The sequence below is a fragment of the Brevundimonas sp. Bb-A genome (genome assembly GCF_009394735.1).
In the GTDB taxonomy this organism is placed as follows: domain Bacteria; phylum Pseudomonadota; class Alphaproteobacteria; order Caulobacterales; family Caulobacteraceae; genus Brevundimonas; species Brevundimonas aurantiaca.
Genome location: NZ_CP045456.1, coordinates 54,959 through 111,491, shown reverse-complemented (window position 1 = coordinate 111,491; position 56,533 = coordinate 54,959). Strand labels below are relative to the sequence as shown.

The following is a 56,533-nucleotide window of genomic DNA, read 5'->3' as shown; positions in this document are numbered from 1 at the left end:
TGGGTTTGGTGCTCCACGGCGCCATGACCTTCTTTCCGACGCCGATCTGGGTGGTGGTCGACGATCAGCGGTCGGTCTGGGCCAGCGGCCTTTTCTTCGCCATTCACCTGTTTCGGATGGCGACCTTCTTTCTGATTGCGGGTCTGTTCGCCCATATGATGCTGGCGCGGCGGGGGCTGGTGCGGTTCGGGATCAACCGGCTGGCGCGGATTGCGGGACCGCTGGCGGTCTTCTGGGGGCCGTCGCTGGCGGCCATTGTCGCGGTCCTGATCTGGAATGCGGGCCTACATGGCCTGACGGCGGCCGATGCGCCGCCGCCTCCGACCTATGACTGGACCAATCTGCCGTTGACCCATCTGTGGTTCCTGTGGGTCCTGCTGATCTTCTATGTCGGCCTAGTCGTCGTGCGGGCGCCGTTCGCGGCCCTGGACCGGCAGGGCGGCTGGGGGCGGGCGGTGGTGGATCGCGCGACGGCGTTGCTGGTTCAGCCGGGCGGCGCCGTCGTCCTGGGCGCGCCCCTGGCCCTGGCCCTGTGGCTGCATCCGAACTGGGTCGCCTTCTTCGGCGTGCCGACGCCCGACGCGGGCCTGATCCCCAACACCCCGGCCCTGGTCGGGTTCGGACTGGCCTTCGGCCTGGGCGCCCTGCTGGACCGGCGCCGCGACCTGCTCGAGCGGATCGCGGCGCGGTGGCCGCTTCATCTCGGCCTCGCCCTGGCGGCAGGCGCGACGGCCCTGGCTTTGGCGGGCGGTCCCAATCCCAGGTTGGAGCCTATCACCGATCCGGCGATCAAGGCGGCGACGGCGGTCGCCTTCGGGGTCGCCGTCTACGCCTCCAGCCTGGCGGCGGTCGCCTTGGCTGTTCGGTTCTGCTCGGGCCACAGCGCGGTGCGGCGCTATCTCGCCGATGCGGCCTATTGGATCTACATCGTCCATCTGCCGCTGGTGATGGTCGGTCAGGTGCTGGTGCAGGACTGGAGCCTAGCCTGGCCGGTCAAACTGGCCTTGATCGTCGGCGGAGCGCTGGCGGCGTCGATCGCCGGCTATGAGCTGCTGATCCGCCACAGCTTCATGGGGCGCTGGCTGAACGGCCGCCGGGTTCCGTGGCGGCGTCGCCCGGCCGCCTCAGCCCCGTCGCCCGCCGAATAGCTTGCCAACCCCCGTCGCCGCGTCCATCCGAAGGACGCGCAAGCCGCAGAGGAATCATCGATGAACGACACGTCCCGCAGCTCGCCCGAAGCCGACCTGGCCTTCCTTCGATCGATCGTCCAGGGCGGGGGCGATCCGAGAGCCACACTGACCATGGGCGTCCTCTATCTGGCCGGCGGCCTGCTGTACGGGCTGCAGTGCCTGGTTCACCTCGGACAGGCGGCGGGGGTGATCCGCTGGTCCGGGCCGATCAGCCTGGCCTTCGTCACAGGCGTGACCGTCGCCTTCCTGCTGGTGATGGCCTGGGCCATCCGGGAGGACCGCAAGCGGCCCAAGGCCAGCCCCGTCGTCACCCGCACCCTGAACGCCGCCTTCAGCGGGGCGGGCATGGCCAATCTGGCCATCGTCATCGTCTTCGGCTTCGGCTCGGCGCGAGACCAGGACTTCGCCGTCTGGCTCTATTATCCGGCGATGATCTTCGCGCTCCAGTCGGCCGCCTGGTATGTGGCCTGGGCGCTGAAGAAGAAGGGCTGGATGCTGGCGGCGTCGATCGGGGGATGGGCGACGGCGGTGGCCCTGGGGCTGTTGGTCCGCGAGCCCCTGGCCTATCTGCTCGTCGCGACGGCGGCTCTGTTCCTGCTGTTCGCCGGGCCAGGCTGGATCATCACCCGCGAAGCCTTGAAGGCCCGCCCGGCTGCGGACGCCGCCTGACCCATGGGGCTGAACGACCTGGGGCGAATCGACGAGGTCATCCACGGCCGGATGCGGCTGGGGATCATGGTCTATCTGGCCGACGTCGAGGCCGCCGACTTCACCGAGCTGAAGACGGTGCTGGAGGCGACCCAGGGCAATCTGTCGGTGCATCTGAAGAAGCTGGAGGAGGCGGGCTATGTCGCCATCTCCAAGAGCTTCGTGAACAACAAGCCCCTGACGCGGGCGGCGATCACGCTTGAAGGGCGCAAGGCCTTCGACGCCTATCTGGAGGCTCTGGGCGGACTGATCGGGAGGAAGGCGTGACGGTCAAGGTCATGGGCATCGTCAACGTCACGCCCGACAGCTTCTCGGACGGGGGGCGATGGGCGTCGACCGAGGCGGCGGCGGACCAGGCGATGCGGCTGGTCGAGCAGGGGGCCGAGGTGCTGGACATAGGGGGCGAGAGCACCCGGCCGGGCGCCGAGCCGGTCAGCGAGGCCGAGGAGATCGACCGGGTCGTTCCGGTGATCGAGGCCGTTTGCGCCCGCTGGGGCGGCCCGATCAGCGTGGATACGATGAAGCCGGCCGTGGCTCGGGCCGCCGTCGCCGCCGGGGCGACGATGTGGAACGACGTGACCGCCCTGAGCCATGCGCCGGACAGCGCCGCCGTCGCGGCCGAGCTGGGGTGCGAGGTGGTGCTGATGCACATGAGGGGCGAACCCCGGACCATGCAGGCCGATCCCCGGTATGAGGACGTGGTCGCCGAGGTCCGGGCCTATCTGCTGGGCCGGGCCGAGGCGGCGACGGCGGCGGGGGTGGCGCGCGAGCGGATCTGGCTGGATCCGGGGATCGGCTTCGGCAAGACCCCGGCGCACAATATGGCCCTGACGGCGCGGCTGGGCGAACTGGTCGGGCTGGGCTTTCCAGTGCTTTACGCCGCCAGCCGCAAGCGGACGATCCAGGCGGTGGATGCGACGGCGGTGGAGGCGACCGACCGGCTGGGCGGCTCGCTGGCCCTGGCGCTGGAGGGGGCGCGGCGCGGGGCGCGGATGGTGCGGGTCCATGACGTGCGCGAGACGGTTCAGGCGCTGAGGCTGCAGGCGGCGGTGGCGGCGGCGGAGTGACACGCTTGCCTGGTCCACGCTTGCTCGGGCGCGCCGACTGGGCCATCTGATCCCCATGTCCTGGGTGATGTCGATCAATCCGTGGGCGACGCTGGTCGTCGCCGGTCTGCTGGAAGTGCTGTGGGCGTCCGGCCTGAAGTCCGTCAGCCTGCAAAGGCCGCTGACCTCGCTGGGGGTGCTGATCGCCCTGGCGGCCAGCATGATCCTGCTGTGGGTGGCGACCCAGAGGCTGCCGATCGGCACGGCCTATGCGGTTTGGACCGGGATCGGGGCGGTGGGCGCGGCCCTGGTCGGGATCGTCGTATACGGCGAGCCGGCGACGGCGGTGCGGGCGGTGTGCATCCTGCTGATCGTGGCCGGGATCGTGGGCTTAAAGCTGTTCTCGGGGGCGCACTGATGAGCCTCGCTCAAGCAGACGCCCGCCGCGCGGTCGGCGGTAGCGAAAGAAAAATGGGACGGGTCCTGATCCTGGCGGGGTCGGACAGCGGCGGGGGCGCGGGGGTCCAGGCCGACATCAAGGCGGTGACGATGATGGGCGGGTTCGCCGCCACGGCGATCACGGCCATCACGGTGCAGAACACCCTGGGGGTTCACGGCGTCCATCCCCTGCCGCTGGAGCTGATCGCGGCCCAGGCGCGGGCGGTGCTGGAGGACATCGGGACCGATGCGGTCAAGACCGGCATGCTGGGCTCGGTCGAGGTGGTCGAGACGGTGGCGGCCCTGCTGGACGAGGCCAAGGCGCCGGCCGTGGTCGATCCGGTCATGGTGGCCAAGGGCGGCCATCCCCTGTTGCCCGATGCGGCGGTGGAGGCGGTCCGGCGCCTGATGATCCCGCGCGCAGCCCTTCTGACCCCCAATGCGCCCGAGGCGGAGGCCCTGACCGGGCTTGAGGTGCGCGACATCGACGGCCAGAGGCGGGCGGGCGAGGCCCTGCTGAAACTGGGCGCCAAGGCCGTGCTGATGAAGGGCGGCCATGTGGACGGGCCGACGGTGATCGACCTCTTGATGACGGCCGATGGGGAGACGGTGCTGGAGGCCGAGCGGATCGACACCCGCCACACCCACGGCACCGGCTGCACCCTGGCCAGCGCGTGCGCGGCGGGTCTGGCCCTGGGGCGGCCGCTGGAGGTCGCGGTCGCCGAAGCCTGGGCCTATGTCGGCGAGGCGATCCGGCGGGCGCCGGGTCTCGGCGGCGGACACGGGCCGCTGGATCACGGCTGGCCCGTGCGGGGCTGAGGCGGCGGTCCATCGGACACCGAAAAAAGGTGTCCGATGTGTCCGATCTGTCCGACGGCCTTTGTTTTTGAAGCGGAATTACTCCGACGCCGATCGGACTGTCCGAGAATCGAGTCTCACGACGGCCTGCGAGCGGGGCGTCGGATCGGCGAGCGGCCGAGAAGGCCGAGATCGGACAGGAAAAAGGTGTCCGATGTGTCCGATCTGTCCGATGGCCTTTGTTTTCACAAAGAAAATGGTCGGACTCTGATCGGACTGTCCGGCGGGCCACGTTCTGCGCGCGTTGCGATGTCAAAGACCGGAACGCCAGTATAGGGCCGCGCGGAAGGGCGCCGGCTGTTTTGACGGGTGAAGCCCTAAGCCTTTGAACCTTTTCGGGCTCGCCTCGACAATCGCGCGCGTAACGGGCGGCGGGCATGGTCCGCCGTTGCGAGGCGGGCCTCCGTTGCGTTCGTCATCCTCGCCCTTGTGGCGAGAATCCAGACGCCCGGTGTTTCCGCAAGGTGCGCCGTCTTTGGCGCCCGGAGTCTGGATCCTGGGGACAAGCCCCAGGATGACGGGACGTGCGGGGGCGCGCATCTGGGGATGAAGGCGGACGGCCTCTCCCGCAGGACGGATGGGAAGGGTAAGGGAGGCGGATGAACGCCCCCCTGAGCCAGAAGCTGATCGACATCGTCCGCGCCGATCCCGGCCTGATGCACGTTTTGCGGACGGTGCGGGGGCTGGGCCTGCCCGACTGGCGGCTGGTGTCGGGCGCCGTCTATCAGGCGGTATGGAACGCCAGGACGGGACGGCCGTCGGGATACGGGATCAAGGACTATGACCTGGCCTATTTCGACGGATCGGACCTGTCCTATGAGGCCGAGGACGAGGTGATTAAACGGGTCTCCGCCGCCTTTGACGAACCCTTCCGCAGCCAGGTCGAGGTGCGCAACCAGGCGCGGGTGCACGCCTGTCGGTAAGTATGAACCTTGCTCAGAGGGGGCGGGAAGTCCCGTTTTGAGCCAGTTTCATCATGTCCATCAAAGCCTTCGCCTATGTGAGGTATAGCGATCCGTCGCAGTCCACGGGGAATTCAGTGGCGCGGCAGACAGAAATGGCGGTGGCATACGCGGCCAAGAATGGCGTTGAACTCGATTGGTCCTATCGGGACGATGGGGTCAGCGCGTTTCATGGTCACAACCGCACAGTGGGTGACCTCGGCCGGTTCATGGCTGACGTTCAGTCTGGCAAGGTCGAGGCAGGGTCGCACCTTCTGATCGAGGGCTTCGACCGATTCTCTCGCGAAGACCCATTCGAAAGCCTCTACACCTTCCTCACCATCCTCCGGGCGGGCATCGTCTTGGTGACCCTTAGCGACGGTCAGGACTGGTCTACTGCCACTCTCATGGGCGCCAGCTATCGGCTTTTCGGGGTTCTGCCTCACATGGAGCGCGCCCATAGCGAGAGCAAAGCAAAGAGCGAACGCACCCTTCACAACTGGAAAAAGCGTAGGGAGAGTGGGGTGGTCGTTGATCGCCTGACCAAGCCTGCATGGCTCGATGTCGTGGACGGTGAATACAAGGTCATCGAGCAGCGCGGCCACATCCTCATCCGCATCTTCGAAGAGATCGCATCCGGCATCGGGGCCGATAGTGTCGCCCGGCGTCTGAACGCGGATGGGATTGCGGCTTGGGGGCGTGCCTACAAGGAGAGTGGCGTTCGCGCGGGTCGAACCAAAATCTGGCACGGCTCCTACATTCAGACGCTGCTAAACGGCCGGCAGGTGATCGGCGAACATCAGCATCATCAATATCGGGGCCGGAAGCGTGTTCCCATTGGTGACCCGATCTCAGGCTACTACCCGGTCGCGGTCCCCCTGGACCTCTACTATCGTGCGGTCTCAGCGTTCAGGTCGCGGAGCATGGATGGCGGGCGCAAGTCCACGAAGCTGGTCAACCTGTTCGGTGATCTCGCTCGCTGCCGCCACTGCGGTGGCAGGATGCGCTGGAACGGCACTCAAAGCCGGGCGCGCGACGGCAAGTCTTTCGTCTATCTGATCTGTTCGTCCAACCGCCAGAGAACGGGTTGCGACCATGCAGCACGCCACCGGCTGGAATACATCGAGGACGCGGTCTTCGATCTCGTCACCGAAATCCGATTGGATGGGACAGCGGACGATACTGAGGCTGCGACCTCCCTTGCGGAGGCCAAGCACCAGCAGACGGTAGCGCAGGATCGGGTTGGAAGAATTGCCGATCTTCTGATCGAACTCGACACTCCGACTATGCGGATCAAGTTCGCTGATGCCGAGAAGTCGCTCGTGGAAACCAAGAGAGCCGTTGCGGCGGCGGAGGAGGGATTGGCCCTGGTTCGACGGCGGGCGACACCCTCACGCCATCAAGAAGCTGTCGCGGCCCTGCGGGCGCAGATGGCACAAAGCGATGATGTGTCGTTGCGTATCAAGATGGCAGGCGTCGTCCGTTCCGTGGTTGATTCCATCTCCTTCGACAGAGATGGCGGGGTGATGGTCACACTCATGGGGGGGAGGCGCGTCTACCGATTCCGCCTCGCGAAAATCGTCACTGAGTTCAGTCTCGTCGTCGCGGACCATGGCTCGACGATCACAATCGACGGCGGGCGCATCGCCACTAACGAGGAAGCATCGGATTTCAAGGCAAGGCTGTTGGCATAGCTCAAGTTGACGCTCGACGAGCACGGAGATTGATGCTCGATTGATGAGCTTTGGAAAACGCTCCGTGATCGCACGAGGCTGTTCGCCATGCTCCGGGCGACCTGCACGCTGGCGGCTTCCAGTTCTTCGATTTGAGCATGCAGCCCACCTACGTCTTTCGACGATGATCAAGTCGTGCTTGGGTAGTGTTCGGCGGGGAGGCTAACTTGGCGTGCAACGCATGGAACCACTCAGCCACCTGCAACTGCGGTTGGGGTGGCGTATCCTATGGATTCTGACGTGCCCCTGAGAATTTCCTCCACGCGGAGCTAGAGTCCGGCCCTTGAAAGGACGGACGGAATGAAACGAGCGAGATTCACGGAAGAGCAGATCATCGGGATCCTGCGGGAGAACGAGGCCGGTGCCAAAGCGGGCGAGTTGGCGCGCAAGCACGGCGTGTCGGAGGGCACGATCTACGCCTGGAAAGCCAAGTTCGGCGGGATGAGCGTGTCGGACGCCCAGCGCCTGCGCGCCCTGGAAGATGAGAACGGAAAGCTGAAGCGCCTGCTGGCCGACGCCATGCTCGACAAGGCGGCGCTGAACGATCTGCTCTCAAAAAAGTGGTAGGGCCCGCGGCGATGCGCCAAGCCGTCGCCCATGTGAAGGCGACGTTCGGCGTCAGCGAGCGGCGGGCCTGCTCCATCATCAAGGCCGACCGCAAATCGGTGCGCTATCGCTCTTGCCGCCCGCCAGACACGGCGCTGCGGGAGCGGCTGCGCGCCCTGGCTGTCGAGCGGCGACGGTTCGGCTATCGCCGGCTGTTCGTGCTGCTGCGACGTGAAGGCGAGCCTTCGGGCAAGAACCGGATCTACCGGCTCTACCGCGAGGAAGGTCTGACGGTGCGCAAGCGCCGCTCCCGTCGTCGAGCCATCGGCACGCGGGCGCCGATCCTGATCGAGGCAAGGCCGAACGCCCGCTGGTCGCTGGACTTTGTGCACGACCAGTTCGCCACGGGCCGCCGCTTCCGCATTCTCAACGTGGTCGACGACGTCACCCGCGAGTGCCTGGCGGCGATCCCCGACACCTCGATCTCGGGACGCCGCGTCGCGCGCGAGCTGACAGCGCTGATCGCTCGACGGGGCCGTCCCGCCATGATCGTCAGCGACAACGGCACGGAATTCACGTCCACGGCCATCCTGGCCTGGGCGCAGGATCATGGCGTCGACTGGCACTACATCGCGCCCGGCAAGCCGACCCAGAACGGGTTTGTGGAATCCTTCAACGGCCGGATGCGCGACGAACTGCTCAACGAGAGCCTGTTCTTTAGTCTGGATCACGCCCGCCAGAAGGTCGCTGCCTGGGCGCTGGACTACAATACCCGCCGGCCGCACTCGTCGATCGGCTACCTCACCCCGGAGGCCTTTGCCGCCAGTCTGACCGCAACAGGCCGACCCGCTGCGCAGGATGAAAGCTGCGCGGCTCGGCCTGTTGCTCACCCCACGCTACGAGGCGTAACTAACCCAAGGACTCTGGTCGCCGCTGGATGAAAACTCAGGGGCACGTCAATTCGTCACCGAGACGACTCCGCTGCCTTACATCCGCGAGGTCAGCTTTCTGAATCCTAACGCCCGTTGTCCGGTGTGCGGCGATCAGGTCTTCTTCTACCGATCACCGAATGGGGGAGCGGTCTACTTCGACGGCCTTGGGTGGCCGTGGCCGAAGCATCCCTGCACGGATGTCGGGGTAGCGTCCTCCGCTCGAACCATCTCGACCCCAGCCGGCTCTCGGATTCTGAGCGCACAGTCTGAAAAGTCAGATGATCATGGTGCAAATCCGTGGACGCCATTCGAGATTGTCAGTGTCGTTCAAGAAGACGCTTACACACTCCTGGTAGGCCGCGTGGACTACGCGACGTCGATGATCAAGATCGGCATTCAAAGCCTCGTCAACACCGCACCGGCCATCCCAGCCTTTATCCGCGCCAAGCCAGAGCGTTGCGGAATCATTGATCTGAGCACGCTCTCCGATCTCGATCCAATCGAGGTCGATGCCTATTTGGACTGTATCGAGGTAGACGACTTGAGGGTTTGGAGCGCGGCTTTGTCGGGATCACTGGCTGACCTGAATATGGTCGGCTGGCGCCTGTGTTTCGGTCGAGATCGGACACAGCAGTCGGCTCGAAATGAATTCACACGGCCCAACTGGCTGGGTGGGTTTTACTGGTTCTGTCAGTCGGCATTGGCGGGGTATCCGTCTGCGCTCAATAATCTTGCCTCGGCCAAATTGTTGAGGGGATGTGGTGTGGCCGAAACTGAATGGGCCGCGCTTCAGCAGCAGCTATACGCCAGCGCAACCCTTCTCGAAAACTCGAAGGAACACGCCCCCGATGACCTGGCCAGAACCTTGGAGAAGGTTAGGGAGGTAGTCGATGCGATGCGCCATAAAGTTGCGAAGTCGGGCTGATGGCAGACGATCCAACTCAATTCCAAGAGTTCGCGGCAGATGACAATGATGACGTGCCGTGGGCCGACCCTGCAATCCGGGTTGGATATGAGGCTGCGCTTGGCCGCCTCATCCTCGGATTTAACGAACTGGACTACTACCTCACGCAATTGATCGATCACTGCTTGGACCTGCGGGAACGACCGCTTGAACTGGAACACATGACTAAGGGGTCGTTCACGGCCCGGCTTAATCATCTTCGGACATTGAATAATCGCTTTCCCGAGTTGAAACTTCGCGACCTCCAGTTCGAAGAACTGGTCGCGCTCAACGAACTGCGAAACGTCGTTGCCCATGGTCACTTCGACCAAAACCCGTTCCAGGGGGACTACGCCCTCATAGGGAAGACGCGCCGTGATGACTTCCCAGCCAAGCGACTGGATGAAATCACCGCCCGCCTCGAAGAGGCGGCGAACGTGATCAAAGTGCAGATTTGGTTCTCAGACCTGGAAGACCTGAGTTAGCCATTGGGTGACTTCGCGGCGAAGGTTAAGCTAACGCCCTGTAGACGCTCGCACGACTGATCCCGACGCTCTCTGCGATCTGGGCGACGGTCTGGCCTTCAGCCTTCAGACGCAAGACCTCCGGCGTCTTGGCGCGGGCGGTCGGAGCGCGTCCTCGATAGCGTCCTTCAGCCTTGGCCTTGGCGATCCCGGCGCGTTGCCGCTCAAGCATGATCTCGCGTTCCCATGATCCCACGCCAGCCAGGATCGTCAGGATGAGGTTGGAGGTCGGGTTGCCGGTGTCGAGGTGCATGGCGAGGATGCGAACCGTCACGTCCTTGGCCCGGAGCCGCTCAACGATCCCGAGCAGGTCGATGACATTCCTGGCCAGCCTCTCTGGCTTGGTGACGACGAACACGTCACCGGCTCTCACCCAGTCGAGCGCGGCCTGAAGCTCGGGACGGGCAGTGTCGGCGCCGCTAACCTGTTCGGAGAAGATGCGCGTGCAGCCGGCGGCTTGGAGTTCTGCGATCTGGGCATCGAGACCAGCCTGTTGGTCAGACGTTGAAGTCCTCGCGTATCCTACCACGGCACCCGACATCGGTCCTCCTCACACAGTTCTTAGACAGTGTGACACAGGTCTCTCAGAAGGCGATCATAATGCTTGTGAGACAGTCTGGAGGCCGGATGCCGGCGTCTCACGAGACCGTGGCCGTGTGAGATGAGGGGAAGTCAGTTGGAGAGCCGTCAGGCGTTCCGAATGGCTCGCTCTATCGGGTCATGGCCAAGATTGCCGTCGATGAAGTTCCAGCCGGTGAATACCTGCCAGATGAAACTGCACAGGAGCTTACTCTCATCGTATCCGGCCCCATTCCGTTCGATACGTCTCAGCGTAGCATCGAGTCTAACCAGAGAGTTGTAAGCCTCTGGGTTGTCGATCAAGTTTGCATCAATCAGCCGGTCAACCGCCCGGCCGATGATCTGCAAATTGAGGACGATCTCATCGTATTCCTGCGTGGGGTCGCTCATCTGGTTCTGAAATGCATAGAAGCCCTCGTCGGCCTCCCGCCCTCCCTCGAACAAGGCTCTGAACCCGTCTACTGTCAGTGCGCGCTCAATGGTGCTGTGGTCCGCGACCAAATCAGTGCGACCACCTTTCCTACTCGCCTGGATCACCGCCAAAGCTATGTCATGCTTTGCATTACGGTAGCTTCGCAACGCAACCTGTTTGACGAGATCGCGTCGCCTAACTTCAATCCGCTCACTGACGACGTAGTAGAATATGAAGGCAACGATGCCGCTTGTGCCGATGGCCAGAGCGACGTTGAGGGCGGGCGCGTATCTTGAGACTTGATCATTTGGGAAAACGGACAGCGCGACGAGTGATCCGCCCGTTAGTAAGGCAAAGCAGAGCAGTGAGGTCCACTCCAGCCAGCGACGTTTCACTGTTCCGACTGAAGCTGCCAAAGCCGCCTGCACTTTGGTTGGTGCTTTGCTCCTCACGACCGCCACCCTGAATGAAGTCGATAAGCCTCAGCTTTGCGAAACCAGTCGGCCAACTTGCGGGTCGTATCTGAAGCCAACGATACTCCCGTCACGGATGCGTTCCACGGCCTCATCAATCGCACTGATGGGCACGAGGAACCACTCGCGCGGCTTGACGTCATTGCCGAACCGATCAGGGATCGTGAGATCGAACAGCGCGGGCGCAAACACCTTATGGATGAGGGCTTCGAGCTTCCGACACTGGACGCCGTAGACCTTGTAGGTAGCGACGACCTCGACGTCGGCGAGCAGGTAGGTCGCGCTCTTGTTTGCTCCGGCGATCCGCGCGGCCACGTCGCCGCCGGTCACGCCGATCTTGTGAAAGACCTGGCGGTGTTCCGCGACGAACGGCTGGTCCGAGAGGCTACGCAGAACGTAGATCGTTCCATCCTCGATCTCGTCGTCGTCGGCTTCGCTGCCGAAGACCGGGCTGGGGGCGGCATCCTCAGCCACACCTCCGAAGAGCGGACCCGCGTCAGGTTCAGTGATGCGACGCCCCGCATCATCCTTATAGAGCGCGCGCTGCAATGAACGGAGCAGGAGGTCGCTCTCGGTGCCGTTCGCATAGATGACGCGCAAACGCGCGTCCGTCTCGCCGTTCGGCGCCTTGATAGGTTCTCCTACCGACGCAACGTAGGCGATCTGACCGCCGACGATGAAGAAGTCACCCGTGCGGATGTCGGCCTTCTGGAAGCCGGCGTCACGAACAAAGCGGCGGGTGACACGAACACCCGCGTCGAGGTCTCGCTGAACCTCGGCGAACAGAGGCTCGAAGACCTCGAAATCCTCGCAACGCTTGCGCCCGGCGATCTCCTCGGCGGCCTGACGCTCTTCCCGCGACGAGACGTGCCGCAGCTTGGTGATGTCTTGATCGTCGGCGCCGGCGAGTTCAGCGCGCAGGGCGTCGAGGTCCATCTCCTCGGGTTCGACAGGCACCGCCTCGGCTTTCAACAGACCGTTCTTGTCGAACGCAGTAAGCAGGGTCCGGCATTCGTCAAGACCGCGCATCCGATCCAGGCGCACTGCATAGAGCCGTTCGAAGATGTCCCGATCCTCGCCGTGCAGAGGCGCGCGACCATGCTCCTCATAGAAGCGCACGATGTCTTCGAAGCCCGCGATGATCCGCTCCTCGCGCGGTGTGTAGCTCGCCGTCTTGGTCTCGGCCGGAGCGAAGTCGGCGAGTTCGGCGCGCAGGTCGTCAAGGCTCAGGTCAGCCATACTTGCCTTCCCGGTCATAGCGCATGAAGGCGGCGGCGCCCTCGGCCAGCTTCCGCTCCCACTCATCGGCGGCGTCCATCGCTGGCGAACGACCACGCTCGCGACGGAAACGAACGGCGCGCGCGGCGTAGTCCTTGGCCTCCTCGGGTGAGAGCGTTGTGCGTTTCGCCGAGATCACCGACTGGACCTGCTTGAGGGTGGCCTCGTTCATGGACTTGGCCAGGACGGCATAGGCGGTCTCGAACGGGTTGATGCGGTCGATCAGGTCGATGTCGAGTTCCTTGACCTCAATGGCGAGCCGGCGGACCCCATCCAACAAAGCAGTGTTCGCCTTCGGCTCACCGGGCGCGTCAGGCGCGGCAGCGAGTTCCTTGGCCTTCTGCGTCAGGTTCAGTGCTGCAATCGCGTGCTGGCGGATCGCCTCCTGATCCTCGGCACTCATGTCGGGATACTTGTCGCGGACGATCTTGCCCATGCGGACCTGTGTCAGTTCCTCGGGCACCGTCTCCTCGTCGAACAGTCCGCGTTCGAGCGCGGTCTTATCCTGCACGAAGGCTGTGATGACCTCGTTCAAATCCTCTTGGCACACCCGCGCTGCCTCAGGACTCTTAGGCTCGACCAGGCCCCCAATTTCGAAATGGAACGTGCCTGTCTGATCGTTGAACCCGACGTTGGTCTTGCCTTCTTGATAGCCATCTTCGCCGTAGTCGAAGCCGTCGATCTTACCGTGATCCTTGGGCGTGAAGTTGAAGCGCGGCGCCAGCACTTGCTCCATCAGGAGGCTGGCGGCGATAGCTTTGAGAGTATCGTTGATCGCATCGACGACGGCGCCTTCCGAGGCGTCAGGCTCAGCAATCAGGTTAGTGAAGGACGCGCTCTCCTTGCCCGGCGCGTCGCGGGTCGCGCGACCAATGATCTGGATGATCTCGGTCAGGCTGGAGCGGTAGCCGATCGTCAAGGCGTGCTCGCACCAAATCCAGTCGAAGCCTTCCTTGGCCATGCCGAGGGCCAGGATGATGTCCACATGGTCGCGGTCGTTCTTGTGAGCCGGGTCTTTCAACGCGGTCAGCACCTTGGCCCGTTTCGCCTGATCACCATCATCGACCAGATCGGCGATCTTGATGATCCGGCCGTCCTCCAGCTTCACACGATGGAAGCCGGTCGTCGGGTCGGCGCCCAGCCACTCGCCGAGGCAGTGCATTATGTGCTCCACCTCTTTGATCTTGTCAGCCGTGCTCTCGCGCGCGTTCACGGACGGGATGTGGACGATGGTCTTCTTTGACGGATCGAGCACCGCCTCGATGGCGGTCAGATACCGGCCACTGTAGAAGAAGTAGCCGATGTTCAGCGACTTGAGGTGCTCGTAGCCGTTCAGTTGCTCGTAGTAGGTGTAGGTGACGGTCTCGAACTTGTTCTCATCCTCGGGCATCAGCACCGGCGCCGCGTCGCCCCGGAAATAGCTGCCCGTCATCGCCACGATGTGCGCCTTGTCGCGCCGGATGAACTCGGCGAGTTGGGCGCCCAGCCGATTGTCCGGGTTGGCCGAGACGTGGTGGAATTCGTCCACGGCGATCAGACGTCCGTCGAACGCCTCGACGCCAAGCTGGTCCACGGCAAACCGGAACGTGGCATGGGTGCAAACCAGCACCGTATCGTCGCTGGCCAGAAACTGGCCGACCGCCTTCACCTTCGACGGATCGACGCGCTGCTCGTCAGGGCCGGGCGCGTTGCAGAGGTTCCACTGGGGCTTCACCGTCCAGTCGGCCCAGAAGCCGAACTTCGACAGCGGTTCGTCTGCGAAGCTGCCCCCGATGGACTTCTCCGGCACCACGATGATCGCCTGTCTGAGGCCCTGGTTGTGCAGCTTGTCGAGCGCGATGAACATCAGCGCGCGCGACTTGCCCGAAGCCGGCGGCGACTTGATCAGCAGATATGGCTCACCGCGCTTAGCATAGGCGCGTTCCTGCATCGGACGCATGCCGAGTTCGTTGGCCTTCGCCGAGGCACCGGTGCGGGCTGTCGTAAAGCTGACGGCAGGGATCGGTTTGGCTGTGGTCATTCGTCAGCGTATCCATACTTCTTGAAGTTCGGCACCACCTTGCCGACCGCTTCAAACTCCGGCTCAAATCGCTTCAGCAGTTTGCGTATGCCATCGGCGATCTCCTCGGCGTCCTGCACGTCCTTGATCTCGATGAAGTTCTCTTTGAGGAACTTCGAATATCGCTTGCCCTCTTCGGCAGCAGCCCGTTGAAACTTGATCCGCTTCTTACCGATTGCCTCACCGGCGGACTGGATGGAATGGATCAAGTCCCTACGAAATTCGTATTCGGTGAGAGGGCCGACCTCGCCATAAATTCCGATCAAACCCGACGTGCCGTCAGCGTTCGGCCATAGCTGTAGCCACGCGATGAGCGGGTATCCCGCCCACCAGTTTTCGCAGCCCTTCCACTCGAATTTGTCTCCCGCGAAACCCTGATACCAGGACTCAGGCAGGAAGCTCAGCATCTTGTAGTCGAGGTGATGGAAGCGGAATTTCTGGCCGTCCACTTCGAATGTTCCGAGATGGTCCGGCTCCTCACCCAACACGCTTTCGGCGGCTATGGAGAAGTCCGATCCAGAGCCGTGCTCCATCACGAAGTCGAGCACCTTCTTGTGGTCCCGATAAAGCTGCTTGGCGAGCTTCTCCATCTCACTCTGGTCGGTGCTCATTCCAACTTCTTCCTCAAGGATTTCGATGTAGTGCCGCAGGAAGGTCCGCACCTCGGCGGTCAGCAGATCGGACCCTTGCTGAACGAAACGAGGGAGCAGACGGCAGATCGTCTCGTAGTTGATAGGTGCATACCGGACATCCGCCGGCTCCTCGTCATGGAGGGTGAGGAAGATGCCCCTTACGATGAGGTCGTCAGCCTCTGAGCCAAGGCCGGCGTGGACGCGATCCAGGTATTTGGAAAGCTGCCCCTCGTGCTGGCGGCTGTCGTATTTGTTCTCGATGACGAAGCCCCACCCGTTCGAGACGCTGTGGATGAAGACGTCGATATGCTGCCACTCGCGTCGGATCACGGTGTCGCGGAGATCGGCTCTCGCGACATCAAGGGCGGACGGTGCGCCGAGCCCGCTCTGGCCGCGAAGGGCTTCGCCGAGGAACGCCTTCAGGAACTTGTCTTCCAGTCCGTGGCTCTCGGCAGGATCGAGAAGCCAAGCCAGGATCGCGGAATGGCGAATTTCCATCCGCTCCATCCGCATGACACGGATCGGATTAAAACGACCAAGATGGCTCTCGATCCGCGCCAGCAGGGGGTTGTTGACGAAGAGTGCCTCTAACTCTTCGGTCGTCGGCGTGGTGGTGGCGTCGTGGTTTGAGGTCACGCCGCCCTCTTGTTGGTGATCTTGGTGTAGAGTTCGAACAGCTTCTCCAGTCGCTCGGTGTCGTTGCGGAAGCGGCGGCCGATATAGATGCGTTCGAGCATCTCATCATTGGCCTCGTGAGCGCGACGGAGGTCGTCTGGCATTTTGTTCGGATCATAGAGATCGAGGATATTGCTGGGATAATGGGACTCTCGAATGAGCAATATCTCTTGGGTGTTGCGTTCCAGTGCCCGTTTGTTCTCCGCGGTTAGAGGCACCAGCGGAAAAGTGTTCCATCCGAGAGTGTTCGTGTAAGAAAACCCTGTCCTCATCCGCGCCGAAACTGTGCCAATCCAGACCCTATGCAGAGAAGAAACCAAAACAGAGAAGCACCACAGCGGCGCATCATATAGAACATAACACTTGTTTGAAAATATAGCTCGCTCAGAGAAGACAGAAGCGGGAAGATAATCTCTCTTCTCAGTAGTAATAGCTCCAATAGCGATTGTATGCGATTTCGATGTCCCCTCCACCTGCATGAACCTATACGGCGGCACCTTTGTTGCGCGCGTGGTCGGCGCAAGACTTGATTTCCGCGACTGGTCTACACGCTGGACTCGGCTCGCAATTTCTGTGTTTTGCATAGCATGATCGACATCACTGTCGCCGATCCAGAGGCAGAATCGCGTTCTGTCGGAGACGAGTTCGTCTGCACCGACGAAGGGTCTTAGGTAATTCGCGTGTTGTTCAAAATTCCTTTTAAACTGGCGAGCCTCATATGGTGCGAAAATGAGGTGGCCACCATCTGTAGGCATGTTCCCCCGTAGCATTTTCGGTTTTCCGAATAGATCGGAATAGCTTTTGTTTACGATAATCTGGCCACCCGGAGTGAGATATGGCGTTATGCCGTCTACCTCGCGAACCGTGCTTCCATCATACAACCGTCGTGGTGCCGACGATCTTCCGACGCCAACGATTACGACTGTCACTCCCGCTTGATTGGCCGCCAAGTTTGCCCAATCGAACCTCGTGTGTCCGAACAAGATGTCTTGTCTATTGCCATAGATAAGAGGCCACAGAGCACCGACTTGCTCGCCTTCGCAGACCGTTTTGGTTGCAACCAGCGCGAACTGCCCTTCGGTGTGGACAAGATAGTCGGACGACTTTATCAACCAGGCAGCAACGTAGTCTAACGCTTTCCAAGACCTTATCCTACCTCCGCAGACTTTCTCAATGTCAGCCTTTTGGTCAGGCGATTGCCATGAACTTCCGAGGTAGGGTGGATTGCCACAAATGTAGGTCTCACCCCCTTCGTTTTCAAAGTCGATCTCTGCTTGATCGAGTGGAGTCTGAAAGAGGTCATCCGAAGTGATTTTGACGCCCTTCCCTGACGGCGGGCAAATACTCAACCAGTCCATGCGGAGAGCGTTGCCGCATGTGATCCAGTTCTCCGCACCGAGTGGAAGGAACTCAGCAATCGCCTCCTTTTGCCCGCGATAGGTCACGTCGGACTGATACTCAGCGATGATGAGGGCCAGGCGTGCTATCTCTGCTGGAAAGTCCCGTAGCTCGATCCCACGGAAGTTCGTGAGCGGAATCTCAGATCGTCGATCAGGCTCCCCACGTCGTTTGTTGATCTCGGCTTCGATTTCACGCATCGCCTTGTAGGCGATCACCAGGAAGTTGCCCGAGCCACATGCCGGGTCGAACACCCTGATCCGCGCCATGCGGTTCCGAAGGTTCAGCAGCTTGCGGGCGTTGGTTCCCGCCTCCTCAAGCTGTTCGCGCAGACTGTCGAGGAAGAGCGGGTTCAGCACCTTCAGAATGTTCGGGACGCTGGTGTAGTGCATGCCCAGCGAGCCGCGCTCCGCATCATCGGTCACCGCCTGGATCATCGATCCGAAGATGTCCGGGTTGATCTTCCGCCAGTTCAGGCTCCCGATGTGCATCAGGTATGATCGGGCCACCTTGCTGAACCGGGGCGCGTCAGTGCTGCCGCTGAAAAGCTGACCGTTCACATACGGGAACTTGGTCGCATAGCGCGGGAGGTCAGCCGCCTCGCGATCCGCCGGCTTGGTGTCCATCGCGCGGAAAATCTCGCCGATCACCTCGTGCGTCATGGCGGCGTCACCCGCCGACATCTGTTCGACCGTCTTTGTGAACAGCCCCTCGGTTAGGAAGATGTCCGTGTCCTCGGCGAAGAAGCAGAAGATGAGCCGCGCCATGAAGTGGTTCATGTCGTGCTGACGCTCGACCGACGCCCAGTCTGGGTTCTCCTTCAGAAGCTGGACGTAGAGCTTATTCAGCCGCCCGGTCGCCTTCACATCGAACGAGCTTTCGCGGATTTCCTTGACCGTGGTGATCCCAGCCAGCGGCAGGAAGAACCCGAAGTGATCGGGGAACTCGGCGTAGGTGCAAGCCACCGTGCCGCCACCGTTCAGGTCTTCCGCCTGAAACCATTCGCCATCCGTTGCGACTATGAACTTGGCCTTGGCCGAGGCGGTCTTGGGGCTGTCGCGGAGGGCCTTCAGCGTGTCGTCCACGGCGCCAGACGCGCAGGTAGCGATGTGGATGTTGTTGCGCTGGAGGACGCCGCCCGGCACGTCGGACTGATTGGTCGATCCCGTCCGCAGCCGTTTGATCGTGGTCGCCGGGTTGTCGAAGGCGATCAGGAACTTGAACGGGAACTCGGCCGCGTCGAACGGCTCAAGCGCGAGGTTGGATACAGCTTCTTCGATCTCAACGGGATTCATGAGTGAGACCATACGAGGCTCGCCGGCCGGGCCACAACTGGTCATCAGCCAGCCACGCGAAAATGCCCATTATGCTTGCCAGACCGGAGTTCCGTGAGAGCCTGTTAGCCTTCCATCTCACAAGGAGGCTGCGTGGCTGCTGTCGAGAACCCGCTTCGATGTTTGGCCCTGCGCGTTCAACCTGATCGCGCCGGCTTGATCGATCTGGTCGAGGTCGCGTCCTACCTCGATGAGATCGCCGGAGAACGTCAGTGGATGACCGCCGAGCAGTGGCTTTTCATCGATCCGCCCGCTGAAGCAGAGGGTGAAACGACTCTGCCAGTAGTCATGCCAGTCGGGGCTGCGACCAGGGCCGTCCTTAACGACCTCACCGGCGAGCCGCCGCGCATCATCACCGACTATCAGATGTCGCCCGCTGAGACGCGCCGCTGGCGATGGTATGCCTCTCTGAGCCACCCCGCCGACCTGCCTAAGTCGCTCTTCCCTTGGGAGCGTTCCGCCCTTGCGTGACGGCCTCCTCGGTTGGACGCTTCCCACCCTTTTACACCTCGATGACCAATGCCACGGTGTGCTTGCTCGGGTGCTCTCTGCTGCGCCTGACCGGCGCCAGGCGATCTTTGCTGCGCTGGCCATGCGAGAGATCGAAGGCGAGATCGTCCACGCCAACGAAGACCTGTTGCCACCGCTCTTCGCCGAGATCGTGCGCCACGGCCGCTCCACTGAAATCCTACGACACGCTTTCGGTGAGGTGCCCCAAGGCTTTCGAGGTTTGTTGGAAAGAGTGGGAGAATGGCCACTCCCAAAACCGCAGTGCTACATCGCGTTGCGCGACTTAGCTGCCAGTGGAGAGCCTCGTAGCATCGGCGCGCTGCGGGACTCTGGGCGGATCACCCTGCGAAAGCTGGACATACTCTCCAGCCTCGACCCTCGGTGGAGGCACGCGAACACCCTTTTGCGCCTCGACACACCGGCTGAGGCCGTGCGCTTCAACGCGGCCATCGAGTTCGTTCAGGGCGTTTGTTCGAAAGCCGACGATGAGGCGGTAGCTCTGGCTATCGCCAACATGTCGGGGACCAGCACCCTTCCGCGACTTCTGCACAGGTTCATCAGCCGGGCTGATCGCCTGCCTACCAATCCAGTTCCAGCCGGCGACGACGAGCTACGACCATTCACGAGCACGCGGGAATATCTCAATGCCGCGAGACGGTATCGCAACTGTTTGGCCAGCAAGCTCGACCAGGTGGCCGCTGGCCGGTTCGCCATAGCCGAGTTCAAAAACCAGGCGTTGCTGGAGTTCCGTCAACTTACGGCAGGAGCGGGTTGGATGCTTTGGCTGATCCACGGCCCCCGGAACGATCCCGCGCCGATCTCAGTCTACGAAGAAGCCGAGGCGAAGTGTGATCGCCTCGGCATCCCCCGCCAGAACGACGGTGCCGGAGGCTCCCCTTGGAGGAGCTACCGACACTTCTCGCAGACGTTGGATTGGGATTAGCGTTCGAACGACGGTGCACGCCTGTTCGTGCGCCAGCATACACCACGCGGTCCGTCTGTCCGTCACAGGTTGTGCCGAAACATCCCCAACGCATTGTGATGCGCTCGTAGGTCTGTGAGGAACAGCTTAGCGGCAGCTACGTCTCCGAAAACGGTGACGGATGGGAAGGTAATGTCCGCGTCGGGCAAGGTGGCCCAAATGGCGAAACAACCGGGCTTCAGGAAAACGAAGACGAACTCCTCCTCGCCGTTGTTCCTGCGGTTCATGCCTTCGAACTGGATCGTGACAGTCTCGTCGAACTGCGTGGGCTTAGGGTCGTGTGAACTTGTGAAGTCAGGGTCGGTCTTAGCGAAATGAGCGAAGGAGTGTAGCGTGTCCAAGGCGATGAACCGAGCCAGACGGGCCATTTTAAGCTTCGACATTACAGACCGTGCCCGCTCAGGGATGTTCTGAGGGGGGCGAGCTTCTCCATCGCTTTGTCATGCTCGGCACGAAGCAGTTCCGCAGCATCGAGAAATGCGCTCTTGCTGCCCCGATACGAAAGGTGAGCACGTCCTGCGTCCTCGGTTAGCAGCGCGAGAACCTCAAATTCCTCGCCTGTAAACTGCACCGCGCGTAGAGGACCACTCGCCGGGTGGGTGAACCGCCCGATCACTCGAACGCCGAGTTCGACGTCTCCGAGGCCGAAGGTTGCCTGGCCTGTTTCATCGTTGTCGTAGTGCCTCAGCGTCTCCCTGGCAGGTATGGCAAAGCCAATGTAGTCTCCCGTTGGTGCGGCTCTCCAAGGTGCGCCGGGGAGTTGGTCGAACATGCCCTCTGCGACTGCTCCGGGCGTTGAGGGACGGATTTTGCGGTTAGTCATAGGGTGAGCTTCCTTGTCGCCTGCGACCGCATTGACCGCAGAGCTTGGGTGGGTGGTAGGGTTGTGGGCTGGGCCGAACGACCGGGATCAGTGCGACAGTTAGTCGAACATCGCTCTCCGCCCGCAATCTCAGCGGGCAACTGGTCGGCGTCGCCGGTCTACGAACGTCACACGATCTGTCCGATCCATGAGTCGCGGTAGACCTTCACCACGTCGGCGGCAGCGTGCACCTGACACCACCTGCGCCAGTTCGACTGGGCCTTCAGGATGGCTTGTCGCTGATCGGTCGCGGTCACCGACCATGGCGACCAGTCGTTGCCGTCCGGGTCCGTGAGAATGACGACCCAGCAGTCGCTCAGACAGGCTCCGGGGGGAGGCACCTCCGGTCCGTAGTCTTTTCTGAAGTCGGCCACGATCACCAGACCGAGATGGTCTGACGACCATGGTGTGGCAGAGTGGTAGTAGCCATCGCCGCCAGGATGCCGGCCGGCCTTCAACGTGACCAGTTCAACATCCTCGTCCTCGAACTTGGTCCAGATGTTTTCGTCAGGCTGGTCAGCGAGTTCGTCGATCTGACTGACCCTGTAGAACTCAGGATCAAACTTCTCCCACCATTCGTCGTTAGTCATGCCCTTGCTCCCGAACGGACGGGTGCTTGGGCCAGTCTTTTGGCGAAGTGATTTTCGAGACGAACGCGCTGGCCTTCGAACCAGGCCGCGCAGTGATCTCGTTCGGGATCGGGAACGTCAATCGTCGTTTGGCACCCGACGCGAGTCAGGACGAGACTGGTTCGACCACGCCATGTCAGGGTGAATTCCTGTGAGACTGACCATCGGTCCCGCAGGGTGAAGAAGACGGTGTAGCTGTTCCGATTGTTGTAGACGACGATGCGGGGATCGGCCGGGCGGTCTGTGTTCATCCCCCAGAACATCCTTGCCAGAATGGTGCGAGCCTTCTTGCGGAGGTCGAGTTCGCCCACTCCAAGCGCGATCTGAAGTGCAAACGACGGTATAAGGACGTTGGGCACTCCCATGATCGAGACGTGCAAGTAATCCGCATTGATCAGGGGGACGATGGCACCATGCTCTTGGAGTTCATGGATGACAGGAAGGGGCGACCACTTGCCTGAAGGCATTAGAGGCACCGGGCTGGCGTTGCTCGCAGCACTTTGCTGCGGCACCTGGCCGAGTTGGCTTCGATTCATCGGTTTCATTCCTCGCCGTCAGACGCACTGATCGGCATGTGGCGAAATACGCCGTGGCTGGGAATATCAGCTAAGGAATGATTGCCTTATGACTGATCAGTTCCAGCACGTCAACAGGTTTCGTGCAGTCATTTCAGCCGCTTGCCTTAAAATAACTGTCCGATGTAAGTAGTTGTATCTGGGAGGTCGTTATTTGCTCGTTTGTCTGAGGCACAATAACTGCACTAAATCCGGCATGTCTGAGAGGTAGATAACTCCCGAGAGAACTTCATCTCGAAACGTCCGCGCGCGTCCGTTCCGAGGCCGGTTGGCCTTTAGCTCGCTGTCGCTCGCTCAAACGGCCAACGGCACCCTTTGGGTAAGAAGATTCAATCGCATATCCCGAGCGGAAATTATCCCTTTCTCCCCCCGCCAGAACGACCGAAGTCGGGTAGCGGAAAGGAGATCGTGACATCCCTATGCGTTTGGATATCTCCCACCGGCGACGATCTACCTTTAGAGTAGAGGCTGGCGGTTCACCGAAACCAGCATGTAGTCGCCCAATCTCGCCAAGCTCGCCGGAATGTCGTGAGACGAGGAGCTTTGGGGCATTGATAACTCGATATGCAAACAGCCTTTTTCATCGGTCATCACCTTGCGCTCCCGGCAGCTTCTGAAAGGCTGAACGGTTATGAGGGCAGTTGCCCCCACGCTAACGGCCCCTGCGGTCGGATGGACAAGGGCACGCTCGGACGGGCGTGAAATTGATCAACACGCACACGTCCTCATTTGTTTGAAATGCCTTCCGAGAGCCAGGCTCTCCAAGCGGCCGTCCTTTCAAGCCACGCACCCAGATCGAACTGGTCAGGCCTTCGGGTCCATCTTGCTGGGCGTTCTCCCACGTTTCTCGGTCAGTCGTCCCGATAGCCGTTTTGCGGTGGGGTGACCGCGCTTGACCCCTGAACGATATGGCTGGCCAACGGTGTTGGCCGACCTTCTATTTATGCACGATTGCGCGTGGCCTGACTATATCTTTCGGCACCCTGGCTCGCCGGCTCTTGCTGATAAATAGTGCTACCGATGCGCGATGGCGTGATCGGCTAAGCGATCACGGAGCCAAATGTTCGACCTTTACGAGTTCATGCTGAAAAGCCGTCTAACGACGAGCCGTCGCCACTGCGCCACCTATTGGTGTCAGATGGCCCCGAACTACCTCGTGATTGGTGGCCCTTCTGATACGGCCATGATCAAGGTCTTCCGCCGGCTGATTTCAGAAGGGCGATGGGCGACGGCCTATCGAGTGGCGCATGCCCTTCTTTTCGGACAGGTGCGACGATGAGCCTGCCAGTGGTCCCGTTTGAAACAAATTTGCACATCGAAATGCGCATTAATCTCGACGACGCCGCCGACGACCGCCGGCGGATCACCGCCGAATGGTGGTGCTGCGATCATGCTGACGGACGCTGGTTCAGATCGGTGGACAAGCTCGCCAGGACCGTTCGGTTCTCGTTCGAGAGCGACCACGACGCCATCGCATTCTGGCTGGCGAACTAACGGGTTGGCTCGCAGTCGAGGAGTTCGACAGGTCGCTGAAACACGGGATCGAAGCGAGAAACCATCGTCTTGGTCGGCCTATCCGAATAGCCTGCTCAACCAGCGAGTCAGGTTAAACTTGCCGCATGAATCCCCTCAAACCCTACAAGGAACACATCGTCGGCGAGTTGGCTGAGGTTGCCCGTTGGACGGTGCTGAACGTGAAGACCGGCATCTCTTGGCCATATGAGGTCCAGAAAGTCCGGTGGAGGGATCGCGACCTCTTCATCCTCCCGGCCTCTGAAGACAAAGGGGCGGGCGTCGCCGTCAAACTGGAGAAGCATGAGGTTCACGACGAGGTTCAGAAACTCTTGCTGACGTTCCTGAGTGCGTTGTGCTGGGTGGAGCGCGGCGGCGCGGAAGTCACTGGGTTCGGCGGCGGGGCCTATCCGGTGCCGTGGGAGCGCGAGCGACGCTATGGCTCCATCACCAAACAACTGGACCTGACCTATCTCCCCGAACCGGGCGACGACAAAGCCCGGCTCGCTCTCGCGCTTTTCCGCGAAGGTAGCAGCGTCAATCACCCGGCCTTTGCGTTCCTCAGTTTCTTCCGGGTGCTGGAGCTTCGACCGAAACACCGCTGGTCGAACAACATGATCAAGTGGATCAACCGGCAAATCCCGCACCTGTCGGATCATAAGGCTCAACAGATCGCCGCCGGGCTGTCGGCCAAACACGCCGACCTCGGTGCCTACCTTTATGAGTCGGGGCGATGCGCGGTCGCTCACGCCAACAGTGGGGTGATCGTTGATCCAGATGATTACACCGACGTTCGGCGGCTGGAGGCCGAACTTCCGTTGATGCGCGAGTTGGCAATCCGGTTCATCGAATTGACCCAAGGCGTGAAGACCGGCCACACGATCTACAACGAACACCTCTACGAACTGGCTGGGTTCAGGAAGATCATCAGTGAAGAGGTCATCGAGCGGCTGAAAAATCCCGACGACCAGATGGAAGGCGTCGTGATCAATGTTCCGACCATCACCATCGGTCTGATCGACAAGACGCCCTACGCGCCGCTCGACTACATGATCCCCTTCGAGTTTCAGCGGGGGCCGAGCGGCCAACTGGTAGTCTCCTACACCAGCCCCGACAACCTGATCTCATTCCGGTTCTGGCTCGATTTCGCCAACGAACGACTCCACTTCAACATCCAGAACGACCTCGCGGCGACAGATAGTGGCTCGCTCCAGTCGGCCGAGAACATGGCCGAACTCGCTCGCTTCGTTTGGGACTACTGGCGCAACGGAAAGCTGGTCATTACCGAGACCGACACCGGTGAACAGATGTCTCGAAAGGACGCCTTCATTCCGGTGAACGTCATTCTCCGAGGCACCGAGAACGTGGAACAGCAAGCGGCTCTGAAACAGGCCGACCGGCGCCGGGCGCAGGTCGAACGGCTGGTCGCCATCGTTCGAAACGATCCCGACCTCATGACAGTTCTGACGACCGTTCGTGGCCTCGGCCTTGATGACTGGCTGGTGTTCTCGGGCGCCGTCTACCAGGCAGCTTGGAACGACGTGACCGGCCGGGCGCCCGGCTACGGCGTCAAAGATTTCGACGTTGGCTACTTCGATGAAGACGTGTCGTGGGATGCGGAAGACGTGGTGATAAAGCGCGTCGCCGAGGCGTTTCAAGAGCCGCTTCGAGGTCGGGTTGAAGTTAGGAACCAGCGTCGAGTTTCAGAGTGGTTCGAAACCAAGTTCGGCGAACCCTATCCGCCCATCGATGACACCGCCGAAGCGTTGAAGCGGTTTATAGCTCCGGCCTTCGCCGTGGGTGTCAGGCTGGCGGCCGATGACACGATCACCGTGGTCGCGCCCTTCGGTCTGGACGACGTGTTCGACATGAGGATCAGACCGAACCCGCTCCGGCCAGTGGCCAAGGATTGGGATCGAGTCACCGCGAGAGCTTTGGAACGGTGGCCGGAACTGACCATCGTCGCCCCGAATTGAAGGTTCGCAAATACAAACAGGGGTGCGTGCATCTGTGGTTCGAAAACCGGTTCGGCGAGCCCTATGAGGCTCTGCATTCGACCGACGAGGCCCTGGGCCGGTTCGTGGCCCCCGCCTTCGCCGTCGGGGTGCGGCTGGAGGCGGACGATGCGATCACGGTGGCGGCGCCGTTCGGGCTGGAGGATGTGTTCGCCATGGTCGTGCGGCCGAACCCCAACCGGCCGGTGGCCAAGGGCTGGGCCAGGACTGTCGAGAATGCGCGTGGGCGGTGGCCGGAGTTGACGGTGGTTGAATCCGTCTAGGGCGCGCATCCAGGGCGCGCGGCGACACGTATCGGCCGTATGACCCTGACCGACATCCTCCTCCTCCTGGCCCAGAACCTGGTCCTGATCGTCGCCGTGATGCTGGGGCTGTGGGGCGTGGCGCTGAGGCTGAAGGACGTCAGTTTCGTCGATGCGGTCTGGCCCCTGGGCATGTTGCTGCTGGCCCTTGCCACCCTGCCGCGGACCGACGGCGATCCGACGCGCAAGACCCTGCTGGTCGTGATCTGCGCGGTCTGGGCGCTGCGGCTGGGGCTGCATCTGTTCGGGCGGTGGCGGGCCAGCGGGGCGGACGGCCGCTATGTGCAGATCGTCGAGGATCAGGAACGGAACAAGGGCTGGTCCTTCGCCAAGACGGCCCTGCTGTTCGTCTTTCTGCCCCAGGCCGTTTTGGCCTGGCTGACGGCCCTGCCGGTGCAGCTAGGCCAGGTCGCCGACGCGCCGGCGGCGGGGGGGCTCGCCCTGATCGGGGCGGGGCTGGCCCTGGCGGGGATCGTCATCGAAAGCACGGGCGACGCCCAGCTGGCGGCCTTCAGAAGCGATCCAGCCAATAAGGGCAAGGTGCTGGACACCGGCCTGTGGCGCTATACGCGCCATCCGAACTATTTCGGCGACGCCTGCGTCTGGTGGGGGCTGTGGCTGATCGCGGCCGAGACGGGCGTGGGCCTGTGGTCCATCGCCGGGCCGATCTTCCTGACCTTCACCCTGACGCGGTGGTCGGGGATCGGGATTACGGAGAAGGCGATCAACAGGTCGCGGCCGGGCTATGCGGACTATGTGAAGCGGACCAGCGCCTTCGTGCCGTGGCCGCCGAAGAAGGGGTGAGGTCCGCTTCTCCCCGTCATCCTCGGGCTTGACCCGAGGATCGGAGCCTCCGCCGCTCGTGCGAACTTGAGACGCACGGACCGTTCCGCACCCGATCCTCGGGTCAAGCCCGAGGATGACGACTATGTATGGGATGACGGACGGCGTGTCGGGACGAGGCGCGAAAAAGCCCCCGTCGCGAACGACGGGGGCTTTGAACCGAGACGTGACGGCGTCTTAGTTGGTGGTCGGGGTGTTGTGGGTGGTCATGCCGCCGTCGGCGTTGCCGCCCTGTTGCTCGATCTGATCGGCGCGGCGGTCGGCGTTTTCCTCGACCTGGTCGGCCTGGCGGTTCAGGGCGTCCTTCTGAGCGTCGGTCGGGGCGGCGTCGGCCTGGGCTTCCAGCTGGTCGGCGCGGGCTTCGCCCTGGGCCTCGACGGCGTCGGCGCGGTTCTCGGCGGCCTTGTCGGCGGCGCTTTCACCGCAGGCGGCGACGCCCGACAGGACGAACAGGGAGGCGGCGGCGACAGCGATCTTTTTCATGACGTTTCCTTCCATTGTGGAGGCAGGGAAACGTCACGGCGGCGGTTCAGTTCACGCCGCCGTGAGCTTTTCGTGATCTCAGCCCTCGGCCTCGGCGAAGGCGACCCGCGCGGCGCCCAGGAGGGCGGCGTGTTTGTGCATGATCACCTTGGTCGGGATCTCCTGCATGTATTCCTTGAACCGGCCCTTGCGCTCGAACCGCTGGCGGAAGGGGCTGGCCTTGATGAAGGGCAGGATGCGCGGGACGATGCCCCCGGCGATATAGACGCCGCCGCGCGCGCCGGTGGTCAGGGCGATGTCGCCGGCGACCGCGCCCAGTATGGCGCAGAAGCGGGCCAGGGTGGCGCCGCAGGGGCTGTTCGGATCGGCCAGGGCCGTCGCGGTGATCTGGGCCGGGTCGTCGATATGGGTCTCGCGGCCGTCGATCTCGGCCAGGGCCCGGTGCATGTTCAGGAGGCCGGGGCCGCAGATCAGACGCTCGATCGAGACGCGGTCATAGCGGCGGCGCAGGATGCGCAGGATCTCGTCCTCGACCGGGTCTCCGGGGGGGAAACAGGCGTGGCCGCCTTCGGACGGCATGGCCATCTCCTTGCCGTGGGCGTCGCGCACCAGGGCCGAGACGCCGAAGCCGGTGCCGGGGCCCAGGACGGCGACGGTCGAATGGGGATCGCCGTCGATGGGGCCGCCCAGGCTTTCCAGCTGGTCTTCCGGCACGATGGGGGCGCCCCAGGCCAGGGCCTCGAAGTCGTTGATCAGCTTGACCGGCGAAAGACCCAGGGTGGACAGCTCGCTTTCCGACACCTGCCAGGGGGAGTTGGTCAGGTCGATGGCGCCGTCGGTGACGGGGCCGGCCACGGCGATGACGCCGCCGGTCGGCTTGACCTCGCAGCCCTCGATGAAGGCGGCCACCCCTTCCAGGAAGGTCGGATAGGTTTCGGCCGGGAAGCTCTCGTGGTGGTCCAGCACGGGCTTGCCGTCGATCATGCGAGCGACGGCGAAACGGGCGTTGGTGCCGCCGACGTCTCCGACGAGGAGGGTCTTGTCAGTCATAGGGTCGTTTCCTGCAGTCGGTGCGTCGGATCAGGCGTCGACGGTCCGGTCGACGAGATTGGGGTCGGGCGGGGTGTCCGTATGGGCCTGGGCGCCGGAGGGGAAGGCGAAACAGACGGTGGCGCCCTCTTCGGCCGTCGTGACCACATGGCGGAAGGCGCCGAACAGCTCACGGCCGTAGCCCCAGGCCGAGCCCTCGGCGTGGACGCTGGAACGGATCGCGGCGGGCCGGGCGGTCAGGCCGTCGACGCCGACCGTGGTCAGAACCCCGGCCTCGGCGTCCAGACGGATGACGTCGCCGTCCTTCACATGGGCCAGGGGGCCGCCGGCGAGGGCCTCAGGGCTGACGTGAATGGCGGCCGGGGTCTTGCCGCTGGCGCCCGACATGCGGCCGTCGGTGACGAAGGCGACCTTGAACCCCTTGTCCTGGATGACCGACAGGGCCGGCGACAGGCTGTGCAGTTCGGGCATGCCGTTGGCCTTGGGGCCCTGAAAGCGCAGGACCACGACCACGTCGCGGAACAGTTTGCCGTCCTTGAAGGCCTGGAGCGCGTCTTCCTGGGTTTCGAAGACGGCGGCGGGGGCCTCGACGATGCGGTTCTCGGGCTTGACCGCCGAGACCTTGATGACGGCGCGGCCGAGGTCGCCCTGGACCAGGCGCAGGCCCCCCTCCTTGTCGAAGGGATCGGAGGCGGGGCGCAGGATGTCGCGATCGAGGCTTTCCTTGACCCCGTCGCGCCAGACCAGCTGGCCGTCCACCATCGACGGTTCCTGGAAATAGGCCTCGATGCCGCGACCCATGATGGTTGTGACGTCGGTGTGGATATGGCCGTGTTCGGCCAGTTCGCGGGCGACGAAGGCGACGCCGCCGGCGGCCTGGAAGGCGTTCACATCGGCCGAACCGTTCGGATAGACCCGCGCCAGCAGGGGGGTGACGGACGACAGCTCGTCCATGTCGGTCCAGTCGATCAGAACCCCCGCCGCCCGCGCCATGGCGACCAGGTGGATGGCGTGATTGGTCGAGCCGCCGGTGGCCAAGAGGGCCACGATCATGTTGACGATGGACTTTTCGTCGATCACGTCGGCCATGCGGCCCTCGCCGCTGCGGGCCAGTTCGACGGCGCGCTGGGCGGCGGCGGCGGTCAGGGCGTCGCGCAGGCCGGTGTCCGGATGGACGAAGGCGGTGGAGGGCATGTGCAAGCCCCCCAGCTCCATCATCATCTGGTTGGAGTTGGCCGTGCCGTAGAAGGTGCAGGTGCCGGGCGAGTGGTAGGAGCCGATCTCGCTTTCCAGCAGGGTCTGACGATCGACCTTGTTCTGGGCGTATTCGGCGCGGACGCGGGCTTTCTCCGCATTCGGAATGCCGGACGGCATGGGGCCGGCGGGGGCGAAGACGACCGGCAGATGGCCGAAGGCCAGGGCCCCCATGAACAGGCCGGGCACGATCTTGTCGCAGACGCCCAGCATCAGGGCGGCGTCGAAGGCGTCATGCGTCAGGGCCACGCCCGCGGACATGGCGATGACGTCGCGGCTGAACAGGGACAGCTCCATGCCGGGGCGACCCTGGGTGACGCCGTCGCACATGGCGGGGGTGCCGCCGGCGACCTGGGCCGTGGCGCCGACCTGACGCACCGCTTCGCGGACCACGCCGGGGAAGCGCTCGAACGGCTGGTGGGCCGACAGCATGTCGTTATAGGCGGTGACGATGCCCAGATTGGGCTTGGACCCGTCCATGGCGGTCAGCTTGTCGGCTATGGTCTGACCGGCGAAGGCGTGGGCCCAGTTGGCGCAGGAGAGCTTGGCGCGGCCGGCGCCGGAATCGCGGGCGGCGTCCATGCGGCGCAGGTAGTCGGCGCGGGTCGCGCGGCTCTTTTCGACGATGCGGGCGGTGACCGCCGCCACGGTGGGGTGAAGCGCCATATCAGCCTTCCTCCGTCCACAGAACTTCAAGGGGAACGTTCGCCGCGATCAGGGCGGCGATGGGCTGGATCTTGGGATCGCCCTTGGCCTGCTCTTCGAAGACGCGGCGTTTGGCGGCGCCCTTCAGGCCCAGGATCACCCGGCCGGCGGACATCAGATAGGGCAGGTTGATCGACAGGCGCTCGATCGTCGGCGCGGCGCCGTCGCGGCCGTGGGGCACGCCCAGCACCGTCGGCTTCAGCGTCGGGGTCAGAAGCGTCTTCAGGGTGGGGCTGTCAGGGAACATGGAGCAGATATGGCCATCCTCCCCCATGCCGAGAAGGACCGCGTCGAAACGCCCGCCCGCATCGGCCAGGGCGTGGGCGGCGACGATGGCGGCCCGGTCCACTGTGACCTCGGGCGTATAGAGGGGGATGAAGCGGGCGGCGGCCGCCTTGTCCTGCAACAGGACGTCGCGGATCAGCCGGGCGTTGGACTCGGGCGAGGTCTCGGGGACGTAGCGTTCGTCCACTAGGGTCACGGCGATCCTGGCCCAGTCCAGGTCGGTCGCAGCCAGGCGGCGATAGACGGGGGCGGGGGTGGTTCCGCCGGGGCCGGCGAAGACAGCGGAGCCCTTGTCGCGGACGGCGGCGCCCAGGGTCTCGGACAGGCGGGCGGCGATGGCCTCGGCCCAGGCGTCGACGGTGGGGAAGGTTTCGATCACAGGCGTCTCAGACATCGGTCGTGTTCCAGTCGCGGCCGGTGCGGATCATCAGCATGTCGGCGCTGTCGGGGCCCCAGGTTCCGGCGACGTATTCGTCGGGCTTGTGGCCGGATTCAGCCCAGGCCTCGGCGACCTCATCGACCCATTTCCACGCCTGTTCCGCCTCGTCGCGGCGGACGAACAGGGTGGAATCGCCGTGCATGGCGTCCAGCAGCAGCCGCTCATAGGCGATGCGGCGGCGCGGCGGTGTGGCGGACTTGCCGTCCACGCCCCAGGACAGGCTCATGGTGATGGGCTGGAGCTGCATCCGCTTGTCCAGGCCGGGCCGCTTGTTCATCACCGTCAGGGAGATGTCCTCCTCGGGCTGCAGCTCGATGATCATGCGGTTGGCCGGCGCCTCGCCCTCTTCATTGTCGAAGATCGAGTGGGGCACGGGCTTGAACTGGATGACGATCTCGGTGCGCTTCTCGGGGAGGCGCTTGCCGGTGCGCATGAAGAAGGGCACGCCCGCCCAGCGCCAGTTGTCGATGTCGGCGCGGATGGCGACGAAGGTCTCGGTGTCGGACGGGGCGCCGCGCTCCTCGATATAGCCCTTGGCCGGCCTGCCCTCGGACACGCCCGCCACATACTGGCCGCGCACGGTGACGCGTTCGGCCTCCTCGTGGGTGATGGGGCGCAAGCTGCGCAGCACCTTGACCTTTTCGTTGCGCAGAGACTCCGGGTCCAGGTCGCTGGGCGGCTCCATGGCGACCAGGCACAGCAGCTGGAGCATGTGGTTCTGGAGCATGTCGCGCAATGCGCCGTACTCGTCGTAATAGGGCCAGCGGTCGCCGACCCCCACCGTCTCGCCGATGGTGATCTGGACGTGGTCGATCGTCAGATTGTTCCACAGGGGCTCGAAGATGGTGTTGCCGAAGCGCAGCGCCGTCAGGTTCTGGACCGTCTCCTTGCCCAGATAGTGGTCGATGCGGAACACCTGGTCCTCGCGGAAGGCGTGGGCCACGGCGTCGTCGATCTCGAGGAACGACTTGAGGTCGCGGCCGACCGGCTTCTCCAGCACGATGCGGCAGTTGCGCTCGGCCAGGCCCGCCGCCTTCATCGCCGTGACGATGCGGCCGTACAGCGAGGGCGAGACGGCCAGGAAGGAGGTGACCTCGCCGTCGCCGACCTTGTCCTTCAGCGGCTTCAGGCTGTCGGCCGAGGTGGCGTCCACCGCCAGATAGTCGAGCCGGGCCTTCATCTTGGCCCAGGAGTGGTCGTCCCAGGCCTTGTCGGCCTCAGCGCGGGCCTTCACGGCGTCATGGACCTTGGCGACATAGTCCTCGGCGGTTTCGTCGGAACGGGCGGCGCCGATGATCTTCAGCCCGTCGGGCAGGAGGCCGTCGTGCTCCAGGAAATAGAGCGAAGGCAACAGCATCCGCATCGCCAGATCGCCGCCGCCGCCGAACAGAATGAGAGCCGCCATCGAAATTCCCTCGAATATCCCATTTGTCGGGACGAACGCCTTTACGGCCTAGTCTTTGGGCCTTTGCCCGCTTCCGCCCGCGAGGCCAACACGTCCAGCACGTCCTGAAACACCATGTTACGGACATGGAGAAGCACCAAGAGGTGATAGATCAAATCCGCCGCCTCGCTGGCGAGTTCCTCATCCGGGCCGGCGACGCCCGCCAGGGCGGTCTCGACGCCTTCTTCGCCGACCTTCTGGGCGACGCGTTTGGCGCCCTGGGCGACCAGTTTGGCGGTCCAGCTTTCTGACGGATCGGCGGCGGCCCGTTCGGCGATAGTCTGTTCCAGCCGGGCGATGCGGCCGAGACCCGGCGCGTCGGCGGCGCCGAAACAGCTGGTGCGGTTCAGGTGGCAGGCGTTTCCGACCGGATTCACCGCCAGGACCAGGGCGTCGCCGTCGCAGTCGGGGGTGATCGAGACGACCCGCAGACGGTCGCCCGAGGTCTCGCCCTTTCTCCAGCGCCCGCCGCGCGAACGCGAGAAGAAGGTGGCCTCGCCCGACTGGATCGTCTCGTCCAGGGCGGCGCGGTCCATATAGGCCAGGGTCAGGACCTGGAGCGTGGCGGCGTCCTGGACCACCACGGGGACCAGGCCGTTTCCTTTTTCGAAGTCGATGGCGTTGGGGTCGATCATGGGATGATCTCCTCAGAAATCCTCCCCCTCTGGGGGAGGGGGACCGCCCGAAGGGTGGTGGAGGGGGTAAGGGCTTGCGGGGTGTTGAACATCGGGCGGCGGCGCGCGGGCGGGCCCCCTCCACCGCTTCGCGGTCCCCCTCCCCCAAAGGCGGAGGATTGCGGGGATCGGGTCACAATCTCATCTCCAGCCCTTCGCCCGCCAGATAGGCCTTCAGGTCCGGGATGGCGATGGCGCCGGTGTGGAAGACGCTGGCGGCCAGGGCGCCGGAGACGTCCGACTGTTCGAACACGGCCTTGAAATGCTCAGGGGCGCCCGCGCCGCCCGAGGCGATCAGGGGGATGGTCAGGCGCGCCCGGGCGGCCGACAGTTGTTCGATGTCGTAGCCTTTGCGAACCCCGTCCTGGTCGATGCAGTTCAGCACGATCTCGCCGGCGCCCAGGCTCTGGGCCTCGTCCAGCCAGTCCAGGGTGCGTTTGCCGGCGCGGCGGCGGGCGTCCGGATCGCCGGTGTATTTGTGGACCACCCAGTCGCCGTCCTCGAACCGGCTGTCGACGCCGACGACGACGCATTGCCCGCCCAGCCGTTCGGCCATTTCGGCGATCAGTTCGGGACGCTCCAGGGCGGGGGAGTTGATCGACACCTTGTCCGCGCCGTGGTCCAGGCAGCGGGCGGCCTGATCGACGCTGCGGATGCCGCCGGCGACGCAGAAGGGGATGTCCAGCAGCCGGGCGATGTCCTTGATCCAGCCGTAGTCCAGGGTCCGGCCCTCGGGGCTGGCGGTGATGTCGTAGAAGACCAGTTCGTCGGCGCCCGCGTCGCGGTAGCGGGCGGCCAGTTCGGCGGCGTCGCCCATGTCGGTATGGCCGACGAACTTGACCCCCTTGACCACCCGGCCGTCCTTGACGTCCAGGCAGGGGACGATACGGCGCGCGGTCATGCCGTGGCCGTCGCTATGGCTTGCGGCAAGGTGAAGCGGTTCTCGTACAGGGCGCGGCCGACGATGGCGCCGTTGCAGCCCAGGGCCTTGACCGCGACGAGATCGTCCAGAGATGAGATGCCGCCGGACGCCTGAAGCACCAGATCGGGGCGGCGACGGCGGATTTCGGCCAGCAGCTCCAGATTGGGGCCGGTCAGGGCGCCGTCGCGGCCGACGTCGGTGACCAGCAGGTGTTTGGCCGTCCCCTTGGGATACCGATCCAGCGCCTCCCACAGGGTCGTTTCGGAAGACTGGGTCCAGCCCTTCAGGGCGGGGACGGGCACGCCGTCCTCGATCTTGACGTCCAGGGCCAGGGTGATGCGTTCGGGGCCGAAACCCTTCAGCCAGGCGGCGACGTCGTTGGGTCGGGTCACCGCCAGGGAGCCGACGACGACGCGGGAGACCCCGGCCTCCAGCAGCTTGGCCACGTCATTGGCGCCGCGGACGCCGCCGCCGGACTGGATCTTGACGTCGATGGCCTTCGTCAACTCGCCGATCAGGGCGTGCTGGCGCGCTTCGCCCGCCTCGGCCCCGTCCAGATCGACGACGTGAATCCATTCGGCCCCCTCGGCGGCGAAGGCGGTCAGGCGGGCGGCGGGCTGTTCGTCATATTGCGTCACCTGGTCGAACTTGCCGTGCATCAGGCGCACGCAGACGCCGTCCTTCAGGTCGATGGCGGGGTAGATCAGCATGGGGTCGGCTTCCGTTCGTCATCCTCGGGCTTGACCCGAGGATCGGGCGTGGATCGGGTCGTGCGGGGCCTCGTTCGCACGAGCGGCGGATGGTCCGGTCCTCGGGTCAAGCCCGAGGATGACAGGGAGGGAGAGGCGGCGCGGGTCATGCGGCGACCTGCAGAAAATTCCGCAAAATCGTCGCCCCGGCCTCGGCCGAGCGTTCGGGGTGGAACTGGCAGCCCCAGCGGTTGGCGGAACGCACCACGGCGGGCACGGGGCCGCCGTAGTCGGCGCGGGCCAGGGTGGCGGCGCCGTCGGGACAGACATAGCCGTGGACGAAATAGGCGTAGGCGCCGTCGGCGACCCCCTCCAGCAGAGGGTCGTCGCGGTCGCGCGTCAGCCGGCTCCAGCCCATATGCGGCACGGGCAGGCCGCCCGCCGGCTCCAGCCGGGACACGGCGCCGGGGATGAAGCCCAGCAGATCGACGCCTTCGCCCTCCTGGCTGGTTTCGAACAGCAGTTGCTGGCCCAGGCAGACGCCCAGCAGGGGACGGGGGAAGGCGCGGATCGGTTCGACCAGGCCCAGTTCGGACAGGCGGCTCATGGCGTAGCCGGCTGCGCCCACGCCGGGCAGGATGACCCGTTCGGCGTCTGTGATCACGGCGGGATCGTCGGTCAGGCGCACAGTGGCGCCGAGACGTTCCAGGGCGAACTGGACCGAGGCGACGTTGCCGGCGCCGTAGGCGATGACGGCGACCTCGGTCATTTGGGGGCGGCCGGGGTGAGGCGTGCTAGTGCTAGTGAGCAAGGGGTGAGGGCAGAGGCGCCGACGCCTGCACGGTCTCGCTCACTAGCACTAGCACGGTTCACTGAACCGCCCCTGCGGGTGTAGGTCGCGCTCATCACAGAACCCCCTTCGTCGACGGCACCGCATCGCCCTCGACCCGGATGGCCTGACGGAGCGCTCGGCCGAAGGCTTTATAGACGGCCTCGGTCTTGTGGTGGTCGTCCTGGCCCGTGACCTTGATGTGGACGGCGGCGCCCATGGCCTCGGCCAGCGAGCGGAAGACGTGGGCGGTCAGGTCGGTGCGGTAGTCGCCGATGAAGGGGGTGTCGAACGTGCCTTCGAACAGCGGATAGGGCCGGCCGGACAGGTCGATGGAGACCGTCGCATTGGCCTCGTCCATCGGCAGGACGAAGCCGTAGCGGGCGATGCCCTTTCGCTCGCCCAGCGCCTGTTTCAGCGCCTGGCCCAGGGCGATGGCGCTGTCCTCGATGGTGTGGTGGGGGTCGGTGTGCAGGTCGCCCTCGCATTGCAGCCGCAGGGAGAAGCCGCCGTGGGCCGCGATCTGCTCCAGCATATGGTCGAAGAAGCCGACGCCGGTCTCGATCCGGACGGGGCCGGGGGCGTCCAGATCGACGGCGCAGACGATGCGGGTCTCTTTCGTGTCGCGCACGGCCTGGCCGACGCGGGCCGGGCGGCGTTTGGCGGGCGTCAGGCCGAAGGCGGCCAGCAGCCGGTCGTTGACCTCGGGCTTGATCGAGACGGGCAGGCGCAGCCGGTCGCCGGACAGGTCGGCCTCGATCCCATAGGTCTTCAGGGCGGCCAGGGCGGCGGCGGGGTCTTGCGGCCGGGCCATCAGAATGGGGCCGACGCCGGGCTCGATCGTCAGATCGCGGCCCAGTTCGCGGGCCAGCCGCTCGCGCTCGCGCCGGACCAAGGCGATCCGCTCGGCGGTCTCGATCATTCGCGACGGATCCAGGGCCTGAAGCGCCAGCCGCACCAGGGGCTCGGGCAGGGCGTAGGGCTCCAGCACCGAGGCGAGGCGGGCCAGGGTCGGGCCTTGCGCGACCGCCGCGCCGACGCGGGCGCCGGCTAAGCCATAGGCCAGGGACAGGCTGCGCAGCACGACCAGATTGGGCTGGTCGGCCACGACCGTGACGGCCGAGACGCTGTCGGAGAATTCGATCAGGCCCTCGTCCACCACCAGCAGGGCGGGGGCGACGCGGGCGGCCATTTCGGCGACGGCCTCGGGCGAGCCCAGGGCGCGGACGACCACGGCCGCGACCTCGCCCCTGGCCGGATAGATGGCGGCGAGACGGTCATAGGGCTCGGCCTTCGGCGCCTCGACCGAACCGCCGTCGCGAGCGGCGAGACGCCAGACCAGCTCCAGCCCGTGGGTCAGGCCGCGGACCGGCAGGACCTGGTCGACCGGGACGGCGTAAATCGCCGCCATGCGGGCGGCGAGGGCGGCGGTCTCGCCCGGATAGCGGTCCAGGCCCTCGCCGCCGGAGACCAGCGGGGGATAGGGGGCGGGCAGGGTCATAGGGCGGCTCCGCTATGATCTTCCCCCGCTTGCGGGGGAAGTGTCAGGTCGTGGCGCGAAGCGACACGCCTGACGATGGGGGGAGTTCTGCGACTTGGCGAAACGCCCCTCTCCGACCCTGGTTCGCTGCGCGAACGACGGGCCACCTCTCCCGCAAGCGGGAGAGGGTCTTTAAAGGCGGCCCTCATCCCTCGCTCCTCAGATCCGCCGCGCGGGCGTGGGCTTCCAGGCCCTCCATCCGGGCCAGGCGGGCGGCGATGGGGGCCAGCTGGCGGGCGCCGGCCTCGGTGACCAGCTGGACCGACATGGTGGTCATGAAGCTGGACGTGGTGACGCCGCCCAGGGTGCGGGCGCCGCCGTCGGTCGGCAGGACGTGGCTGGGGCCGGCGGCGTAGTCGCCCAGGGTCTCGGCGGCGAACCGACCGACGAAGACGGCGCCGGCGGCCTTGATGGCGGGGAGCAGGGCCTCGGGATCATCGACCTGAAGCGCCAGGTGTTCGGGGCCGTAGAGGTTGATCACTTCGCAGGCGGCGTCGAGGTCGCGCACCAGGACGGCGCGGGCCTCGTTCAGCGAGGCGCGGGCGACGGCCTCGCGCGGCAGGTCGGCGACCTGGGCCTCCACCTCGGTCAGAATATAGTCGATGGTGGCGCGGCTGGTGGAGACCAGGAGAACTTGCGCGTCCGCATCGTGCTCGGCCTGGCTGAGCAGATCGGCGGCGGCGATCTCGGGCGCGGCGTCGCGGTCGACGACGACCATCAGCTCGGACGGGCCGGCGGGCATGTCGACGGCGGGGCCGCCCGGAAGAGCGGACGCCTGTTTCTTGGCCTCGGCGACGTAGGCGTTTCCGGGACCGAACAGCTTGTCACAGGCGGGGATGACCCCGTCCTCCAGCTCCACGCCGAAGGTCAGGGCGGCGATGGCCTGGGCCCCGCCCATCAGCCAGAGGGCGTCCAGCTCCGCCTCGGCGGCGGCCAGGATCATGGCGGGGTGGACCCCGCCGGACTTGTCCGGCGGGGTCACAGCGACGCGCCGGCCCACGCCCGCGACGCCGGCCGGAATGGCCAGCATCAGAAGCGAGGAGAAGAGGGGGGCGGTGCCGCCGGGGATGTAGAGACCGGCCGAGGCGATCGGACGCCAGGCCAGTTTGGAGCGGACGCCCGGCGTGGTCTCGACGAAGTCGGTGTCCTCCGGCCGGGTCGCCTGGTGGAAGACGCGGATATTGTCGGCCGCCATCCGCAGGGCACGGACGTCGGCGGGGGGCAGGGCGTTGCGGGCTTCGGCCACGATCTCGGGCGTGATGGCGATGCGGCGGGGCGGGGCCTTGTCCAGCTTCCGGCACCAGTCGGTGACGGCCGCGCCGCCGCGCGCGCGCACGTCGTCCAGAATGGTGCGGACGACCTCGGTGACGTCGCCGGCGGTGCGCTGGGCCGGGCGGGCCAAGGCCGCGGCCTTGCCGGCGGCGTCGAGGGAAGACCAGTCGATACGTTTGAAGGCCGTGGTCATCACATCATCTTCTCGATGGGCAGGACCAGTATGGCCGAGGCGCCGGCGGCCTTCAGCTTCTCCAGCGTCTCCCAGAAGACGGCCTCCTGGCAGACGGCGTGGACGGCGACCGCGTCGTCGCGGCCCGACAGGGGCATGACGGTGGGCGAGCCGGCGCCGGGCAGGATGGCGGTGATTTCGTCCAGCGCCGCGCGCGGGGCGTTCAGCATGACGTATTTGGCGCCCTGGGACGACACGACGCCGGCCATGCGCTCGATGATGCTGTCCAGCAGGGGCTTGAGGCTGGGCTCGGGCGCGGTCGGCGACTGAATCAGCACGGCCTGGCTTTCCAGCACCGTATCCTTGGCGCCCAGGCCGTTGGCCTCGAGCGTCGCGCCGGTCGAGACCAGGTCGCAGATGGCGGCGGCCAGTTTCAGCCGGGGCGCGACCTCGACGGCGCCGCGCATGACGACGATGTCGGCCTTGACCCCCCGCTCGTCCAGGAAGCGACGCAGGATCTTCGGATAGGAGGTGGCGATGCGCAGGCCCTCCAGCGAGGCCGGGCCCTCATAGGCCAGGGCCGGGGGCGCAGCGATCTTCAGGGTGCAGCGGCCGAAGCCCAGGGGCATGACGACGGAGGCGTCAGGCCCGCCGTTGCGGCCTTCCTCCAGCACGTTCTCGCCGACGATCCCTAAGTCGCAGACGCCGTCGGCCACGAAGGTGGGGATGTCGTCGTCGCGGACGCGCAGCAGGTCGATCGGATAGTTCTCGACCCGGTACAGCAGGTCGTTGTGGCCCTTGACCCATTTCAGACCCGCGTCGCGGATCAGGTCGAGGCTGCGGTCGGCCAGACGGCCGGATTTCTGGACGGCGATGCGAAGCCGGCCCTGTACGGTGCTCATGTGCGGATACTCAGTTCGTGTTCTTCAGGCGGTCCAGGGCGAGGCGATAGCCCTGATGCGGCATGTCTTTGAGGTAACGGGCGACGCGGACGACGGTGGTGGGGCTGGCGTGGGCCTCGGCCGCGATCTCGCGATAGGACTTGCCGCCGGCGTCCAAGAGGCGCGCCACCTGCCAGCGCTCGGCGAAGGCGCGCAGTTCCGCCGGGGTGCACAGGTCGGCCAGAAAGGCGTCCATCTCGGCGCGCGTCTGCATCGACAGCAGGGCGTCGTAGAGGGCGTCGCGGGCGGGCGGGGTCGTCATGCGCGTTCCACTATGCTGTAACAGTGGAACGGTCAAGGGCGATTAGTGGCGAGTGGCGAGTGGCGAGTGGCGAGTTTGAAGACGGCGCCTTGTGCGGTCCAGCCAGGTTTCGTCAGTCCCAAGGATGATGGTTGAAAGCGGGGGCGTTTATCTCGCCACTCGCCACTCGCCACTCGCCACTCTAAATCACCCCCATGACCAAGATCCTGATCATCGGCGCCGGCCACGCCGGCGGCTCCGTCGCGGCCTTTCTGCGGCAGTATGGGCATGAAGGCCCCATCGTGCTGGTGGGCGAGGAGGATGCGCCGCCCTATCAGCGGCCGCCCCTGTCCAAGGCCTGGCTGAAGGGGGAGGCGGATCTGGAGGCGCTGCTGCTGCGGCCGCTGAGCTTCTATCAGGAGCAGGGGATCGCGTTTCGACCCTCGACTGTCGCCGTGTCGGTGGACCCGGAGGCGAAGACGGTCGCCTTCCACGACGGCTCGAGCGAACCCTATGACGTCCTGGTGCTGGCGACGGGATCGACGGCGCGCAAACTGCCGGTTCCGGGCGGGGACCATCCCGACCTGCTGGAGCTGAGGACGCTGAAGGACGCCGAGCGGCTGAAGGCCGTGCTGGGGCCGGGCAAACGGCTGGCGGTGGTCGGCGGCGGCTATGTGGGTCTGGAGGCGGCGGCCTCGGCCCGCGCCTTGGGCGCCGAGGCGGTGGTGATCGAACGGGCGCCGCGCGTCCTGGCGCGGGTGGCGTCGGAGACCCTGTCGGCCTTCTTCACCGCCCAGCACCGGGCGCGGGGGGTGGAGATCATCACGGGCGCCGAGGTGGTCGCGGTCGCCCATGACGGCGTGACCCTGGCCGACGGATCGACGGTGCAGGCGGATGCGGTTTTGGTGGGCGTGGGCGCCCTGGCCTGCGACAGCCTGGCGCGGTCGGCGGGCCTGCGCTGCGACGACGGGGTGGTGGTGGACGATCAGGCGCGGACCAGCGATCCGGCCATCTTCGCCGTCGGCGACATGACGCGTCGGCCGATTCCCGTGCACGGCGGGGTCTCGCACCGGCTGGAGAGCGTGCCCAATGCGCTGGAACAGGCCAAACAGGCGGCGACCGCCATCGTCGGGCGACCGGGGCCGGCGCCGGAGGTGCCGTGGTTCTGGTCCGATCAGTACGACTTCAAGCTTCAGATCGCGGGCCTGCCGTTCGATGCGGACCGCCAGGTGGTGCGAGGCGATCCATCGGCGGGGGGATTTGCGGTCTTCCACCTGAACGGCGACCGGGTGGTCTGCGTCGAGGCGGTCAATGCTCCGCCGGAGTTCATGGCGGGCAAACAGCTGATCGGAAAGGCGACGCCGGTGGATCCGGCCAAGCTGGCGGACGTCTCGGTTTCGATGAAGGCGGTGGGGGTGTGATTTTCACCCGACCTTCCACCGCTTGCGGGGGAAGTGTCAGGCCGTGGCGCGAAGCGACACGCCTGGCGATGGGGGAAGTCTTCTTGCTTTGAGCAGAACTTCACTCTCCGACCCTGGATCGCTGCGCGATCGACGGGCCACCTCTCCCGCAGGCGGGGGAGGGTCTGGTTGTTGAAGCTTCGCCGCAGTGCAACAAAACTGTTGCGCTTTTCGTTGGGTCGCGATCAAGTTGTGATCTCAACGCGGCGGGGGCGGATGACGAGGGCTTTCGACGAAATGAACGGCGGCGGGTCGGGGGCGATCCGCGACAGCTACAAGACCCTGGCGGCCTGGCTTGAAAACGCCCCGCCGGACCTGTTGCAGGCGCGCTCGCGCCAGGCGGAGCTGTTCTTCCGCCGCATGGGGGTGACCTTCGCCGTCTATGGCGACGAGGAATCCAACGAGCGGCTGATCCCGTTCGACGTCGTGCCGCGCATCATCGGCGCCGACGAATGGGGCGGGCTGGAGAAGGGGCTGAAGCAGCGGGTCACCGCCATCAACGCCTTTCTGAAGGACATCTACGGGCCGCAGGACTGTATCCGCGCCGGGATCGTGCCCGCCGACCTGATCCTGACCAATCCGCATTATCGGCCCGAGATGCAGGGGCGGCGTCCGCCCGGCGACGTCTGGTGCCATATCGCCGGGGTCGATCTGGTCCGCACGGGCGAGGACGGTTTTTACGTGCTGGAGGACAATGTCCGCACCCCGTCCGGGGTCTCCTATATGCTGGAGAACCGCGAGATGATGATGCGGCTGTTCCCCGACCTGTTCGCCGAACATGCGGTGCGGCCGGTCGAAATCTATACCGACATGCTGCTGCGATCCTTGCAGGCCTCGGCGCCGTCGGGGGCGGGCGAGGATCCGACCATCGTCGTGCTGACACCCGGGCCGTTCAACTCGGCCTATTACGAGCACAGCTTCCTGGCCGACAAGCTGGGGGTCGAACTGGTCGAGGGCGGGGATCTCTTCGTCAATGACGACACCGTCTATATGCGCACGACCGAGGGGCCCAAGCGGGTCGACGTCATCTATCGCCGCATCGACGACGACTTCATCGACCCCCTGACCTTCATGCCGGATTCGGCGGTTGGGGCGCCGGGGCTGATGTCGGCCTATTTCGCCGGGCGTGTGACCCTGGCCAATGCGGTCGGGACCGGGGTGGCCGACGACAAGGCCGTCTATACCTATATGCCCGAGATCATCCGCTTCTTCACCGGCGAGGACGCCATATTGAAGAATGTGCCGACCTGGCGCTGCCGCGAGCCGGAGGCGCTGAAGGAGGTGCTGGAGAAGCTGCCGGAACTGGTGGTCAAGGAGGTCGGCGGATCGGGCGGCTACGGCATGCTGGTGGGGCCCACCTCAACCCAGGCCGAAATCGAGGCCTTCCGCGCCAAGCTGATCGCCGATCCCGACGACTTCATCGCCCAGCCGACGCTGAGCCTGTCGACGGCCCCGACCCTGGCGGGCGGAGCCCTGTCGCCGCGCCACGTCGATCTCAGGCCGTTCGTCCTGTCCAGTCCGGCGGGGGTGCGGGTCGCGCCGGGCGGGCTGACGCGGGTCGCGCTGAAGGAGGGGTCGCTGGTGGTCAACTCCAGCCAGGGCGGCGGAACCAAGGACACCTGGGTGCTGGATGTTTGATCGGACGAAGATCCTCCCCCGTCGGGGGAGGGGACCAGCGAAGCTGGTGGAGGGGCGCCCCGGACACCCGGCGCATTTGGCCCCCTCCACCGCCTTCGGCGGTCCCCCTCCCCCAATGGGGGAGGAATAGATGCTCTCTCGCACTGCAGACAGTCTCTACTGGACCGGCCGCTATATGGAGCGGGCCGACTTTCTCGCGCGCATTCTGGAGGCGGCGATCCGCCTGGCGGCCCTGCCGGCCAAGGATCAGGCGACCGTCACCGCCTGGGCCGGGGCCATCGCCTCGTCGGGGGTGAAGTCGGCCTTCGACGCCACCGGCCGCACCGTGTCGGAGAAGTCCGTCCGCGAATATCTGGCCTTCGGCGCCGACAATACGACCTCGATCAAGGCCTGTATCACCCGGGCGCGGACCAACGCCCGTTCGGTGCGGACCGCCCTGACCATCGAGCTGTGGGAGGCGATCAACGGCGCCTGGAACGGGCTGAACGAACTGGGCGAGCCGACCCGCCGCGACGACTTCACCAACTTCCTGGACTTCGTGAAATCGACGTCCCTGGCGGTGGAGGGGGCCTCGTCGCGGACGATGCTCAGGAACGACGCCTACTGGTTCCTGCGGCTGGGCATGGCGATCGAGCGGGCCGACAACACCGCCCGCCTGCTGGACGTGAAGTACCATCTGCTGCTGCCGCCGGGCGAACGGGTGGGCGGACAGCTGGACTATTTCCAGTGGACCACCCTGTTGCGCGAGGTTTCGGCCCTGACCGCCTATCGCTGGGTTTATCGCGAGAGCGTGCGGCCCTGGCTGGTGGCGGACCTCTTGGTGCTGAACCGGCAGATGCCGCGGTCGCTGGCGTCGTGTCAGGGGATGATCGTCAGCTATCTGGAGAAGCTGGCGGCCGACTATGGCCGGCGCGGCCCGGCCCAGCGGCTGGCCTCGAACCGGCTGACCCAGTTCAACGAGGCCCGGATCGAGGACATCTTCCAGTCGGGCCTGCACGAATACATCCAGGGCTTCCTGAACGAGAACAACGCCCTGGGCGCCGCCATCCACGAACAGTATCTGGTCTGACCATGCGGATCCGGATCGACCACTCCACCCGCTACGCCTACGCCCGGCCGGCGCGGTTCATCGTCCAGGTGCTGCGGCTGACGCCCCGGTCCTGCGAGGCCCAGCAGGTGCGGGAATGGCGAATCGAGACCGACGTCGACGCCCGGCTGCGGCGCAGCGACGACGCCTTCGGCAATATCGTGCACAGCCTCTATACCGAGCGGCCGACCGACGCCTTGACCATCCGGGTGACGGGCGAGGTCTCGACCGTGGACACCGGCGGGGTGATCCGGGGGCAGAACGAGCGGCTGCAGCCGGGCGTCTATCTGCGCGACACCCGGCTGACCCAGGCCGATGCGGCCCTGATCGACTTCGCCCGGTCCGTGCCCGAGGGCGCGGCCCTGGAGCGGATGCACCGTCTGATGGGGGCCATCCACGCCGGCGTCGCTTTCGAGGTCGGGGCGACCTCCGCCACCCATACGGCGTCCGAGGCCTTCGCCATCGGTCGCGGGGTCTGCCAGGATCACGCCCAGATCTTCATCGCCTGCGCCCGGACCCTGGGCGTGCCGGCCCGTTATGTCTCGGGCCATCTGAACCGGTCGGACGGCCGGCACGACCAGGACGCCGCCCACGCCTGGGCCGAGGCCTGGATCGAGGACCTGGGCTGGGTCGGGTTCGACGCGGCCAACGGCGTCTGCCCGACCGAGAACTATGTCCGCATCGCCGTGGGCCTGGATTCGCTGGGGGCGACGCCGATCCGGGGAACCAGCTATGGCGGCGGGGTCGGCAGTCTGACGGTGGCCCTTCATGTGCGGCCTGTGCAACAGGGCCGGCAACAACATCAGAGCCGGGGATGGTCCTGATCGTCATGTCGCGGGAATCTGTTAGCGTCTGCGGATTCGCGGAACGGGGAGCGGATAGGGGACAGTGACCTATTGCGTAGGCATGTTGGTGAAGGAGGGGTTGGCGATGATCGCCGACACCCGCACCAATGCGGGCGTGGACAACATCTCGTCCTATCGCAAGCTGCATGTGTTCAAGCGGCCCGGCGAGCGGGTGCTGGCCGTGGCGACGGCGGGCAATCTGTCGGTCACCCAGACGGCCCTGGCCATGGTCGCCGAAGGGGTCAAGCTGCCGGATTCGACCGGGCCTGAGACGCTTGAGACCGCGCCGACCCTGTTCCGCGCCGCCCAGATCCTGGGCCATGCGATGGCCACGGTCCGGGCGACGATCAACACCCCCGCCTCGCCCACCGCCGACGCCCTGAACGTCAACGCCTCCATGCTGCTGGGCGGCCAGATCGCGGGCGGCAAGATGGGGCTGTATCTGATCTACGGCCAGGGCAATTTCATCGAATGCGGGGCCGACACGCCGTATCTGCAGATCGGCGAGCTGAAATACGGCAAGCCGATCCTGGACCGAGCCCTGCATTCCGACACCCCGCTGTCCGAGGCGGTGAAGCTGGGGCTGATCTCGTTTGACTCGACCATTCGCTCCAACATCGCCGTGGGGCCGCCGCTGGATCTGATCGTGATCCGCCGCGACAATCTGTCGGGGATGGAGCGTCGGCTGGAGGCCGATGATCCCTATTTCCGCGATCTGGGCCGGCGGTGGTCGGAGGCATTGGCTGCGGCGCACCAGGCCATGCCGGCGCCGAACTGGCTTGATCTGGGCGCGCAGACGGCGCCGTCTCGCCCGATCAGCGTCGTCTCGAATTAAGTTGCGACCCGCTCGCAATCGCTCTTGTGCGACCCGATGAAGCTGGTTATTGCGACCGCATCGCAAAATCAGACCAAAAGGTCGCCAAAACATGTCCGACTCTCGCGCCGCCTCCCTTCGCGCGCTTCTCTTCGCCTCCAGCGCCGCCGGCATGCTGGTCGCCGCCCCCGCCCTCGCCCTCGCCGCTGACGCGACCGCCGAAGACGGCGTGGTCGTCACCGCGGATCAGCAACAACAGCCCGCCAACCTGGGTACGATCGACGTCAACGGCCAGCTGAAGAAGCCTGCGCCGGTCAGTCCCGAATTCGTCGCGCCCCTGGTTGATACGCCCCGCGCCGTGACCGTCATTCCCCAGGCGATCATCGAACAGACGGCGGCCTCGTCGCTGCAGGACCTGTTGCAGAATTCGCCCGGCATCACCTTCGGCGCCGGCGAGGGCGGTCAGCCCTTGGCGGACCGTCCCTTCATCCGCGGCCAGTCGTCCGGCAACAACATCTTCGTCGACGGTCTGCGGGATACGGGCGGCCAGCAGCGTGAAGTGTTCAACCTGGAACAGGTCGAGGTGATCAAGGGGCCGGACGCCGTCTATTCCGGCCGGGGCTCCGGCGGGGGCAGCGTCAATCTGAGCTCCAAATCCCCGAAGCTGAACGCCTTCAACAACTTCAGCGCCGGTGTCGGGACGGACGGCTACGTCCGCGGCACGATCGACGCCAATATGCCGCTGGGTGAAACCGCCGCCCTGCGGATCAATCTGATGGGCGCCCAGGGCGACGTGCCCGGTCGCGACAGCGTCGATTACGACAAATGGGGCCTGGGCGTCAGCCTGGGCGCGGGCCTGGGAACCGGCTCGTCCATGGTCTTCAGCTACTATCATCTGACCAGCGATCAGACGCCGGACTACGGCATTCCGCTGTTCACCAAGATCCAGTCGCGCACGACCGAGTCCGGCGTGCTGGACGTCCCCTATGGCAGCTTCTACGGGCTGAAGGCGCGCGACTATCTGACCAATGAGGTCGACAGCTTCACCTTCAAGGCCGAGCACCGCTTCAGCGACCTTCTGACGATCCGCAACGTCAGCCGCTATGCGGAGACGCTGAACGACTACATCGTCACCAACCCCGGCGACGGCGGCTATGTCGGCCGCGCGGCCGACGGGACCTATTGGATGAAGCGGGGGACCAAGACCCGCTGGAACCCCGTCACCACCCTGGCCAATGTGACGGATGTCTTCGGCCAGTTCGCCACCGGTTCGATCAAGCACAGCTATGACGTCGGCGTGGAGCTGTCGCGCGAGCATAACAAGAACGCCACCTATTCGACCTACACCACCTCCGGCGCGGCCTGTCCGACGGGTCTGACGCCCGTGTCGGGAACCTATCCGATCGCCACAGGCGCCTCGGGCGCCGGCGACTGCACCCCGGTGTATAATCCCAACCCCGAAGACTCCTGGACCGGCGTGATCAATCGCGGTCCGACCAGTTCGAATACGACCGAGGCCATTGGCGTCTACGCCAACGACAGCATCACCCTGACCGACCGACTGATCCTGAACCTGGGCGTTCGCTGGGACCAATATTCGGTCAAGGGCGTGAACGCCGTTTTGGGTTCGCCTTCGTCCACGGCTGGCGTCTGGAACGTCATGGGCTACACCGTCGTGCCGGAACAGACCTGGGAGTTCACCAACTATCAGGTCGGTCTCGTGTTCAAGCCGACGCAGAACAGCAGCGTCTATGCGTCCTGGTCCACCTCCTCGACGCCGCCGACCATTTCGGCGGGCGACCAGAACGCCTCGGGCGGCACGGGCACGGTCGATGGCGTCGCCAACACCGTTCTGGATCCGGAAGACACCGAAAGCTTCGAGATCGGCGCCAAGGCCAATGTCTTGAACGACCGTCTCGCCCTGTCGGCGGCCGCCTTCCATCTGACCCGCAAGAACGCCCTGATCTTGGTCGAGCCGAACATCTTCCGTCAGGAAGGCGAGGTCGAGGTCAACGGCTTCGAACTGGGCGTGTCAGGCAGCATCACGCCGAAGTGGACCGTGTTCGGCGGCTATACCTACATGGACTCCGAGCTGACCAAGGCGGCCGTGGTCGTGTCGGGCACGCCGCCGGTCGCAAGCGTCAATCCGCTGCAAGGCCTGCCCCTAGCCAATACGCCCAAGAACAGCGCGAGCCTGTTCACCACCTATCGCCTGCTGCCCAAACTGACGATAGGCGGCGGCGTCTATTACACCTCCAAGTCCTGGGGCGGAAACCAGGGCGGGGCCGGCGGCGGGAACAACCGCGTCTATGCGCCCGAATGGACCCGCGTTGACGCCTTCGCCACCTATGACCTTTCGGACCGCGCCAGCCTGCAGCTGAACGTCAAGAACGCCACGGACGAGGAATACATCATGCGGACCAACGGGGTTCACCATGCCGACCCCGCTCCGGCGCGTCAGGCCATCCTGGCCCTGAACCTGCGCTTCTAAAGGCCTCTATCCCCGGCCTATAACTGGCGGCTCCGTCCTTCCGGCGGGGCCGCCTTTCTCTTTTCCAGCGAGAGCGACGTGCTGCTGCAAATCCCCGAAGTCTTCTCCAAGGCCGAAGTGAAGGCGCTGCGCGAGCGGCTGGACGCCGGACCGTGGGCCGACGGAAACATGACCTCGGGCCATCAGTCGGCGACGGCCAAGCGGAACCAGCAGCTGCCGGAAGACTCCGACATCGCCAAGGAGGTCTCGGCCCTGATCGTCCAGGCCTTGAACGCCAATCCCATGTTCGTCGCCGCCGCCCTGCCGCACACGATCTTTCCGCCCTTGTTCAACCGCTATGAGGGCGGGGGCGAGTTCGGCCTGCACGTGGACAACGCCATCCGCCAGCAGCGGGGCAGCGGGTCAATCCGTATACGGAGCGACCTGTCGGCGACCCTGTTCCTGTCCGAGCCCGAGGACTATGACGGCGGCGAGCTGATCATCGAGGAGATGTACGGGCCGCAGTCGGTCAAGCTGCCGGCCGGGGATCTGGTGCTTTATCCGTCCAAGAGCCTGCACAAGGTCATGCCGGTGACGCGCGGGGCGAGGGTCTCGTCCTTCATGTGGATGCAGAGCCTGATCCGGGACGACGGCGATCGCGAGATGCTGTTCCGCCTGGACGTGGCGACCCAGCGCGTGGCCCTGGAGAAGGGGCCGAAGGATCAGGCGGTGATCGAACTGACCGGCGTCTATCACAATCTTCTGCGGCGCTGGTCCGAGGTGTGACGTCCCGACCGCCCCGTCTGTGACCCCAGGGTCGCAGTCCGCTTTATAAGGTCGCAGGGCTGAACCAAGGCGGGGCTGGTCTATTGTGACCGGGATGTTCCAAGACGCGCCCCCCGCTCCGCCCGCCCAATTGTCTGAAATCACGGTGACGGCGGCCCGTCTGCCGCCCGCCGCCGCCGACGCCGCCTTTTCGGTGGTTCGGCTGGATCAAACCGTGCTGGAGCGGTCCGTCCGGCTGGACGAGGCCCTGCGGACCGTGCCCGCCGTGTCCCTGTTCCGCCGCACCTCCAGCCTGGCCGCCAATCCGACGACCCAGGGGATTTCCCTGCGGGCCATCGCCCCGTCCGGCGCAGGGCGGACCCTGATGACCCTGGACGGAGTCCCGCTGAACGATCCGTTCGGCGGCTGGGTGATCTGGTCCGAGGTCGCGCCGGAATCGCTGGAGCGGGTGGACGTCGTGCGCGGCGCGGGCGCGGGGCCCTACGGCGCCGGGGCCCTGACCGGCGTCATCGGCCTGACGGAGCGGGCCGGCGGCGGAGTGCTGGACCTGTCGGTGGCCGAGCGCGGCGGGGCGCGGGCGGCGGGCTCGGGATCGACCATGCTGGGTCCGGTCGGCGTGACCCTGTCGGGCCTGTATGAGACCAGCGACGGCTATACGCCCGTGCGCGGTGCGGCGGCCGGTGCGGCGGATCAGCCGCTGGACCTGGACAGCCGCAGCGCCGCCCTGCGGGTCGATGCGCCGCTGGACGGAGTGAATCTGGAAGGGGCGAACCTGTCTCTGCGCGCGGCGACCTGGGAGGAGGATCGGGGCTCCGGTCTGCTGAACGCCCGGTCAAACGCCAGCGGCCACAGCCTCAGCGCCACGGCCGCCAAGGCGCCTACCGTCGACGGCTACGGCTGGCGGCTGCAGGCCTGGCGGATCGAGAGCGACTTCGCCAACAGCTCGGCCTCGGTGGCGGCGGATCGATCAACCACAACCCCGGCCAATGATCAGTATAAGACCCCGGCGACCGGCTGGGGGCTGAACGCGGCCCTGCGCCGTCGCGTGGCCGAGATCGCGGGCGGCCGGCTGGAGTGGGAGGTCGGCGCCGACGCCCGCTTCAACGAGGGTGAGACCAATGAGTTCTTCAGCAATCCCACCGGCGCGGGCTTCGCGCGGGGACGGCGCGCGGGCGGCGAGACCTCGGTGGCCGGGGCCTATGTGGACGGGTCGTGGACCGGCGGGGACTGGCTGGTCGCGGGCGGTCTGCGCTACGACCGGTGGAAGAACGAGGCGGGCTTTCGCTACGAATACACGCTGGCGACCGGGGCGCCGATCCTGGACGAGACCGACGAGGACCGGTCGGGCGAGGTGGTCAGCGCGCGACTGGCGGCGCGGCGCGATCTGGCCGCCTGGCTGGGCGAGGGTTACGCCTGGCGGGCGGCGGCCTATTCCGGCTTTCGGCCCGCGACCCTGAACGAACTGCACCGGCCTTTCCGGGTCGGCAACGACATCACCGAGGCCAATTCGGGGCTGGAGCCCGAGACCCTGCGCGGGATCGAGACGGGCCTGGCCTTCGACCGGAGCGGCGTCGCCTGGGGGGCGACCGTCTTCTGGAACGAGATCGAGGACGCCATCGTCAATGTGACGATCGGCGAGGGACCGGCGACCTTCCCGCGCGCGGGTTTCGTGCCGGCGGGCGGCGTGCTGCGCCAACGCCAGAACGCCGGCACGATCAAAGCCTGGGGCCTGGAGCTGAACGGTTCGGTCCGGGCGACCGAGGCCCTGGCGCTGAACGCCGCCCTGTCCTGGACCGACGCCGAGGTGGACGGCGGGACGGCGGCGCCGCAGCTGACGGGCCTGCGTCCGGCCCAGGCGCCGGAATGGAGCGCGACGGCGGGCGTCGACTGGCGGGCGACGGATCGGCTGACCCTGGGTCTGGCCGCGCGCTATGAATCGGCCCGGTTCGACGATGATCTGAACAGCCGCACCCTGGACCCCGCCGTCACCCTGGACGCCCGCGCGGAATGGTCGGCCGGGGACGGGGTGATGATCTGGGCCGCCGTCGACAATGCTTTCGACGCGGATGTGGAGGTGTCTATGACCGGGTCCGACGTTGCGGGCTACGGCCCCCCGCGCACGGTGCGGGCCGGGGTCAGGTTCAGCTACTGACGATCTCTGCGCGACAAATTCGCCGCATCGCTTGCTATTGAAAACGGTTCGCAACAGTGGCACAGCCGTTCCGTGACTGAACTCGCCGCACAAAACCAGATCGAGCCGACCTCAAGGGGCGCGAAAAAGCCGAAGGCTGCGCTGAACGGCGCGCGGTCCTTCTGGCTGAAGCAGCTGCATTCCTGGCACTGGATTTCGGCGGCCGTCAGCCTGGTCGGCATGATCCTGTTCGCGGTCACGGGCATCACCCTGAACCATGCGGCCTCCATTCCGGCCGAGCCGGTGACGGTCGAACAGACCGCCACCCTGCCGGCGCCCCTGCTGCAACGGCTTTCGGCCTATCCGCAGGAGACGACCGAACCGGTTCCCGACGCCGTCGCCCGCTGGTCGGCCGAGGCCCTGAAGGTTCAGATCGCCGGGCGGCCGACCGAGACGACGCCCGAGGAGATCTATGTCGCCCTGCCGATCCCCGGCGGCGACGGCTGGCTGACCATCGACCGGGCGACGGGCGAGGCGGTCCATGAAAAGACCACGCGCGGCTGGATCGCCTATCTGAACGACCTGCATAAGGGGCGGAATGCAGGCGCGGTCTGGTTCTGGTTCATCGACGTCTTCGCCGTCGCCTGCGTCATCTTTGCGGTGACGGGGCTGGGGCTGATGTGGCTGCATGCACGCGGCCGTCCCTCCACCTGGCCCCTGGCGGCGCTGGGCCTGCTGATCCCCGTCGTCATCGCCCTGATCTTCATCCATTGAGAGTGTAACGGATGCGTCTTCTCCCCATCGTCGTCACCACCGCCGGCCTGACCCTGGCCGCCGCCCCGGCCCTGGCGGCGGATCTGTCGGTCACGGTCGAGGTGCCGCGGCTGAACACCGCCTCCTATCACCGGCCCTATGTGGCGGTCTGGATCGAGCGGCCGGATCAGACGGCGGTCCAGACCCTGGCGGTCTGGTACCAGCAGACCCGCAACAATGAGGGCGACGGCAAGGACTGGCTGAAGGACCTGCGCACCTGGTGGCGCAAGGGCGGCCGGGCCATGAGCCTGCCCGCCGACGGGATTTCGGGCGCCACCCGCGCGCCGGGCCGCCAGACCGTCAACGTCCCCGCCGCCCGTCTGCGCGGGCTTCAGCCCGGCCAGTACAATCTGGTGGTCGAGGCGGCGCGCGAACTGGGCGGGCGCGAGGTGGTGCGCGTGCCCTTCCGCTGGGGCGGGGCCAATACCGCCGACGCCTCCGGCTCCACCGAACTGGGCGCCGTGCGCGTCACCGTCTCTCGCTGAGGAACAGACCCATGAAAAAGACCGTCGCGCTTCTGGCCTTCGCCGCCGCCCTGGCCGCGCCCCTGGCCGCCCAGGCGCACCGCGCCTGGATGGCGCCGACCTCGACCAGCCTGTCGGGCGCCGACGCCTGGGTCGGTTTCGATGCGGGCATGTCCAACGGGGTCTTCATCCCTGACCACGCCGCCATGCGGATGACCGGTCTGGTGGTGACGGCGCCCGACGGCTCGACCGTCCAGCCCGAACATCTGATGCAGGCCCAGTACCGCACCACCTTCGACGTCCATTTGACGCAGAACGGCACCTATAAGGTCGCCAACGTCATGGGCGGCGTCATGGCCATCTACACCCTGAACGGCGAACAGAAGCGCTGGCGTGGAACCGCAGCCGAATATCCGGCCGCCCTGCCCGAAGGCGCGACCGACGTCCAGGCGACCCGCACCGCCAGCCGGATCGAAACCTTCGTCACCCTGAACAATCCGACCGACACCGTGTTCAAGACCACGGGCGAGGGACTGGAGCTGGTCCCCGTGACCCATCCGAACGATCTGGTCGCCGGCGAGGCCGCCAGCTTCAAACTGTTGAAGGACGGCCAGCCCGCCGCCGACCTGGACGTGACCGTCGCGCGCGGCGGCCTGCGCTATCGCGACAATCCCGAGGAGATGACGGTCAAGACCGGCGCCGACGGCGTCTTCACCGTCACCTGGCCCGAGGCCGGCATGTATTGGCTGAACGCCTCGGTCCGCACCCCGGCCCAGGGCGAAACCCTGGGATCGAACGCCAACTATGTGGCGGTGATGGAAGTCCTGCCCTAAGCCGCTGGGCATGTCCGACACGCCCTTTTCGCGCGGTTCGCGCGCCGCCCCGCCCGTCCTCACCCTGGGAGACCCGGTTCCGCTTGCGGACCGGGTCGACAACCGCGTCCTGATCCCGCCGGTCGAGGGGCCGCCGCCCCGGCCGCCCGGCGATCATATCCAGGCGCTGGACGGCCGGACCATGGGCACGAGCTGGAGCGTGCGCGCCATCGGGCCGCGCGGCCTGACCGAGGCGGCCCTGCGCGAGGCGATCGAGCGGGAGCTGGCGACGGTCGTGGCCCTGTTCAGCCCGTGGGAGCCGTCCAGCGAGATCAGCCGGTTCAACGCCGCCCCGCCCGGCATGTGGGCGGTGTCCCAGCCGTTCTGGGACCTGGTCGATGCGGCCATGGACCTGGGCGACGAGACCAATGGGGCGGTCGATCCGACCCTGGGCGCCCTGGTCGATCTGTGGGGTTTCGGCCCGCCGGGACCGCGCGGCGCCCTTCTGCCCCTGCCCAGCGACGAAGAGGTCGAGGCGGCCCTGAAGGTCAGCGGCTGGGGACGGCTGCGGATGAACCGCGAGGCGCGCGGCCTGATGCAGCCGGGCGGAATGAAGCTGGACCTGTCCGGCATCGCCAAGGGCCATGCGGTGGACCGGGTGTCGGACGCCCTGACGGCCCTGGGCGCGACCTCGCACCTGGTCGAGATCGGCGGAGAGCTGAAGGGGCGCGGGGTCAAGCCTGACGCCCAGCCCTGGTGGGTGGAGATCGAGCGGGCGGAGGGCGACGCCTCGCCCCGCACGGTGGCGGCCCTGTTCGACCTGGCCATGGCGACCAGCGGCGACTATCGCCGCGCCTTCCGCCATGAGGGGCGGCTCTATCCTCATACGATCGACGGATCGACGGGGCGGCCGGTCAGCAACAATCTGGCCTCGGTCACCGTGCTGCACGCCTCGGCCATGAAGGCCGACGCCTACGCCAGCGCCCTGACGGTCATGGGGCCGTTCGAGGGGCCGGAGTACGCTGAAGCGATCGGTTTGGCCGCCCTGTTCGTCGAACGCACGCCGCGCGGCCTGGTCGAGCGGATGAGCCCGGCCTTCAAGGCCATGATGGAGGATGGGGCGGAGGCGGCGCCGGGGTGACGAACGATCCGTCCCGCTGGCTTCTGGCCCTGGCGGCCGTCGGCCTCTGGCTGGTCCTGATCGGCCTGATCGTCTGGCGCGAGCGCCGGGCGAAGGCGGCGGCGCGCGCCCGCTCCGAGGCCCTGGCCGGAGACGGGGAGGAGACGGTGCTTGTGGCCTTCGCCAGCCAGACGGGACTGGCCGAGGAACTGGCCTGGATGACCGCCCGAGCCTTGCAGGACGGCGGCTTGGGGGCGCGGGTCCTGTCGTTTGCGGACCTGGACCTGGCGACGCTGAAGGCGGCGGGCCGGGCCCTGCTGATCGTCTCGACGACGGGTGAAGGCGATCCGCCCGACAGCGCCGCGCGGCTGGTGCGAAAGGCCATGGGGGCGCCGGCCGACCTGGGCGGGCTTCGGTTCGGCCTGATGGCCCTGGGCGACCGCAGCTATGATCAGTTCTGCGGCTTCGGCCATGCGGTGGACGGCTGGCTGAGGCGCTCGGGCGCCGAGCCCCTGTTCGATCTGGTGGAGGTGGACGCCGGGGACGCGGGCGCCGTGCGCCACTGGCAGCATCAGTTGAACCAGATCACCGGTCGGGCCACGGCCCCCGACTGGACCCCGCCCGCCTATGAGCCTTGGCGGCTGACGCAGCGGACCCTGATCAATCCCGGCAGTCCGGGCGGCGAAGCCTATCATCTGGTCTTGGAGCCGGTCGGGACGGCGCCGCCCTGGTCCGCCGGGGACATCGCCGAGGTGGGGCTGCCCGAACGCGACGGCGTGACGCCGGGCGCGCGCGAATATTCGATCGCCTCCATTCAGGCGGACGGACGGGTCGAACTGGTGGTGCGGCTGATGCGCCGGCCGGACGGGACGCCCGGCCTGGCCTCGGGGCGGCTGACCCAGGACCTGGCTCTGGGCGCAACCATCGACATGCGGGTGCGGACCAACCGCAGCTTCCACGGCCCGGAGGATCAGACGCCGATGATCCTGATCGGCAACGGCACGGGGATCGCGGGGCTGAGGGCCCATCTGAAGGCCCGCGCGGCCCAAGACGGGGGCCAGGGGAGCGGCGCCTGGCTGATGTTCGGCGAACGGACCCAGGCCCACGACGCCTTCTTCGACGCCGAGCTTCAGGCCTGGCTGGCGTCCGGCGTTCTGACCCGGCTGGACCGGTGTTTCTCGCGCGATCCCAGCGACGGCCGCTATGTGCAGGATCTGGTCGCGGCGGCGGCGCCGGACGTCCGCGCCTGGGTGGACCGGGGCGCGGCCCTCTATGTCTGCGGCAGTCTGGAGGGGATGTCCCAGGGGGTCCATGCAGCCCTGGAGGCGGCGCTGGGCGCGGAGGCCCTGCTGACCCTGCTGGAGGACGGCCGCTATCGCCGGGACGTCTACTGAAAAGGAGATCAGCGCCGCCCGACTGCTGCGTCTGCCCGACCGAACCGGAAGCGGCGCCGTCGAATACCCGCCGCCGGGCCGTCGACCGGCTGTTCGCCTTCGCCACGGCCTCGCTGGACGCCGGATGATCCGAATCGGGGACGGCGTCGTAAATCGTGGCGTCCGAGGGCGGACTTCCCCTAAAAGACGCCTTTCGTTTCCGATTGGACCGCCTCGCCTCATGACTGAATCGCCGCCCCGGATCGGAGGCCTGGACGTCCAAGGTCTGAACGTCCAAGGTCTGGGCGATCCCGAGGACCCGGTCGTCCTGCTGATCGGTTCGCCCGAGCGGCTGTCGGCGGACGGGCGACGGTGGGTGCGGGCCCTGGTGGAGGCCGGGCGTCACGTGTTGCTGGCCCCGCTGGACGAGGCGGACGGGGAGGGGGCGGCGGTCGCCCTGCGCGCCCTTTTGACCGAACTGTCGTCCCGACCCGCCGTACTGTGTTCGGCCCAGACCCTGGCGGCGGTCCATCCGGCCCTGGTCGTGACCGGTCCGGCCCTGGTCAGCTGTCTGATCGTCGTCGGGGCGGCGCCGGATGCGGCGACGCCCGCAGACCTGCCGCGGCTCGATCTGGAAGCCGAACCGGCGGGCGAGGCGACCGAGGCGGCGCTGCTGGGCTTTCTGGAACGCCATGCGCCGCGCCAGGCCCTGCATTATCAGGCCGGGTCGGACGCCCGGACCCTGCGCGACGCCCTGGGCTGTTTCGCCACCGGGGTCACGGTGGTCACCACTCTGGATGAACAGGGCCAGCCGGTGGGGCTGACCGCCAACTCCTTCTCCTCGGTGTCGC

Annotated in this window: 54 protein-coding genes and 2 pseudogenes (2 of these 56 cut by a window edge); 33 read left to right on the top strand and 23 right to left on the bottom strand. The window is 65.7% G+C overall.

The genetic code is table 11. The annotated features are described in order from the left end of the window. The 11 genes and pseudogenes from BSP_RS00540 to BSP_RS00490 form a co-directional block, all read left to right on the top strand. Positions 1-1,148, top strand: partial view of an acyltransferase family protein gene (locus tag BSP_RS00540; RefSeq protein ID WP_152948934.1) — the 3' portion only. It extends 73 nt beyond the left edge of the window; 1,148 of the gene's 1,221 nt are visible here — the last part of the coding sequence; its start codon lies off the left edge, out of view; its stop codon occupies positions 1,146-1,148. Positions 1,149-1,208: 60 nt separating this feature from the next. Next, positions 1,209-1,859, top strand: a complete 651-nt coding sequence (locus BSP_RS00535; protein ID WP_152948933.1) for a hypothetical protein — start codon at positions 1,209-1,211, stop codon at positions 1,857-1,859. 3 nt (positions 1,860-1,862) lie between these two features. Further along, a complete protein-coding gene (locus tag BSP_RS00530; RefSeq protein ID WP_054763993.1) occupies positions 1,863-2,165 on the top strand; it encodes a transcriptional regulator in 303 nt (100 codons plus the stop codon). Positions 2,166-2,176: 11 nt separating this feature from the next. After that, complete coding sequence (gene folP / locus BSP_RS00525) at positions 2,177-2,965, top strand: dihydropteroate synthase (RefSeq protein ID WP_152951009.1); 789 nt, start codon at positions 2,177-2,179, stop codon at positions 2,963-2,965. A 55-nt stretch (positions 2,966-3,020) separates the two neighbouring features. After that, entirely contained in the window at positions 3,021-3,362 is a 342-nt protein-coding gene (locus tag BSP_RS00520) for a multidrug efflux SMR transporter (RefSeq protein ID WP_152948932.1), read from the top strand. Continuing rightward, on the top strand, positions 3,362-4,201 hold the full coding sequence (gene thiD / locus BSP_RS00515) for a bifunctional hydroxymethylpyrimidine kinase/phosphomethylpyrimidine kinase (protein ID WP_227976005.1): 840 nt from the start codon (positions 3,362-3,364) through the stop codon (positions 4,199-4,201). The genes BSP_RS00520 and thiD overlap by 1 nt, the downstream gene beginning before the upstream one ends. A gap of 638 nt (positions 4,202-4,839) precedes the next feature. Further along, positions 4,840-5,151 (top strand): annotated as a pseudogene (locus BSP_RS00510) (nucleotidyltransferase family protein); the annotation flags it as partial. A 65-nt stretch (positions 5,152-5,216) separates the two neighbouring features. Beyond that, positions 5,217-6,875, top strand: a complete 1,659-nt coding sequence (locus tag BSP_RS00505) for a recombinase family protein (RefSeq protein WP_152948931.1) — start codon at positions 5,217-5,219, stop codon at positions 6,873-6,875. Between the two features lie 339 nt (positions 6,876-7,214). After that, a protein-coding gene (locus tag BSP_RS00500) for an IS3 family transposase (RefSeq protein ID WP_152948930.1) occupies positions 7,215-8,401 on the top strand; the annotation gives its coding sequence in 2 pieces (ribosomal slippage) (positions 7,215-7,476 and positions 7,476-8,401; 1,188 coding nt in all). A 370-nt stretch (positions 8,402-8,771) separates the two neighbouring features. Further along, positions 8,772-9,317 (top strand): hypothetical protein, encoded by a 546-nt coding sequence (locus BSP_RS00495; RefSeq protein ID WP_152948929.1) that lies wholly within the window; start codon positions 8,772-8,774, stop codon positions 9,315-9,317. Beyond that, the gene (locus BSP_RS00490; RefSeq protein ID WP_152948928.1) at positions 9,317-9,820 is read left to right on the top strand and encodes a hypothetical protein; all 504 of its coding nucleotides are present in this window, start codon (positions 9,317-9,319) and stop codon (positions 9,818-9,820) included. Before BSP_RS00495 ends, BSP_RS00490 begins: the two co-directional genes overlap by 1 nt. A 25-nt stretch (positions 9,821-9,845) precedes the next feature. Here the strand turns inward: BSP_RS00490 and BSP_RS00485 are convergent, their stop codons facing one another. The 6 genes from BSP_RS00485 to BSP_RS00460 form a co-directional block, all read right to left on the bottom strand. Further along, a complete protein-coding gene (locus tag BSP_RS00485; RefSeq protein WP_152948927.1) occupies positions 9,846-10,400 on the bottom strand; it encodes a recombinase family protein in 555 nt (184 codons plus the stop codon). Positions 10,401-10,546: 146 nt separating this feature from the next. After that, entirely contained in the window at positions 10,547-11,302 is a 756-nt protein-coding gene (locus BSP_RS00480; protein ID WP_152948926.1) for a hypothetical protein, read from the bottom strand. Positions 11,303-11,332: 30 nt separating this feature from the next. Continuing rightward, positions 11,333-12,562, bottom strand: coding sequence for a GIY-YIG nuclease family protein (locus tag BSP_RS00475; protein ID WP_152948925.1), 1,230 nt, complete (start codon positions 12,560-12,562; stop codon positions 11,333-11,335). Then, on the bottom strand, positions 12,555-14,621 hold the full coding sequence (locus tag BSP_RS00470) for a DEAD/DEAH box helicase (protein WP_152948924.1): 2,067 nt from the start codon (positions 14,619-14,621) through the stop codon (positions 12,555-12,557). Before BSP_RS00470 ends, BSP_RS00475 begins: the two co-directional genes overlap by 8 nt. Next, the gene (locus tag BSP_RS00465) at positions 14,618-15,928 is read right to left on the bottom strand and encodes a PD-(D/E)XK nuclease family protein (protein ID WP_152948923.1); all 1,311 of its coding nucleotides are present in this window, start codon (positions 15,926-15,928) and stop codon (positions 14,618-14,620) included. The genes BSP_RS00470 and BSP_RS00465 overlap by 4 nt, the downstream gene beginning before the upstream one ends. Further along, positions 15,925-18,672 carry a DNA methyltransferase gene (locus tag BSP_RS00460; RefSeq protein WP_227976004.1) on the bottom strand — a complete coding sequence of 916 codons (2,748 nt, stop codon included), beginning with the start codon at positions 18,670-18,672 and terminating at the stop codon, positions 15,925-15,927. Before BSP_RS00460 ends, BSP_RS00465 begins: the two co-directional genes overlap by 4 nt. Positions 18,673-18,792: 120 nt before the next feature. Here BSP_RS00460 and BSP_RS00455 point away from each other — a divergent pair, with 120 nt between their 5' ends. Further along, a complete protein-coding gene (locus tag BSP_RS00455) occupies positions 18,793-19,170 on the top strand; it encodes a hypothetical protein (RefSeq protein WP_227976003.1) in 378 nt (125 codons plus the stop codon). Beyond that, on the top strand, positions 19,163-20,152 hold the full coding sequence (locus BSP_RS00450) for a hypothetical protein (protein WP_152948922.1): 990 nt from the start codon (positions 19,163-19,165) through the stop codon (positions 20,150-20,152). Before BSP_RS00455 ends, BSP_RS00450 begins: the two co-directional genes overlap by 8 nt. Before the next feature lie 62 nt (positions 20,153-20,214). Here BSP_RS00450 and BSP_RS00445 read toward each other — a convergent pair whose 3' ends face one another. From BSP_RS00445 to BSP_RS00430, 4 genes are all read right to left on the bottom strand, one after another. Then, entirely contained in the window at positions 20,215-20,559 is a 345-nt protein-coding gene (locus BSP_RS00445) for a hypothetical protein (RefSeq protein ID WP_152948921.1), read from the bottom strand. A 14-nt stretch (positions 20,560-20,573) separates the two neighbouring features. Beyond that, positions 20,574-20,963: a hypothetical protein gene (locus tag BSP_RS00440; protein ID WP_152948920.1), complete on the bottom strand. Its 390-nt coding sequence runs from the start codon at positions 20,961-20,963 to the stop codon at positions 20,574-20,576. Between the two features lie 218 nt (positions 20,964-21,181). Next, a complete protein-coding gene (locus BSP_RS00435) occupies positions 21,182-21,643 on the bottom strand; it encodes a hypothetical protein (RefSeq protein ID WP_152948919.1) in 462 nt (153 codons plus the stop codon). Beyond that, the gene (locus BSP_RS00430; protein WP_152948918.1) at positions 21,640-22,218 is read right to left on the bottom strand and encodes a hypothetical protein; all 579 of its coding nucleotides are present in this window, start codon (positions 22,216-22,218) and stop codon (positions 21,640-21,642) included. Before BSP_RS00430 ends, BSP_RS00435 begins: the two co-directional genes overlap by 4 nt. Positions 22,219-23,317: 1,099 nt before the next feature. On the opposite strand from BSP_RS00430, the gene BSP_RS00425 reads away from it, so the two are divergent. The 6 genes and pseudogenes from BSP_RS00425 to BSP_RS00405 all read left to right on the top strand — a co-directional run bounded on the left by BSP_RS00425 (position 23,318) and on the right by BSP_RS00405 (position 26,890). Continuing rightward, positions 23,318-23,536: a hypothetical protein gene (locus BSP_RS00425; RefSeq protein WP_152948917.1), complete on the top strand. Its 219-nt coding sequence runs from the start codon at positions 23,318-23,320 to the stop codon at positions 23,534-23,536. Further along, positions 23,533-23,751 carry a hypothetical protein gene (locus BSP_RS00420; protein WP_152948916.1) on the top strand — a complete coding sequence of 73 codons (219 nt, stop codon included), beginning with the start codon at positions 23,533-23,535 and terminating at the stop codon, positions 23,749-23,751. Before BSP_RS00425 ends, BSP_RS00420 begins: the two co-directional genes overlap by 4 nt. A 125-nt stretch (positions 23,752-23,876) precedes the next feature. Beyond that, positions 23,877-24,608, top strand: a pseudogene (gene mauJ, locus BSP_RS16555) (methylamine utilization protein MauJ); the annotation flags it as partial. A 615-nt stretch (positions 24,609-25,223) separates the two neighbouring features. Then, positions 25,224-25,745, top strand: coding sequence for a nucleotidyltransferase family protein (locus BSP_RS00415; protein WP_227976122.1), 522 nt, complete (start codon positions 25,224-25,226; stop codon positions 25,743-25,745). Next, positions 25,742-26,047 (top strand): nucleotidyltransferase family protein, encoded by a 306-nt coding sequence (locus BSP_RS00410; protein ID WP_370513364.1) that lies wholly within the window; start codon positions 25,742-25,744, stop codon positions 26,045-26,047. The genes BSP_RS00415 and BSP_RS00410 overlap by 4 nt, the downstream gene beginning before the upstream one ends. A gap of 39 nt (positions 26,048-26,086) precedes the next feature. Beyond that, positions 26,087-26,890: a DUF1295 domain-containing protein gene (locus BSP_RS00405; protein ID WP_152948914.1), complete on the top strand. Its 804-nt coding sequence runs from the start codon at positions 26,087-26,089 to the stop codon at positions 26,888-26,890. Between the two features lie 216 nt (positions 26,891-27,106). On the opposite strand, the gene BSP_RS00400 is transcribed toward BSP_RS00405, so the two are convergent. From BSP_RS00400 to BSP_RS00340, 13 genes are all read right to left on the bottom strand, one after another. Next, a complete protein-coding gene (locus BSP_RS00400; protein WP_054763988.1) occupies positions 27,107-27,412 on the bottom strand; it encodes a hypothetical protein in 306 nt (101 codons plus the stop codon). A 78-nt stretch (positions 27,413-27,490) separates the two neighbouring features. Beyond that, positions 27,491-28,462, bottom strand: coding sequence for a glucokinase (glk, locus tag BSP_RS00395; RefSeq protein WP_152948913.1), 972 nt, complete (start codon positions 28,460-28,462; stop codon positions 27,491-27,493). Between the two features lie 30 nt (positions 28,463-28,492). Further along, positions 28,493-30,382, bottom strand: coding sequence for a phosphogluconate dehydratase (gene edd, locus BSP_RS00390; RefSeq protein WP_152948912.1), 1,890 nt, complete (start codon positions 30,380-30,382; stop codon positions 28,493-28,495). 1 nt (position 30,383) lies between these two features. Next, positions 30,384-31,100 carry a 6-phosphogluconolactonase gene (pgl, locus tag BSP_RS00385; RefSeq protein WP_227976002.1) on the bottom strand — a complete coding sequence of 239 codons (717 nt, stop codon included), beginning with the start codon at positions 31,098-31,100 and terminating at the stop codon, positions 30,384-30,386. Further along, entirely contained in the window at positions 31,093-32,550 is a 1,458-nt protein-coding gene (gene zwf / locus BSP_RS00380) for a glucose-6-phosphate dehydrogenase (protein WP_152948911.1), read from the bottom strand. The genes pgl and zwf overlap by 8 nt, the downstream gene beginning before the upstream one ends. Positions 32,551-32,591: 41 nt before the next feature. Next, positions 32,592-33,224 carry a bifunctional phosphoribosyl-AMP cyclohydrolase/phosphoribosyl-ATP diphosphatase HisIE gene (hisIE, locus tag BSP_RS00375; protein ID WP_152948910.1) on the bottom strand — a complete coding sequence of 211 codons (633 nt, stop codon included), beginning with the start codon at positions 33,222-33,224 and terminating at the stop codon, positions 32,592-32,594. Between the two features lie 172 nt (positions 33,225-33,396). After that, positions 33,397-34,164, bottom strand: coding sequence for an imidazole glycerol phosphate synthase subunit HisF (gene hisF, locus BSP_RS00370; RefSeq protein ID WP_054763982.1), 768 nt, complete (start codon positions 34,162-34,164; stop codon positions 33,397-33,399). Continuing rightward, positions 34,161-34,895, bottom strand: coding sequence for a 1-(5-phosphoribosyl)-5-[(5-phosphoribosylamino)methylideneamino]imidazole-4-carboxamide isomerase (gene hisA, locus BSP_RS00365; RefSeq protein WP_152948909.1), 735 nt, complete (start codon positions 34,893-34,895; stop codon positions 34,161-34,163). Before hisA ends, hisF begins: the two co-directional genes overlap by 4 nt. A gap of 145 nt (positions 34,896-35,040) precedes the next feature. Next, positions 35,041-35,643 (bottom strand): imidazole glycerol phosphate synthase subunit HisH, encoded by a 603-nt coding sequence (hisH, locus tag BSP_RS00360; protein WP_152948908.1) that lies wholly within the window; start codon positions 35,641-35,643, stop codon positions 35,041-35,043. A 136-nt stretch (positions 35,644-35,779) separates the two neighbouring features. After that, positions 35,780-37,204, bottom strand: a complete 1,425-nt coding sequence (hisB, locus tag BSP_RS00355; RefSeq protein WP_152948907.1) for an imidazoleglycerol-phosphate dehydratase HisB — start codon at positions 37,202-37,204, stop codon at positions 35,780-35,782. A gap of 184 nt (positions 37,205-37,388) precedes the next feature. Further along, positions 37,389-38,708: a histidinol dehydrogenase gene (hisD, locus tag BSP_RS00350; protein ID WP_152948906.1), complete on the bottom strand. Its 1,320-nt coding sequence runs from the start codon at positions 38,706-38,708 to the stop codon at positions 37,389-37,391. Further along, positions 38,708-39,589, bottom strand: coding sequence for an ATP phosphoribosyltransferase (gene hisG / locus BSP_RS00345; RefSeq protein WP_152948905.1), 882 nt, complete (start codon positions 39,587-39,589; stop codon positions 38,708-38,710). The genes hisD and hisG overlap by 1 nt, the downstream gene beginning before the upstream one ends. Positions 39,590-39,599: 10 nt before the next feature. Next, entirely contained in the window at positions 39,600-39,890 is a 291-nt protein-coding gene (locus BSP_RS00340; protein WP_152948904.1) for a YerC/YecD family TrpR-related protein, read from the bottom strand. A 194-nt stretch (positions 39,891-40,084) separates the two neighbouring features. Here BSP_RS00340 and BSP_RS00335 point away from each other — a divergent pair, with 194 nt between their 5' ends. From BSP_RS00335 to BSP_RS16160, 14 genes are all read left to right on the top strand, one after another. Further along, positions 40,085-41,290, top strand: a complete 1,206-nt coding sequence (locus tag BSP_RS00335; protein WP_152948903.1) for an NAD(P)/FAD-dependent oxidoreductase — start codon at positions 40,085-40,087, stop codon at positions 41,288-41,290. Between the two features lie 255 nt (positions 41,291-41,545). Next, complete coding sequence (locus tag BSP_RS00330) at positions 41,546-42,967, top strand: circularly permuted type 2 ATP-grasp protein (RefSeq protein ID WP_152948902.1); 1,422 nt, start codon at positions 41,546-41,548, stop codon at positions 42,965-42,967. A 130-nt stretch (positions 42,968-43,097) separates the two neighbouring features. Then, the gene (locus BSP_RS00325) at positions 43,098-44,036 is read left to right on the top strand and encodes an alpha-E domain-containing protein (RefSeq protein ID WP_152948901.1); all 939 of its coding nucleotides are present in this window, start codon (positions 43,098-43,100) and stop codon (positions 44,034-44,036) included. Positions 44,037-44,038: 2 nt separating this feature from the next. Continuing rightward, on the top strand, positions 44,039-44,878 hold the full coding sequence (locus tag BSP_RS00320) for a transglutaminase family protein (protein ID WP_152948900.1): 840 nt from the start codon (positions 44,039-44,041) through the stop codon (positions 44,876-44,878). Positions 44,879-44,984: 106 nt separating this feature from the next. Beyond that, a complete protein-coding gene (locus BSP_RS00315) occupies positions 44,985-45,734 on the top strand; it encodes a peptidase (RefSeq protein ID WP_224764420.1) in 750 nt (249 codons plus the stop codon). A gap of 91 nt (positions 45,735-45,825) precedes the next feature. Further along, complete coding sequence (locus BSP_RS00310) at positions 45,826-48,204, top strand: TonB-dependent siderophore receptor (RefSeq protein ID WP_152948898.1); 2,379 nt, start codon at positions 45,826-45,828, stop codon at positions 48,202-48,204. 78 nt (positions 48,205-48,282) lie between these two features. After that, positions 48,283-48,969, top strand: a complete 687-nt coding sequence (locus tag BSP_RS00305) for a Fe2+-dependent dioxygenase (protein WP_152948897.1) — start codon at positions 48,283-48,285, stop codon at positions 48,967-48,969. Between the two features lie 94 nt (positions 48,970-49,063). Beyond that, entirely contained in the window at positions 49,064-51,121 is a 2,058-nt protein-coding gene (locus tag BSP_RS00300; RefSeq protein WP_152948896.1) for a TonB-dependent receptor, read from the top strand. A 72-nt stretch (positions 51,122-51,193) separates the two neighbouring features. Beyond that, positions 51,194-51,874 (top strand): PepSY-associated TM helix domain-containing protein, encoded by a 681-nt coding sequence (locus BSP_RS00295; RefSeq protein WP_152948895.1) that lies wholly within the window; start codon positions 51,194-51,196, stop codon positions 51,872-51,874. Positions 51,875-51,885: 11 nt separating this feature from the next. Next, entirely contained in the window at positions 51,886-52,398 is a 513-nt protein-coding gene (locus BSP_RS00290; protein WP_152948894.1) for a DUF2271 domain-containing protein, read from the top strand. A gap of 11 nt (positions 52,399-52,409) precedes the next feature. Beyond that, positions 52,410-53,210, top strand: a complete 801-nt coding sequence (locus BSP_RS00285; protein ID WP_152948893.1) for a DUF4198 domain-containing protein — start codon at positions 52,410-52,412, stop codon at positions 53,208-53,210. Positions 53,211-53,220: 10 nt separating this feature from the next. Then, positions 53,221-54,330, top strand: coding sequence for an FAD:protein FMN transferase (locus BSP_RS00280; protein ID WP_152948892.1), 1,110 nt, complete (start codon positions 53,221-53,223; stop codon positions 54,328-54,330). Next, positions 54,327-55,703, top strand: a complete 1,377-nt coding sequence (locus BSP_RS00275) for a sulfite reductase subunit alpha (RefSeq protein ID WP_152948891.1) — start codon at positions 54,327-54,329, stop codon at positions 55,701-55,703. Before BSP_RS00280 ends, BSP_RS00275 begins: the two co-directional genes overlap by 4 nt. 220 nt (positions 55,704-55,923) lie before the next feature. Continuing rightward, a protein-coding gene (locus BSP_RS16160) for a flavin reductase family protein (RefSeq protein ID WP_194166987.1) crosses the window boundary here: on the top strand, positions 55,924-56,533 show its 5' portion. 353 nt of this gene lie beyond the right edge of the window; the window shows 610 of its 963 coding nt (coding positions 1-610); the start codon lies at positions 55,924-55,926; the stop codon falls past the right edge of the window.

Excerpts from the sequence above, each read along its gene's own strand:
- BSP_RS00520 (WP_152948932.1), top strand. The coding sequence starts at position 3,021 with ATGTCCTGGGTGATGTCGATCAATCCGTGGGCGACGCTGGTCGTCGCC.
- BSP_RS00325 (WP_152948901.1), top strand. The coding sequence starts at position 43,098 with ATGCTCTCTCGCACTGCAGACAGTCTCTACTGGACCGGCCGCTATATG.
- BSP_RS00535 (WP_152948933.1), top strand. The coding sequence starts at position 1,209 with ATGAACGACACGTCCCGCAGCTCGCCCGAAGCCGACCTGGCCTTCCTT.
- BSP_RS00425 (WP_152948917.1), top strand. The coding sequence starts at position 23,318 with ATGTTCGACCTTTACGAGTTCATGCTGAAAAGCCGTCTAACGACGAGC.
- BSP_RS00530 (WP_054763993.1), top strand. The coding sequence starts at position 1,863 with ATGGGGCTGAACGACCTGGGGCGAATCGACGAGGTCATCCACGGCCGG.
- zwf (WP_152948911.1), bottom strand. The coding sequence starts at position 32,550 with ATGGCGGCTCTCATTCTGTTCGGCGGCGGCGGCGATCTGGCGATGCGG.
- BSP_RS00470 (WP_152948924.1), bottom strand. The coding sequence starts at position 14,621 with ATGACCACAGCCAAACCGATCCCTGCCGTCAGCTTTACGACAGCCCGC.
- BSP_RS00340 (WP_152948904.1), bottom strand. The coding sequence starts at position 39,890 with ATGACGACCCCGCCCGCCCGCGACGCCCTCTACGACGCCCTGCTGTCG.
- BSP_RS00495 (WP_152948929.1), top strand. The coding sequence starts at position 8,772 with ATGATCAAGATCGGCATTCAAAGCCTCGTCAACACCGCACCGGCCATC.
- hisH (WP_152948908.1), bottom strand. The coding sequence starts at position 35,643 with ATGACCGAGGTCGCCGTCATCGCCTACGGCGCCGGCAACGTCGCCTCG.
- BSP_RS00290 (WP_152948894.1), top strand. The coding sequence starts at position 51,886 with ATGCGTCTTCTCCCCATCGTCGTCACCACCGCCGGCCTGACCCTGGCC.
- pgl (WP_227976002.1), bottom strand. The coding sequence starts at position 31,100 with ATGTCTGAGACGCCTGTGATCGAAACCTTCCCCACCGTCGACGCCTGG.
- edd (WP_152948912.1), bottom strand. The coding sequence starts at position 30,382 with ATGGCGCTTCACCCCACCGTGGCGGCGGTCACCGCCCGCATCGTCGAA.
- glk (WP_152948913.1), bottom strand. The coding sequence starts at position 28,462 with ATGACTGACAAGACCCTCCTCGTCGGAGACGTCGGCGGCACCAACGCC.
- BSP_RS00415 (WP_227976122.1), top strand. The coding sequence starts at position 25,224 with ATGACAGTTCTGACGACCGTTCGTGGCCTCGGCCTTGATGACTGGCTG.
- BSP_RS00435 (WP_152948919.1), bottom strand. The coding sequence starts at position 21,643 with ATGACTAACGACGAATGGTGGGAGAAGTTTGATCCTGAGTTCTACAGG.
- hisIE (WP_152948910.1), bottom strand. The coding sequence starts at position 33,224 with ATGATCGACCCCAACGCCATCGACTTCGAAAAAGGAAACGGCCTGGTC.
- BSP_RS00405 (WP_152948914.1), top strand. The coding sequence starts at position 26,087 with ATGACCCTGACCGACATCCTCCTCCTCCTGGCCCAGAACCTGGTCCTG.
- BSP_RS00505 (WP_152948931.1), top strand. The coding sequence starts at position 5,217 with ATGTCCATCAAAGCCTTCGCCTATGTGAGGTATAGCGATCCGTCGCAG.
- hisG (WP_152948905.1), bottom strand. The coding sequence starts at position 39,589 with ATGAGCACCGTACAGGGCCGGCTTCGCATCGCCGTCCAGAAATCCGGC.
- hisD (WP_152948906.1), bottom strand. The coding sequence starts at position 38,708 with ATGACCACGGCCTTCAAACGTATCGACTGGTCTTCCCTCGACGCCGCC.
- BSP_RS00460 (WP_227976004.1), bottom strand. The coding sequence starts at position 18,672 with ATGGTCTCACTCATGAATCCCGTTGAGATCGAAGAAGCTGTATCCAAC.
- BSP_RS00285 (WP_152948893.1), top strand. The coding sequence starts at position 52,410 with ATGAAAAAGACCGTCGCGCTTCTGGCCTTCGCCGCCGCCCTGGCCGCG.
- BSP_RS00280 (WP_152948892.1), top strand. The coding sequence starts at position 53,221 with ATGTCCGACACGCCCTTTTCGCGCGGTTCGCGCGCCGCCCCGCCCGTC.
- BSP_RS00430 (WP_152948918.1), bottom strand. The coding sequence starts at position 22,218 with ATGAATCGAAGCCAACTCGGCCAGGTGCCGCAGCAAAGTGCTGCGAGC.
- BSP_RS00445 (WP_152948921.1), bottom strand. The coding sequence starts at position 20,559 with ATGGCCCGTCTGGCTCGGTTCATCGCCTTGGACACGCTACACTCCTTC.
- BSP_RS00335 (WP_152948903.1), top strand. The coding sequence starts at position 40,085 with ATGACCAAGATCCTGATCATCGGCGCCGGCCACGCCGGCGGCTCCGTC.
- thiD (WP_227976005.1), top strand. The coding sequence starts at position 3,362 with ATGAGCCTCGCTCAAGCAGACGCCCGCCGCGCGGTCGGCGGTAGCGAA.
- BSP_RS00475 (WP_152948925.1), bottom strand. The coding sequence starts at position 12,562 with ATGGCTGACCTGAGCCTTGACGACCTGCGCGCCGAACTCGCCGACTTC.
- BSP_RS00310 (WP_152948898.1), top strand. The coding sequence starts at position 45,826 with ATGTCCGACTCTCGCGCCGCCTCCCTTCGCGCGCTTCTCTTCGCCTCC.
- BSP_RS00485 (WP_152948927.1), bottom strand. The coding sequence starts at position 10,400 with ATGTCGGGTGCCGTGGTAGGATACGCGAGGACTTCAACGTCTGACCAA.
- hisA (WP_152948909.1), bottom strand. The coding sequence starts at position 34,895 with ATGCTGATCTACCCCGCCATCGACCTGAAGGACGGCGTCTGCGTGCGC.
- BSP_RS00400 (WP_054763988.1), bottom strand. The coding sequence starts at position 27,412 with ATGAAAAAGATCGCTGTCGCCGCCGCCTCCCTGTTCGTCCTGTCGGGC.
- BSP_RS00330 (WP_152948902.1), top strand. The coding sequence starts at position 41,546 with ATGACGAGGGCTTTCGACGAAATGAACGGCGGCGGGTCGGGGGCGATC.
- hisF (WP_054763982.1), bottom strand. The coding sequence starts at position 34,164 with ATGACCGCGCGCCGTATCGTCCCCTGCCTGGACGTCAAGGACGGCCGG.
- folP (WP_152951009.1), top strand. The coding sequence starts at position 2,177 with ATGGGCATCGTCAACGTCACGCCCGACAGCTTCTCGGACGGGGGGCGA.
- BSP_RS00440 (WP_152948920.1), bottom strand. The coding sequence starts at position 20,963 with ATGTTCGACCAACTCCCCGGCGCACCTTGGAGAGCCGCACCAACGGGA.
- BSP_RS00300 (WP_152948896.1), top strand. The coding sequence starts at position 49,064 with ATGTTCCAAGACGCGCCCCCCGCTCCGCCCGCCCAATTGTCTGAAATC.
- BSP_RS00320 (WP_152948900.1), top strand. The coding sequence starts at position 44,039 with ATGCGGATCCGGATCGACCACTCCACCCGCTACGCCTACGCCCGGCCG.
- BSP_RS00420 (WP_152948916.1), top strand. The coding sequence starts at position 23,533 with ATGAGCCTGCCAGTGGTCCCGTTTGAAACAAATTTGCACATCGAAATG.
- hisB (WP_152948907.1), bottom strand. The coding sequence starts at position 37,204 with ATGACCCTGCCCGCCCCCTATCCCCCGCTGGTCTCCGGCGGCGAGGGC.
- BSP_RS00315 (WP_224764420.1), top strand. The coding sequence starts at position 44,985 with ATGATCGCCGACACCCGCACCAATGCGGGCGTGGACAACATCTCGTCC.
- BSP_RS00490 (WP_152948928.1), top strand. The coding sequence starts at position 9,317 with ATGGCAGACGATCCAACTCAATTCCAAGAGTTCGCGGCAGATGACAAT.